A 57,671-nucleotide genomic window follows, 5' to 3' on the forward strand; every position below is an offset into this window, starting at 1 on the left:
TATTAATTTTAAAAAGAAATAATATGGAATTACTTTATGACAGACTAGATTACTGCTTTTTAGCAGACATTTTAAAGAGAAATAAACTAGCAAGAGAGGCTTTGGTTTATCTCGTTGATTTTAAGAGACACAAGAACTTAGAAATTAAATTTAAGAAACATTCCATTGAGATTTTTAATGATGATGTTTCAGTTTCTATATTTATGTTTCTTGGTTTTGAAAATTCTGAGTACTTAGAAATCAAGAAAAAACCTAATTTTTATATTGTTTGCTTTAATTTTTATTCTTTGAAAGTGAATAAAAATAAAAATTTTGTGCAAAATTTAAAATGGCTTGACAAAAATACCTGGTTTTACGCTCTCTTAGAATTTTCTGATGATAGAATTTGCCAAGATTTAAGAGGTATAAAAAACCTTAATTTAAACTAAAAAAAATGAAAGAAATAATTGAAAGAATTTTAGAGAAATTAAATACGCTAGAAAAAGAAGATTTTTATACAGAATATGAGTCTAATAATAAAAAATACAATTACATAACAGATTTTATAAAAACACTTTTTGGTCAAGAAGGAGAAAAGTTAGGTTATGAATCTGCAGCTCACGAGAATCGTTTTGCCTATAAAGATTTTGAATATAATGAAAGAGAATGGATGTTCGATTTTGTTTGGTATAAAATGAGTGATACGAATGATCAAGTTATGTTAAGTGTTCCTTTAGTTTTAGAAAGCGAATTAAGTAATAAAAGTTTTGGGGGATTAAAAGTTGATTTTGATAAGCTTTTAGTAGCTTCAGACTCTGATAAAGTTTTTGTTACCTCCTATGACTATCGAAATGAAGAGGAACTAAAAAAGAAAGAAGAATATATTCAAAAGGCAATTAATAACTATAATTCATTTAAAGCTGATGAAACTTTATATTTGATTATTTGGGATGAAAATGATACGGGTAAATTTTATTTCAAAGAATTTAAAAAACAATAATTATGTAAGTTTAAATCAAATAAAAACTTATAAATATCCTACAAGATTCAGAAAATCTTGTAGGATATTTTATTTCAAGCCGTTTTTGACGTCTCATACTCTCTACTAAAATTAATTAAAAAATAAATAATATGGAACTATTTTATGACAGATTACACTATAACAATTTACTAGATATTTTAAAAAGAAATAAACTAGCAAGAGAATCTTTAGTTTACATGGTCGATTTTAAAAGACATAAAGATTTAGAAATTAAACCAAAAAGATATTCAATTGAAATTTATAATAAAGATGTTTCTGTTGTAATCTATCTTTTTAATGGCTGTGTGTATGATGAATATATTGAAGTTAAGCAACAGTTAAATTGTTACATTATAGATTTTAGCCTTTACATATCAGGTCTTCATAATACAGAGTTTGGAGATTATAATAGAGTAAAATACATAAATATAAATGCATGGATAAATCTAATGATTGAATTTTCAGAAGATAGCTTTTGTCAAGATTTAAAAAAACTGAAAAAATTATTGTAAAAATGAGAGAAATAATTAGAGAAATTATAGAAGATTTAAATATCGAAGTTAATTACCAACAATATAATTTGAGAAACCAAAGTGATTTTTATATTAATGAAGTTATTAAAACTCTTTTTGCTACAAAAGGAACGAAACTAGGATATAAAAATGCATCTAAAAAAAATATTTTAGCAAATTTAGATTTTCTATTTGATGATGTAGTTGCTCAATTCGATTTGGAATGGTTTAAATTAGTTGAGGAAGATAATTTATCTATAAAAACTGTTTCTTTGGTTTTAGAATCAAAATTAGATAGCTATGATTTTGATGAATTTAAATTGGATTTCACCAAATTTATAGAAGAAAAAAATGCTACTAAAGTTTTTGTAACTTTAAATAAATCTATTAAAGAAAAAGTGAAATTTATCCAAAAATTAATAGATGATAATATCTTTTTTTCACTAAATGACAATTTATATTTAATAATTTATTGTCAGAGTGAAAATGGTGAATTTTTATTAAAAGAATTTTAAAAACAATAATTTAATTTTCCTACGAGGTTTTTTTTACTTTGTAGGAAAAAATTATTTCTCTTTTCTATTTCTAATGATATCCATTTTTTTGGCACGAGCTTTCCAAGATTTTCTTGCATGCGCTTGTAAATCTTCAACAGAGTCGCTTTCGTCCATAATTTCTAAACCAAGCAAAGTTTCTATAACGTCTTCTTGAGAAACGAGTCCGCTTACAGATCCATATTCATCTACAACCAAGGCAATATGTTCTTTTTCTTTAATTAATTGATCAAATAAATCAGGAATTGATGAATCTCTATCGGTAATGATGATATCTCTTTTAATAGAGGCTAAAGTATCCTCTCCTTTTCCGTTAATAATAGCTTCTAAGAGATTATTCTTTAAAAAATAACCCGTTACTTCGTCAGGGTTTTCATTAAAAACGGGAATTCTAGAAAAACGCAAGTTTTTATGTTCATTATAAAAAGAGGCTATGGTTTGGCTTTCATCAGCAATTTCTAAAATGATTCGTGGCGTCATGACATCATTTACTTTTATCTTCTTAAAACCTAAAAGATTTCTAATTACCTTACTTTCGTTTTCTTTAAAAACACCATCTTTCTCAGCCATTTCTGTCATCACCAAAAAGCCTTCTCTACTTAAAACACTTCCATGACCTTTGCCACCAATCAATTTTGTAGTTAATTGTAAAATCCATAAAATACCCGTGTATTTTAACGGAAAAATCATCAATTTTAAAGTTGTTGCTGTAAAATTAGCTAACTGTTTCCAATACGTTGCGCCAATTGTTTTAGGTATAATTTCTGATGCTACTAAAATTAAAATAGTCATCACAGTAGATACGATACCCACCATGACATCTTCTGTAATTTTAATTCCTAAAATACTTTTTTCAACGATTCCGTACATTTCTGCGTAGGCAATTTTTGCTTGAACACCCACTAAAATTGCACCCACGGTATGTGCAATTGTATTGATCGTTAAAATAGCAATTAAAGGTTTGTCTACATCTCTTTTTAAAATCTCTAATTCGGTTGCATACTCAAGTCCTTCATTTTTTTTAAGATTGATAAAAGTAGGTGTTATACTCAATAACACAGCTTCTAAAATAGAACACAAAAATGAAAAAAATATAGAAACGATTGCGTAAATTATTAATATTGTCATTAACAGAATTTTAGAATGTAAAAATACGGAAAATAAAAAACCTCAAAAGTTTCTTGAGGTTTATAAAATATTATTTTTTAAGTTTTTTTAGAGTGAGTAACTGACACCAAATAACCAATAAGATTGTATTTTGTTGTCTATAGAACCAAAATTAGCCGTTGTATCTGTAATTAAAGCATTGTTTAAAGCTTCTTGTTTGTTGTTACGTAAACCAAAATCGAAACCCAAACCTATTCCTTTCCATAGTTTGTAACCAAAAGAATTCGTCCAGTTCCAGTTGTTTAAGTTAGAGTCTTTATAACTTTGAAACATAGAAAAATTTGATTTTATACTTATTTTATGATGCGTTGCTGTATAATCAGCCACTAATTTAGCACCTGGAGAAGAAGTAAAAATACTTTTACCCCTACTAAAAATGGCATTGTAGTTACCAGGATGCATTACAACGACTAATCTACTGGTTGGTGTCCAGGTAAAACCAACACCAAAATCTAAAAAACCTGGGTTATTAAAGTTATCTATTAGCGTGGTTCGGTATTCGCCTAAAGCAGAAAGCTCCCATTTTTTATTCAATCTTCTACCATACAAAGAAGTTAGTGTAAATACATCTGTTGCTGTTTCAAAATCTTCATCACCAGTTTTAGATTCATCATCTAGTTTAACCCAGCCAAGATTGATAGCTCCTGAGTTTCTCCAAAAGAATTTTTCTTCAATTAAATTAGCAAAAGCATTTACAGAAACACCAATGTTTCCTGCAGATGCATTGGGGGCTGTTCTAGAGTACCAATTGTTAAAACCAGATAAACTTGCGCCTATAGTTCCAAAAGCACCTTTTTTCCAACCCGGAAGCGCATCTATTTTTTTCTGCAAAGCTTTTACTTCACCTTGTAATTTTGCAATTGCTTCTTTTTTAGGAGCTTGTTCTTTTTTTAATTCTTCTGCTGTTTGCGCTTTTGCAGAATAGCCAATACATATCAATACAATTAAAATTAATAGTTTTTTCATTTGATGTTGATGTTTTATTAAAGTATGTAAAAATACACTTTTGTAATTAAGACAACAATATTATTGATACGTCACTTTTTCATGGAAACTATAATTAAGTCCCATACCAAATAGTTGTCTAAATTGAAGGTGGCTAGAAGAGTCATCATCAAAAATTGCATGGAAAGTCATGTGCATTTTAATATGATCATTTACTTTAAAACGTATGTTTGTTTGGTAATCGGTATCTACATTCCCTACGTTTGCTAAATAATCGGTGTATAGGGTAAGGATATTTTCCATTTCTATATTCTCCATGAGGCTAAACTTGTAATAAGAAGATAAGTTAAAACCCAAACTAAAAGCAGTATTTTTGCCTTCTTCAACACCAAATTTACCAGAAAAAAAGTCGTTTACTAACGTATATCTTGCCGTTGCAGGAGCAATATTGACATTTAAATTATCAGATTTTTTCCACAACATACCTGGTCCAAATGTTAAATATGCAGGAGAAAAGAAATTTGAAACGGATACTTTTGGGTCTTTTCTATAATCAAAACCTTCCGTATATTGAGTTCTAAAATTAGCAATAAATGAAAAAAACCAATAGGTTGAAGTTTTGTAACCAAATAAAGAATTTAGTTCAAAACGATCATCTGTTTTTCTTAATCCATTTTCACTTAAATGACTTAAGCCATATCCAGAAATTAATCTAGTATCCCAGTTAACATTGTTTTTTTTATAATTAAAATCGTAGTTTATATTGATGTTTCCGGCAACAGTGTTCTCTCCCCCAGAAGCCCAATTAGAAAAAGAAGATTGGTTAAAGATAAAAGCGAATCTACCATGAATTTTCCATTTTGGTTTTGGTAATGTATCATTTTTCTTTTGTGAAGAAACGCTAAAAGAAAGTAAAATAAAAAAAAGGAGGACTGTTTTCTTCAAAAAGTTACAATTTTATGAAGTCAAAAATAAGATTATCTGCTTAAAATTAAAATTATTTTTTTGCTTTGTATAAAGGTACTGTAGAGCAAGCTTCACCAAACATAATAGATTTAGCAATAGGTTGCAGTTTTTCTATAAGAAAGGCATAGGCACTATTGGGTATTGGTTTTTCTGCACAACCTTTAATGATTACGGGTTTGTTTGTAAAATCTCTAAAGTCTATGAACCCCATTAATTCTTGATAAATAACAGTTTCTAATAATTCTAAATTACCAATAACAACTTTTTTGGCAAAAGGAATTAATTCTGCTGTAATTAACATAAATGCCCAAGAAGGTATAATGGCATCTACAGAGCAAGTAACGGCAACAAATGTATTTTTATATTGAGACCAATCATGATTTTTAACAGATAATCTAAAATCTTTTTCCTTCAGAATAATTTCATGAAACAGCCAATCTTTAATATCAAACAAAATTCTTGATCCTTCAGGATAAATTTCTTCTAAATCAAAAGTTTTAAGCGGACTTTTGTTTACTCTATTTACAATTTCTTCTTGCATTTTTTTGAGGTCTTAAAGTTTATAGCATTAAATTAAAAAAAATATTAAAATTAAAAAGTATCATTATAAATAATCTTATTAAATAAATAGACTTGTCGAAGTAGTATAGGTAAAAATCTTCGACAGGTTCTAACTGAAAAATATTCAGTAAATTATTGTTATCAAAACTTCAAAAAACAAGAATATATATTACTTAATTTTCTAGTTTTAATACTAAAGCATTCCCAATTCTAACTTCGCTTCCTCGCTCATCATTTCTGATGTCCAAGTGGGGTCGAAGGTAATTTCTACTTCACACTCTTTAATTTCTTTTAAAGACTTTACTTTGTCTTCTACATCTCTTGGCAAACTTTCTGCAACAGGGCAGTTAGGCGATGTTAATGTCATTAATATTTTTGCATTATTTTCTTCGGATACAAAAACATCGTAAATTAATCCTAATTCGTAAATATCTACAGGGATTTCAGGATCATAAATAGTTTTTAAAACACGTATAATTTTATCACCAATTTCATCTAATTCTTTATCTGTCATTTTAATTTGCTAATTTAGTTTGTTGTGCAATTGCATACATTTTTATTTGTTTTACCATAGAAACCAAACCATTTGCTCTGGTTGGAGATAAATGTTCTTTTAGACCTATTTCATCAATAAAAGTAGTTTCTGCGGTTAAAATATCATTAGGTTTCTGACCAGAATATACTCGCAATAATAATGCCGCAATTCCTTTTGTTAAAATAGCATCACTATCTGCTGTATATTTAATGACATCATTTTCTAATTCAGAGAATAGCCAAACCTTCGATTGGCAACCCTTAATTAAATTTTCATCTAATTTATACTGATCTTCTATAATAGGTAGAGATTTACCAAGTTCTATAATATATTCATAACGATCCATCCAATCATCAAACATAGAAAACTCATCAATAATTTCTTCTTGTATTTCTTTGATAGTCATTTTTAAAACTTATTTTTGCGGTATTGTAAACACCTTTTTTATAAAGGTGCAAAAATACGAAAAAAAGCATGAACGGTGCTTTTTTAATTAGAAAGTAAATAGTTATTAACATATTAAATTCCTTTCCGAACCTTTCTTAAAAAGGGTTAAAATGGGAAGTTTAAGAAGGGCTTATGAGTAAATTATTAGCAGTTGGTACTGTAGCATTTGACGCAATTGAAACTCCTTTTGGTAAAACAGATAAAATTCTTGGAGGTTCCGGAACTTTTGTAGGTTTGGCTTCAAGTCAGTTTGGTGTAAAAACTGGAGTTGTTTCTGTGGTTGGTGGAGATTTTCCACAATCGTATTTGGATATGATGAATACCAGAGGAATCAATACAGATGGTGTTGAAATTATTAAAGAAGGAAAAACATTTTTCTGGAGTGGTAAATATCATAATGATATGAATTCCCGAGATACTTTAATTACAGAGTTAAATGTACTAGAGAATTTTAAACCTTTAGTTCCCGAAGATTTTAAAGACGCTAGTATCGTAATGTTAGGTAATTTACATCCTTTAGTACAGGCATCTGTATTAGACCAAATGAAAGAAAGACCAAAGTTAGTTGTTTTAGATACGATGAACTTCTGGATGGATATTGCTTTGGCTGATTTGCACACCATTTTAAAAAGAGTGGATGTTATTACGATTAATGACGAAGAAGCTCGCCAATTATCAGGAGAATATTCTTTGGTAAACGCAGCAAAGAAAATTCATGAAATGGGTCCGAAATATGTGGTGATAAAAAAAGGGGAACACGGCGCTTTATTATTCAATGAGGGTAATATGTTTTTTGCACCGGCATTGCCTTTGGCAGAGGTTTTTGATCCAACGGGAGCAGGAGATACGTTTGCAGGTGGTTTTTGTGGTTATTTAGCCATGACTAACAATGTTTCTTTTGAAAACATGAAAAATGCCATTATTTACGGTTCTAATTTGGCTTCGTTTTGTGTAGAAAAATTTGGCACAGAACGCATGCAAGAATTAACGGCAGATGAAGTTAGAATACGCTTGCAGTCTTTTAAAGAACTAACACAATTTGATATAGAAATCTCATAAAAAAAAATCCGCGTTTAAACTCGCGGATTTTTTATTGCATATATAATGATACAAAATGGTAAACTTTACTTTCCTAATCTAAATGGTTTACGGTTTATTGCGGCATTTTTTGTTATTATCAATCATACAGAACAATTAAAGGTTTTCTTTAAAGTAGGTACTGGAGTTGTTAGCGATTTTGCAAAAAATATTGGAAAATTGGGTGTAATGCTATTTTTTGTTTTAAGCGGATTTTTAATTACGTATTTGTTATTATCAGAAGAACGATTAACCGGAGTTATAAATACCAAAAAATTCTATTTTAGAAGGTTTTTAAGAATATTACCGCTCTATTTTTTTGTGGTAGTTTTGGTTTTTTTTGTAATTCAGAATTTTTCTTTCTGGGATATTCCAGGTTTAAAAGACCCAATTGATACTAATTTTGTGCCCATAATTTTTTTACATATTTTTTTAGTTCCTAATATGGCAACTGCTATTTACGGATTTATACCTTATATAGCACAAGCTTGGTCTATAGGCACAGAAGAACAATCTTACTTAATTTGGCCACTTTTACTTAAAAAATTTAAAGCGAACAGAATGTTTTTAATGATTGGCATTATCATATTTCATTTTTTGGTAACAGTTTTGTTATCTAATAAGTTGAATTTGCCAATTCCCTATAAAGAAATAATTCATAAGTTTTGGTTTCATTTTAATATTGATGTTATTGCAATTGGTAGTATTTTTGCAATAGTATTACTAGCTAAAAATAAGATTTTGAAATTTATTTTAAATACAAAATTCTTTTATGCTACAGTACTTTTAACGGTTTTGCTTTTACTTTTGGCTATAAGAATACCCTATTTTCATTATCAATTCTACTCTGTGCTATTTGGTATTGTTATTCTCAATTTGGCTGCCAATAAAAAATTGAAAAACGTTTTGGAGTGTAAGGTATTTAATTATTTAGGAAAAATTTCTTACGGAATTTACATGTATCATTTTATTGTTTTAATTCCTGTTTTAGTGTTTGTTTCTTATCTAAATATAAACAACAATATTATAATCTATTTTTTAATACTATCAATTACAATAGCAATATCATCAATTTCATATCATTATTTTGAAAATTATTTCTTGAAAAAGAAATCTAAATTTTCAATCATAAAAAGTGGTGAGAAATAATTTTATGAAATTAAAAACAACTATCTAAAATGAGTGATTCAATAAAACACGAATGCGGAATTGCATTGGTTAGGTTAAAAAAACCATTACAGTTTTATAAAGAGAAATATGGTTCTGCTTTTTACGGAATTAATAAAATGTATCTATTAATGGAAAAGCAGCACAATCGTGGACAAGATGGCGCTGGTTTTGCAAGTATAAAATTTAATGTATCACCAGGTACAAGATACATTAGTAGAGTGCGTTCTAATCAATCCCAGCCTATACAAGATATTTTTGCACAAATTAATGGTCGCTTAAATGGTGTGCTTGAGCAAAATCCAGATAAAAAAGATGATGTGCAATGGCAAGAAGAAAATATGCCTTATGTAGGAAATCTGTTTTTAGGGCATGTGCGTTACGGAACTTTTGGTAAGAACTCCATAGAAAGTGTGCATCCATTTTTACGCCAAAGTAATTGGAAACATCAAAACCTAATTGTTGCGGGTAACTTTAATATGACGAATTCTAAACAAATGCTAGAAGAATTGGTTGAGTTAGGTCAGCACCCAAAAGAGTCTACCGATACGGTAACGGTTATGGAGAAAATTGGTCATTTTTTAGAAGATGAAGTATCTAAATTGTATCAACAAGCAAAGAAAAAAGGCTTTAATAAAAAAGATGCATCCCCATATATTGAAAAAAATTTAAGTCTTAAAAAAGTATTAAAAAGATCGTCTAAAAACTGGGATGGTGGCTATGCAATGGCGGGCTTAGTAGGCCATGGAGATGCTTTTGTGTTGAGAGATCCTAACGGAATTAGACCTACGTTTTTTTATGAAGATGAAGAAGTTGTTGTGGTAGCTTCCGAAAGACCCGTTATACAAACTGTTTTTAATGTAAAGATAGAAGATGTGCAGGAATTAGAAAGAGGCCATGCACTAATCATTAAAAGAAGTGGGAAAACCTCTATTAAAAAAGTGATAGAGCCAAGAGAAAATAAAGCCTGTTCTTTTGAACGAATTTATTTTTCTAGAGGAAGTGATGCAAGTATTTATGAAGAGCGAAAAAATTTAGGAAAATTTGTATTTCCAAAAATTTTAAAGTCCATTGATTCTGATATTTCAAATACGGTTTTTTCTTATATTCCGAATACAGCAGAAACTTCTTTTTATGGAATGACAGAGGCTGCGGAAGATTTGTTAAATCAACAAAAAACTAAAAAAATTCTTGAGGGAGGAAAAAAATTATCGTCAGAAAAAGTAACAGAAATTTTATCTGAAAGACCACGTTTTGAAAAAATAGCCATAAAAGATGCCAAATTAAGAACTTTTATTGCTGATGATAGTTCTAGAGATGATTTGGTAGAACATGTTTATGATATTACGTACGGCGTTGTAAAGCCCACTGATAATTTAGTAATTATTGACGATAGTATTGTACGCGGAACAACACTCAAAAAAAGTATTATAAGAATTTTAGACAGATTAAGTCCTAAAAAAATTGTAGTGGTTTCTTCTGCGCCACAAATTAGGTATCCGGATTGTTACGGAATTGATATGGCTAGAATTGATGCATTTATTGCATTTAAAGCAGCATTAGCGTTGCTAAAAGACCATAACAAATACCATATTGTAGAAGATGTTTACAAAAAGTGTATTGAGCAACAGACAAAACCCGATACAGAAATTATAAATCATGTAAAAGAAATTTATAGTTCGTTTACACCAGAAGAAATTTCTGCTAAAATTGCATCAATGTTAAAAACGGAAGATATAAAAGCGGAGGTAGAAGTTATTTATCAATCTATAGAAGGGTTGCACAAAGCGTGCCCAGATAATTTAGGAGATTGGTATTTTACAGGAAATTATCCAACTCCTGGAGGTCATAGAGTGGTAAATCAGGCTTTTATAAACTTCTTCGAAGGAAATATGAAAAGAGCATATTAATAAAAAACTAGAATTGGTATTAGATACATGGCATCCAAAATCTAAATGACTATCAAACGGTTTTTTAAAATTAGCAATAAAAAAAAGCATCCAAATTTTTGGATGCTTTTTTTTATCAACTCATGTTTTAAAGTATGAGTAAAATACTAAAAAAGGCTGCGCCTTTATTTTGCGTCTGCATATCTTCTTTCAACTTCATTCCAGTTAATTACTTTAAAGAAAGCATCAATATAATCGGGTCTTCTGTTTTGGTAGTTTAAGTAGTAAGCATGTTCCCAAACATCCAATCCTAAAATAGGAGTTCCTCCACAAGTTACACCTGGCATTAATGGATTGTCTTGATTTGGCGTAGAACAAACTTCAACTTTTCCTCCTGGAAGCACACATAACCAAGCCCAACCAGAACCAAATTGTGTTGCAGCAGCTTTAGAAAAAACTTCAATAAAAGCATCCTTAGAACCAAAAGCAGCTTCAATAGCATCTTTTAATTCACCAGATAAATATCCTCTATCTTCAGGGTTCATTACTGTCCAAAATAATGAGTGGTTGTAAAAGCCTCCTCCATTATTTCTAACAGCACCATTACTCATATCTAAATTAGCAAGGATATCTTCTATAGATTTTCCTTCTAATTCGGTACCTTCAATAGCAGCATTTAACTTTGTTGTATATCCGTTATGATGTTTTGTATGGTGTATTTCCATAGTTCTAGCATCTATATTTGGTTCTAATGCATCGTATGCATATCCTAATTCTGGTAATTCAAAAGCCATAATTGTATATTTTTTTTTGATTAAATTTAAACTTGTCTTACAAAATTAACAATTTAAAAATGTTTTAACAAGCAGATTACGTTTTGATAATTGATAGTGATATAAAGAGGCTTTATTCCCCGTATTTTTGCATAAATTCTTCTAATTCTTCAACCATGTTAATACTACCACAAATAAATGGCACTCTTTGGTGTAATTCGGTAGGCTCTACATCCATGGTTCTTGTATACCCATCAGAAGATTTACCATTAGCTTGTTCTGCTATAAAAGCCATTGGGTTGCACTCATACAACAAACGTAATTTTCCCTGTGGATTTCTAGAGCCTTTTGGATACATATAAATACCACCTTTAATCATATTTCTATGAAAATCTGAAACTAAAGAGCCAATATATCTGCTTGTATAAGGTCTGTCTCCTTCTTCTTCTTGACAGTATTTAATGTATTTTTTAACACCTAAAGGAAAATCCATATAATTTCCTTCATTTACAGAATACATCGTTCCGTCTTCTGGAAATTCCATATTAGGATGTGATAAATAAAAAGTACCAATTGCTGGGTTTAACGTAAACCCATTTACGCCATCCCCGGTCGTATATACAATCATTGTAGAGGTACCATAAACCACATAACCTGCTGCAACTTGTTCGCTTCCTTTTTGTAAAAAATCTTTTAATTGAACTGGGCTGCCAAGGGGAGTTACCCTTCTGTAAATAGAAAAAATAGTTCCTACCGAAACGTTTACATCAATATTAGAAGAGCCATCTAAAGGGTCAATTAAAACGATATATTTATTTTGATGATTTTCATCGTTACTATTAATGCTTATAAAACTATCTTCTTCTTCACTAGCAATACCGCATACAATATTTCTTCTGGTTAATGTTTGAATAAATTTGTCATTGGCATACACATCTAATTTTTGTTGATTTTCACCTTGTATATTCATGTCACCAGCAGCACCAATAATATCAACTAAACCTGCTTTATTTACTTCGTGATTTACCACTTTTGCTGCCAATCTTATCGAGTTTAATAAACTCGATAATTCTCCAGAACTGTATTTAAAAGAATGTTGATTTTCAATAATAAATTCACCTAAAGTTTGTTTTTGTCCAGTCATTTTTATTTTGATTAAGTTGATTTTACAAAGATGCTAAATTTTTTTTACTAAATCGTTTTCGTAAAGATGCTTTTTCTGTAAAAGAACCCCTGTGTTTTTAGGAAAATTATAAATTTTTAACAAATTACAATTAACTGTGTAAAATCTTTAAATATTTTTGGGCGATATCAAATAAACTATCTTTGCGCAAAATTTAAATACAATGGGTTTTATCATAAGAAAAGGAACAGCAAAAGACATGGAATCTGCACTTGATTTAATTACAGAATTAGCTGTTTTTGAAAAGGAACCAGATGCTGTAGAAATTACGGTAGATGACTTAATAAAAGATGGTTTTTCAGAGAACCCGAAGTTCAATATTTTTGTTGCTGAAGAAGAAAACTCAATTATTGGAATTGCGCTATTCTATGAGCGCTATTCTACTTGGAAAGGTAAAACGATTCATTTAGAAGATTTAATGGTTACAGAAAGCAAACGAAAACTAGGCGCAGGAAAAGCCTTGTATACCGCCGTTTTAAAATATGCTTTTGACAACAATTTTAACAGAGTTGCTTGGGAGGTAATCGATTGGAATACCAACGCAATAGATTTTTATAAAAGTACGGGAGCTACGTATTTAAATGATTGGTCTGTGGTGCAGATGAACAAAGAGAATTTAGCCAAATTCATTCAAAATAGTTAAGAAAAATGTCATTTTAACTAATTTCGAGTTTCTAAAAATTGTATCAATAACTTTTTGAAATAATTAGGGAAGCATCAATATTTAATTTAAAATAATAAAATTTAAAATGAAGATTTTTAAATTTGGTGGCGCCTCTGTACAAGATGCGGAAGGAGTAAAAAAGGTTGCTAGCATTATAAAAAATGAGGGAGCAAAAGACACTTTAGTGGTTGTTTCTGCTATGGGAAAAATGACCAATGCTTTTGAAGAAGTAGTAGATGCCTATTATAACAAAAAAGAAAATTTACCCAATAAATTAACCTTTATAGAAGCGTATCATAAAAAAATTATGAATGCACTTTTTGATAAAGAAGATTTTATATATAAAGAAGTAACGATTCTTTTCGGAGAGTTAGGCTGGTTTTTAGCAAGAAACACATCGCAACGATTTAATTATGTGTATGACCAAATTATTTGTTTTGGCGAGCTTTTATCCACTAGAATCGTAAGTGCGTATTTAGAAAAAATAGGACAAGAAAATGTTTGGTTCGATGTTCGAAATTTTATAAAAACGGATAGTAATTACAGAGATGCAAAAGTAGATTGGCAATTAACAGAAGAGATTATTACAGAAAAAGTAGATATTCATAAAATAAATATTACGCAAGGTTTTATTGCTGCCAATGATACTGAAAACACCACAACTTTAGGTAGAGAAGGTTCAGATTATACAGCCGGTATTTTTGCATATTGTTTAAATGCCGAGAGTGTTACGATTTGGAAAGATGTTCCGGGAGTTTTAAATGCAGATCCTAGAGTGTTTACCGCAACTACTTTGTTGGAGCAAATCTCATACGAAGAAGCCATAGAAATGGCTTTTTATGGCGCCTCTGTAATTCACCCAAAAACATTACAACCTTTAGAAAGAAAAGAAATTCCGTTGTTAGTGCGTTCGTTTATAAATCCAAAGGAAACGGGTACAAAAGTTACCAAAGGAACAAAATTAATGCCCTATATTCCTTGCTTTATTGTAAAGAAAGAGCAAATTTTGGTTTCTATTTCTGCATTAGATTTCTCTTTTATGGTAGAAAATAATATTAGTTTTATTTTTCAGAAACTGCATGATTATCAATTAAAAGTAAATTTAATTCAGAATTCTGCGTTGAGTTTTTCTGTTTGTATCGACGATAAATTTTATAAGTTTGATGCTTTTTACAACGAATTGAAAAAACAGTTTAAAATTGATGTTCAGAAAAAAGTAGATTTATATACAGTACGTCATTTTGATGAAGAGGCTATAAAAATTATTGAAGAGAAAGGAACTTCTTTATTAACCCAAATAAATAAAGAAACATCACAAATTGTTGTAAATCCGAATTAAAAAAACAACAATTTCTTTTTTTTCACTATGTTTGTACCCCGTTCTAATTAAGGTAAATGGCATTAGTAACATCAAAAGAAATTGCTCAAGTAGTTGGTTTACAGAAACTTGGGTTTTTGGGAACTTTTTTAGGTTGGGTTTTGTTACGACTACTTCGCATCTCGACCATCAATAAAATATACAACCACAATAAAAATAAATCTGATATACATTTTTTAAATGGTGTCTTAGCTGATTGTAAAATTAAATTTGAAATTCCTGAAGAAGACCTGAAAAGAATACCAAAAGACGGTGCTTTTATTACTATTTCTAACCATCCTTTAGGCGGAATTGATGGTGTTTTACTGCTTAAATTATTGATAGAAAAAAGAGCTGATTACAAAATAATTGCTAATTTTTTATTGCATAGAATCGAACCTTTAAAACCCTATGTAATGCCAGTAAATCCTTTTGAAAAAAGAAAGGATGCAAAATCTAGTGTAGCCGGAATTAAAAGTGCCTTATTGCATTTAAAAGAAGGAAAACCTTTGGGTGTTTTTCCTGCAGGAGAAGTTTCAACATACAAAGACGGGAAATTAAAAGTAGACAAACCTTGGGAAGATGGTGCTGTGCGTTTTATTAAAAAAGCAAATGTTCCGATAATTCCTATTTACTTTCATGCCAAAAATACACGTCTTTTTTACTTTTTATCAAAAATTTCAGACACTTTAAGAACCGCAAAATTACCTTCAGAAGTAATGTCTCAAAAAGGTCGGGTAATTAGAGTGAGAATAGGAAAACCGATTACCGTTAAAGATCAAAATGAGTTTCTAGAAATACCTGCTTTCGGCAATTTTATTCGAAAGAAAACATACATGCTAGCGAATTCTTTTGAGAAAAAATTAAAAATTTTATCTACTGAAAAAATAAAAATTAAAAGACCTGCTAAAAAAATTACTGCTCAAAGAAGCACCTATTTATTTAAGAATGAAGTAGATGCTTTAAGAAAAAATAATGGTCATTTATTAGAAAGTAAAAATTATGAAGTCTTTTTTGCGAGCGCAAAAGAGATTCCTAATGTATTGCACGAGATAGGCAGACTGCGCGAAATTACTTTTAGAGAAGTAGGCGAGGGCACTAACAAAGCGATTGATTTAGATAATTATGATAAATATTATCATCATTTATTTTTGTGGGATAATGTAGCAAATTGTTTAGTAGGATCTTATAGAATGGGCCTAGGCAAAGAAATTTATAAAAAATATGGTATTAACGGATTTTATGTGCAAACCTTATTTAGGATTGAGCCAGAATTGCATCAAATGATGGAAAATACTATAGAAATGGGGCGTGCTTTTATCATTAAAGAATATCAACAAAAACCAATGCCTTTATTTTTGCTTTGGAAAGGAATTGTGCATGTAACCTTGCGCTATCCGGAATATAGATATTTAATGGGTGGGGTTTCTATTAGCAATCAGTTTTCAGACTTTTCTAAATCATTGATGATTGAGTTTATGAAATCTCATTATTACGATCCGTATATTGCGCAATATATTAATGCAAAAAAGGAGTACAAAGTAAAATTAAAGGATGCCGACAAAGATTTTGTGTTTGATGCCACAAAAGCAGACATGCAAAAGTTTGATAAAATTATTGATGAGTTAGAACCAGGTCCTTTAAGAATTCCTGTATTATTAAAAAAATATGTGAAGCAAAATGCACGCTTGGTAGCGTTTAATGTAGATCCTAAATTTAATAATGCGGTAGATGGTTTGATGTATATTAAAGTAGCAGACATCCCTGAAAGTACTGTAAAACCTGTGATGGAGGAGTTTCAGGCAGAGCTGGAAAAGAAAGCTGCAGAACTACAGAATAAGTAGTTTTACAGCAGCCTATCTTACAAATGGAAATAGTAAAAACAAGACATTAAAAATTTGGATTCTTGTAAATTGTTCGCTGCTATTTTAGATAAACAACGAACAAAAAAGAAACGCTGTTTTGTTTTAGACAGCATTGTCAGGATGTTTTAAAAGACCAAAATGGTGGTTCTCATCAAAATATTTGTAATTTTATGGTTGCAGGTTTTCATAATACAACGCTAATAATCAAAGAATAATTCATGAAGTTCGCATCGGGTTTTTATAAATTTTCACTTCTTATAATTCTATTTTTTAATAACAGTTTTACGGCTCAAAATAAACCCATCAAAGTTTTATTTGTAGGAAATAGTTTTACCTATTATCATAATTTACCGCAGGTAGTTTCTGCCATGGCAAAATCGCAAGGATATACCATTAATACAAGACATTCAACTATTGGAGGCGCTACTTTAGAGGACCATTGGAAAAGCAAACGAGGCGTGCAAACTCGTAAAATGATTGAAAATGAACACTGGGATTATGTGGTTTTTAACAACCATAGTTTAAGTGCCATCAAAACACCGAAATATTTTATAAAATATAGCAAAAAATTTGCTGATTTGATCAAAAAAAAAGGAGCTGAACCTATTTTTATGATGACTTGGGCATATAAATCAAATCCTTTGATGTTGTTAGAAATTGAAAAAATGTATCAAAAATTAAGTGTACTTACAAAAACAGATTTTGTTCCATGCGGATCTCTTTTTGCGGCATCATTACACTATAGGCCAGATTTGGAATTGTTTCATGATGATAAACATCCATCGCAAAACGGAACTTATCTTTTAGGTTTGTCTTTTTATAAATATTTTATTGGCAAAAAAATCACTTATATTCCCGAAAACGTATCTACTTTAGATAAAAATGGACAAAGACTTTATTTACTTTTTACGAACCCAAAAGATGCCAATTTCATGAAAAAGTTAGTAGCTGAATTTCCTTATAAGCTTAGAGATTACAAAAAATAATGCGTTTATTGTTTGGTAAAATAAACACATATTCATTTTAAAGTCGATGGTTTAAATATGATTCCTTTGTAGATATCTGATTTCTGTAGGAACATCAAAAAAATAAAACGTTATAAATATTATTCAGATAAAAACTATCTTTATTCCTTAAAAAAAATATGATGCGCAAACATATCATTCCTTTTTTACTTTCAACATTACTCTTTATCAACTGTAAAAAAGAGCAACCAGAAATATTATATACAACCAATTATTCAGACATCATCAATCAAGAATTTACAGGTGATTTAGCTTTTCAAACGACTTCTTTTATTGAAAAATATTGGAGAGTGGTTGGGAATACAGGGTTTAATAAAAGTATTTATAAAATTGCGGAAGAACTTGAAAAAGCAGGATATATTTTAGAAGAAAATGCAACAGAATCTACTTTACTAACCTACCGAATAGAAAAGCGACCCCTTAAAAAACCCACATGGGAAGCCGTAGATGCTCTGGTTACTATCAACAATGAAAAGGAACCATTACTGCAACATGCAACCAATAGAAACATGATTGCTTTAAATGCTTATAGCACACCTAAAGAAGGTATTTCCGCAGAAGTTGTATATGTAAAAGATATTGAAAAACTATCAAATATTGATGTAAAAGGAAAAATAGTTTTTGCAGAAACGAGTCCGTATCAACTTTTTAAAGCCGCAATTGTTGCTGGAAAAGCAGCAGGAATTATGACCTATAATAATCCTGATTATTTACAACCCCAAAAAAATACAACTTCTATTCAGTTTCGTTCCATTCCGTTAGATACCATAAACAAACCTTGGGCAATTGCAATGTCTTTTGCTGCCAAAGAACGTTTAAAAAAATCTTTAGAAAAAGGTAAAACGATGTTACATGTAAATATTGAAACTCATATTTATCCCTCTGAAGAATTGACCATTGTTGCAGATATAAAAGGAAGTGAAAAACCTAAAGAACGTTTGGTTTTTAGTGCCCACGTGCAAGAACCTGGTGCGAATGATAATGCCACCGGAGTTGGTGTGTCACTTGAAATGGCTACATTAACAGCGAAATACGTCAAACAAAAACAATATCAACCAAAAAGAACATTAACCTTTTTATGGGGCGATGAAATTATATCGACCAGAAGATATGTACAAGAAGATACTATAAGAGCCAAAGATATTAAATGGGGAATTTCTTTGGATATGGTTGGTGAAGATACAGAGAAAACTGGTGGCACTTTTTTAATTGAAAAAATGCCAGATCCGAGTGCTATTTGGACGCGAGGAAATGACAAACATACAGAATGGGGTGGTTCTAAAATGAATTTAGACGAAATGAAACCTCATTATTTAAATGATTTTTTAATTGATATATTTAAAGCTCAAGGCAAAAGAGCCAATTGGGTTGTGAACACAAATCCGTTTGAAGGAGGAAGTGATCACGTTCCGTTTTTAAGAGAAAATATACCGAGTGTTTTATTTTGGCATTTTACAGATCAGTTTTATCATACAGATAATGACAGAATCGACAAGGTTTCTAAAACAACGTTAAAAAATGTTGGAACAGCGTCCTTAATTGCCGCCTACACCTTGCTAAATAGTGATGAAAAAACTGCAAAAACAATACAGCTCAACCTACAAAAAGCAGCTTTAAATCGTTTTCATGAGGAACTAAAACAAAGTAAAATTGCCATCCATAAAGGAGATTCTTTATCCATACAAATAGCCATCTTAAATGCTTGGAAAGATTGGTACAAAAAATCATTAACAACTACTTTAGACCTTGTTTCTGATGAAACACTCATCAACAAAGAAATAAAAGCAAGACAAAGATTGATAGATTCTATTGTTGCAAATAAGATAGAAGAACTAAAAAAAATCTAGTAATTTATAAAAATAACGAAAACCTGTAACATAAAAGCGTAGTTCTAATATTTAGAACCATCATGCTTGCCAACTTCAAAACCATGTTTTCCTAAAAATTGGTTTCCGCTGTTTATAGCATCTTCTTCTAAAGTTGTCCCCATAGAATCATTCCATCTATTTAAATAGCCGAAAAGAGAAATTACACCTAACATTTCTACAATTTCACCTTCATCCCAATAAGTATATAATTCTTTTTTAATAGTTGCATCTACTGCATTTGGAACCATAGAAGCAGCTAAAGAAAAATCTAAAGCAGCTCTTTCTGCATTAGAAAAAGCGCTGTGTGTTTTATACTCCCAAATATTGTCTAATTGCTGTTGTTCTGCGCCATAACGCTCTGCGGCTCTAATGGCATGTGCTTGGCAGTATCTACAACCGGTTGCATTGCTAGAAACCCAAGCAATCATTCTTTTTAAAGCAGAGGTTACACGACCTTCATTTGCCATTACGGCTTTATTTAAATTGATAAAAGCTTTAGAAATTGCAGGTCTTCTTTGCATGGTTAAAACCGAATTAGGACAAAAACCTAACGTTTCATTAAAGAATTCAGCCAATTCTTTGGTTTCTAAATCGTGTTCTGCTGAAAGTGGAGTTACTAATGCCATAATTTTATTTTCTTATTAAACTAAAATATCCTGTTTTTTCTATTAAAAAACCATCAATGTCGGTTAAAGTTGCTTTAAACCAATAACTATTAGAAGGTGCTGTTTTCCCTTGATAAGTGCCGTCCCATCCTTCACTATTGCCATCAAATTTAAAAAGTAAAATGCCAAATCTATTATAAATCTGAATTTCTGAAGTGGGGTAGAAGGTAGTATCAAATCCTGATATGTTCCAAAAATCATTCTTGCCATCTTCGTTGGGTGTAAAGAATTTTGGGTATCCTAAAATTGAGAAAACATATTTTTCTATTCCACATCCGCCTTTATCTCTTATCAATAATGTATGCAATCCTACAGATAAATTTTCAAAAATACCATCATTTTTATAGGTTCCGAATTCATCGTCTAATGCAAATTCATAATCGCCATTGCCTAAATTAGGATTTACAACTTGAATCAAATTATTTTTAGAATCATCTACAATAATAACATCGTCTTTAGTAACGGTAGCTTTTTCAGAGTCTGTAACTAAAATAGGTGTTTCACCGGATAAACAACCCGCCTCAGAAATCGCGCTGACTGAATAATTTCCGGATGAAGTTATATTAATTGTAGGCAAACTTCCAGTAATAACACTACCCTCTTTTTTCCAGATATAGGTATAATTTCCTTGTGGGCCTATGGTTTCTAAGTTTACAGAACCAATATCTTCACACAAAATAAAAATTTCTTGTAATAAATCAAATTGAGGAACTGTAGCATCTACTTCTGCTATTATTGCTGTTCTTGTAGAAGACGAACAATCAGAAATCATAGCTTCCACAAAGTAACTAGTAGTCTCATTTAATGGTGGAGTTTCAAAAGTTGAACCTTCAAAAATAGGAGTTGTACTTGTTTCCGAATCGTACCAGAAAATGTTTCCAGCAGAAGCGGTGGCACTTAAAGTTGCGCTGCCAGAACAAATTAAGTCGTCTGTTGTAGTTGTAATTGTTGGTCTTGGAATAACTGTTGCCCTTACAGGAGTTCTTTGTGAGCTAACACAACCATTTAGTGAAATTGCGGCATAAAAGGTTGTGTTGGCGTCTAAAATTGGTGTTGTATAAGAAGTTCCAGAACTTATTTCTATACCACCCGTTGCAACATCAAACCATACAATTTCTCCTTCACTGGGTATTGCTGAGATTGTTACGGAACCAGATTCACAAACAATTGCATCAGTTGTCTCTGTAATTTGAGGAATATAAATGCTGGTCGTTGCTACGATACTTAATAAAGGGTCTGTTGGTACACCATATTCTACAATGTATCCTTTTGCTGCATATAAGCCTGTTCCTCCTGTATTTGGTAAATCATTCCATGCGCCTTGAATTCCAATGGAAGGATCTGTAATATGAGCATAATCTTCTCCAGACCCAAAATCATTAGGCTCGTTATTATTCCAAAAAGCAAAGTTTGGGGTGGTGCCATTTACTTGCCCGTTCCAAAATACTTCCATAGCAGTTCCGGCTTCTGGTCCTGTTACCCATTTCCAAACCCCTTCTGTTTCTTCATCCGTGCCGCCAATCCAACCAGTACCCGGTGCTTGTTTCCCAGCAAAATCCGCCTCTTCTTTGCTTGTTAAGGTCGCTAAATATCCAGGCCTACCGTATAACGTTAATTGTTCTGCCGCTATTTTTGCGTTTGACCAACTAATATTAGGAGCAGAAATAAATTGATAAAAATTATTTGTGGAGGGTAAATAGTTAGACTCATCAATTGACAATGAAAAGGCTTTTTCTTCAATAACGTCTGATACCGTGGTTATAAACGTTACATCTCTTACCGCATTTTCGAGATCTGTAAGCAACATTTCGGTGCCACTGCCTATTGAAATTAAAGTTAACTTCCCTTCGTTATCATCCCAAAGTGCTGAAATATTAGGATGTAATGCTTCATCTAACTCTAATGTATCAAAACCAGATTGATATCCCTCGGATATTTGAATAAAAAATGCCGGGATACTTGAATCATTGGAGTCCGTAATTGAAAAACTAGGAGCGATTTTTATAGCACTTCCTTGACAATATGGCTGTCTAATGGTAGCTCCTGCATCCAAAACAGCTTGTGCATGCATATGAATACCCATCAGCAAAAAGAAAAGTATCGAACATTTTATTTTAATTTTCAGAGATTTATCTGTTTTATTCATGAACCTATACCTGTTTTCTTATTTTTGTAAGAATGCACAATTTAATACTTCAAATTTTAAATATATATAAATTATGGATAAAAATATGGTTACGACCAAATGGTCTCAAAAATCTCAATTTGAAACGGATAATCCAAGCGGACATACTTTAACAATGTTCGATAAGTCTCAAGATAATGGTGATGTGGTTGGTTTTGCTCCAAAAGCATTAATGTTATCTTCTTTAGCAGGTTGTTCTGGTTTAGATGTTGTTTCTTTATTAGAAAAAATGCGGGCTGAAGTTGCTGATTTTAAGATTGAAGTTACCGCCGAATTAACAGACGAACACCCCAAGTTTTATAACAAGGTAAAAGTAGATTATCATTTTACAGACAGTGAGTTACAACCAGAAAAAATTCAAAAAGCTGTAAATTTATCAGTGACCAAATACTGTGGAGTCATGGAAATGTTTCGACAATTTGCTACTGTAGAAGTAGAGATTCATTTGCATAATTTATAAGAATAGCAAAATAAATGGTATAAATTAATGAATAGAGTCATTAAAAAAAATTCAGTACAAAGCTATGAGATGGACCATAAAACCACAACCAGACAAGGAAACAATCCTTAAATTAGCAAAAGATCTTAAAGTTGATACCACAATAGCAACCATTCTTTGTCAAAGAAATATTGAAACCTTTGAGGATGCTAAAAATTACTTTCGTCCCAATCTAAAAAATATTCATGATCCTTTTTTAATGAAAGATATGGATGTTGCCGTTGCCAGAATTGAAACTGCCATTGCTAACAATGAAAATATTTTAATTTATGGTGATTATGATGTAGATGGTACAACTGCCGTTTCTTTAGTTTCTTCTTATTTAAAGACACTGACCCCAAACATTGCTACCTATATTCCTGATAGATATGCAGAAGGGTATGGTATTTCTTATCTAGGAATTGATTTTGCCGAAGACAATGATTTTTCTTTAATTATTGCGTTAGACTGTGGTATAAAAGCCATTGAAAAAGTGGAGTACGCCAAAGAGAAAAATATCGACTTTATAATTTGTGATCATCATAAACCTGGCAAAAAAATTCCGAGCGCTGTTGCTGTTTTAAATGCAAAACGAGAAGATTGTAACTATCCTTTTGATGAATTGTGCGGCTGTGGTGTTGGGTTTAAGCTCATACAAGCCTTAGGAGTTTCAAGAAATCAAACCATAGAATACTTTATGCCTTATTTAGATTTGGTAGCTACTGCAATTGCGGCAGATATTGTACCGATGAACGGCGAAAACAGAACCTTAGCATATTTTGGTTTGCAAGTCATCAATCAAAACCCAAGAAACGGCATTAAAGCCATTATTCATCATATTAAAAAAACAATACTTACCATTACGGATGTTGTTTTTATCATTGCGCCCAGAATTAATGCCGCCGGAAGAATAAAACATGGTAATTACGCAGTTCAACTTTTAACGGAAATGGATTTTGAATCTGCTGTTGAATTTGCTGCCGCCATTGAAATTTTTAATGCGGATAGAAAAGATTTAGATAAAAGAATTACAGAGGAAGCTTTAATTCAGATTATTGATAATGAAGAAGAACAGCGTTTTTCATCCGTAGTTTTTCAAGAAGATTGGCACAAAGGTGTCATCGGAATTGTGGCTTCTCGTTTGATAGAAAAATACTACAGACCTACTTTGGTCTTTACCAAAAGTGGCGATAAATTAGCCGCTTCTGCCCGCTCGGTCAAAGATTTTGATGTTTATAATGCATTAGAAGCATGTTCCGAATTTATAGAACAATTTGGCGGTCATAAATATGCAGCGGGTTTAACTTTATTGCCTGAAAACTACGAAAAATTTAAAAACAAGTTTGAAGAAGTTGTAGCGAAAACCATCGATAAAAAATTATTGACACCAGAAATTGCGATTGATGCAGAAATTGAACTCTCAGAAATTACACCGAAATTTTTTAGAATACTTCAGCAAATGGCGCCCTTTGGACCTATGAATATGAAACCTACTTTTACCTCTATTTGTGTTAGAGACAATGGTTATGGCAAACAAGTAGGAGCGGATAAAACACATTTAAAATTGAATGTTTTTCAAGGTGATAATAAACAGAATTACAATGCTATTGGTTTTAATTTGGGGGATAAAATGGCTTTTGTACAAAATGATTTTGATATCGTGTACGCTTTAGATGAAAACGAATGGAATGGACATAAATCTGTACAATTGGTTTTAAAGGATTTGAAATAAATCCTTATTTGATTCTATTTTTCAACAAATTTACTAGAGGTCATCACACGCATTATAACTCCATAGACATTAAAACCATTTTTAACTCCATATACGAAAAACTAGCATTTACTTTTTCTTTTAAGGCTGTTAAACCTTTTACTTCTCCTGCTTCTTCTATCTCATTACGGATTTTTTTATAGCGTTTTAACTCCATTAATTCTAAAACATCTATTTCTCCTAGCGGGATAAAACTGGCCAAATGATTTTCTATAGTTCCGGCTGTTAGGCTTCTTTCTTTGGCAATTTCTTTAATGGACAAACCCGATTTAAACAACTCAAAACTAATTTGTTTTGTCGATTTTTTATCTTCTTTCTGCTGCTCATTCAACTTGTTAATGCCGTTTTCTTTGCAGTAACTTTCAATAGCTTCTAAGATTTCTTCTCCGTATTTTTGTACACGAATTTTTCCCATTCCAGAAATTTTCAACAAAGCAGCTTCAGATCTTGGCAAGTCATCACAGATTGCATACAACGTTTCTTGTGTAAAAATTTGAAAATGAGCAATTCCTAAAGATTTTGAAATATCGTCTCTTAATTCCCTTAGTCTTAATGCTAAAATAGGATCTCTTTTAGAGGCAACTTGTTTCTTTTTGGTCGGTTCCATTTTTTGTAAAACCGCTTGGGCCCTTACATGTAAATAATCTTGTACTTTAAAACCACTTGACATTTTTTGAAGCGCAAATAATTTTTCTTCTAGCTTTTCTTGAAGTGTATCAAATTGTTTTGAAAAGTCTTTTTTTACGGCTTTATTATCTGTTGAAAATGAAATAGCATTCAAAGGTTTTTCAATGTTATTTTTAGTCTGATTTAGAAAATAAGCAATCGCTTTTGTAAATCGTTCTTGAATTTGAGAACTTTTTTCTGGCAACACATTCTCCGCTGCGAGTGCATTCAATTGATTTTTAAATCCGTTAGAGACTTTCATCAAAGCAACAACACCATCATCTTTTAAGGTTTGCAAATGATCAATAACATCACCTTTTATACTGGTTCTATTTTTATAAAAAATATCAATTAAACGGGTTGTTGGATATAAGAAAGGTTGATAATCTAACAATTCTGAAATTAAATTTAGTTGAAATTGCTGTTCAGATTGGTTTAAAATTGTTTCATCAGGATGATTCTCTTCAACACTTTCATTAAAAATACTCACCGTTTTATCATTGATAATGGCATTGCTAGAAATGGGTGTTTTCAAAACCAAACCCTCTAAAGAAGTACATCTGCTCAGCGCTACATACGTTTGCCCATGCGCAAAAGATGCTTCTGCATCAATTACGGCTCGCTCAAAAGTTAATCCCTGACTTTTATGAATGGTAATTGCCCAAGCTAATCGTAACGGTATTTGCTTAAAAGAGCCAATAATTTCTTCTTTTAACTCTTTGGTTTCATCATTAATAGAGTAATTAATATTATCCCACATTTCTTTTTCTGTAACAATTTCATCAACTTCTTCGCCACATTGCACATGCACAGTTTCTTTAGTAATCTTGGTTACAATTCCTATTTTTCCATTAAAATATCTTTTCTCTTGTGATGAATCATTTTTGATAAACATTACCTGAGCGCCTACTTTAAGTCCTAAGGTTTCATCATTCGGAAAAGCATTTTCGCTGAACTTCCCAGAAACCTCTGCCTTAAAAAAATAGCTTTTATTTTTGAGTTTATTAAGTTCAGAATTGTTGATTAAATTAGCTCTGTTATTATGCGTTGTTAAGGTAATATACCCCTCTTCTTCGGTTGGCGAAAATGTTGGATTGTAGTTTTTATTTAAAATTTTAGCCGATTCATTAGACAAGGTATTTGTTCTAATTTCATTTAGAATTTTAATAAAATCTTCATTTTTCTGACGATAAATATGTTTTAACTCAATAGAAACCACATTTGCTTCTAGATACGCTTTAGAACTAAAAAAGTAAACGGTATCATAATGTTGTTGTAGTAAACTCCATTCATTTGGTTTTACAACAGGTGCTAATTGTTGTAAATCGCCAATCATTAAAACTTGTGCGCCACCAAACACTTTATTTCGGTTTTTATACCGTCTCATTACTTGGTCTATACCATCTAATAAATCAGCACGCACCATAGAAATTTCATCAATAATGACTAAATCTAATGATTTTATAATATCAATTTTTGTTTTTGAAAAACGACGTTGTGGTTGGTTATTCTGAATCTGATTTGGTAAAATAGGACCAAAAGGCATTTGAAAAAACGAATGAATCGTAACTCCTTTTGCATTAATTGCGGCGACACCCGTTGGCGCAACAATAATCATTCTTTTTAAAGATTCTTTTTTAATTTGATGTAAAAAAGTAGTTTTTCCGGTACCTGCTTTTCCGGTGATAAAAAGATTTCTATCTGTTTTTTCGATAAAGTTTAAGGCGAGTTCTAATTCAGGATTTTTTGACATTCTAGCTTTTTTAGGCAAGATAAATAATTAAAGAATTTCAAAAAGAAAAAACGTGCTATATTTCTGAAATTTCGTGTTTTTATTTGTGTTTTCTTATGGTATCAAATTATAATATACTCCAAAAATAGTGTGTCAAAATAAAATGGATTAATTTCGTTAAGCTTATTTAAAAGTTCTTTTTTCACTACTGTTTCAATTTGCAGAAAATCCTCATCAATTAAATCTTTAGGTGATGTGTTTTTCTAGGAAACATTATGTATAAAAATGAATATAAAAGTTTTATAAATTTAGGAATTTCCATTGGATAGCATTTTTTTATTTTTTTAAAGGTAATTATTCAAAAGCAATCCTACAAAAAAATCCCAAGCAAAAGCTCAGGATTTTATAACATAGTAAAACAAATCTTATTTCTTATAATATGTTACAATCGTAGATTTTGCTAAGGTATTGTTCCATAAATAATAACCTACAATGGCAGGGTTTGTATTTTCATCTAAACCAAGCTTTTCAGTTTTTAAGGCATACACTGTAATTTCATATTTATGAAAACCGTGCCCTTTTGGCGGACAAGGACCTCCAAAGCCTTTTGCGCCATAATTAGTAAGACTTTGTATGGCGTCTTTTGGTGCTAAATTTAAAGTGATATTTCCAGCATTTGTAACCAATTCGTTGATGTTTTTTGGAATATCAAAAACTACCCAATGCCACCAACCACTTCCTGTGGGCGCATCAGGATCGTACATGGTTACTGCAAAACTTTTAGTTCCTGCTGGTGCATTTGCCCAAGAAAGTTGTGGCGATGTATTATCGCCTTCACAGCCAAAACCATTAAATTCTTGTATTTTTGTTGCTTGGCCACCTAAATCATTACTTGATAATGTAAATGTTTTTTGACCCCATAAAGTATTTGAAAATGCTATTAAAAGAATGAATAGTATACTTAATTTTTTCATGATATATTGATTTAAAATCTATCACAAAATTAAGGATAAAGCTTGTTATATTCAACTTTATAAAGTTTTAAAAGCAGTTCTTTTACCAATTTAATTTATGAAGTTGTGTATTATAATCAAATTATTTTTTTGATTCTTTACAATAAAAAGAAATAGCATAGCCTTCCTTTCTATTTCAATTTAAAAAGAAACCATAAACGAATGCTATGCTTTATTTTTCTATGTTCTACAAAGAAAAAAATCATCATTTTATATTACAGTAATTTCAAACCAGGATTGGTATAAAATACTTTTTTATAAAAAAAATAGTCCAACTGACCTAAGTCACTTCCCAGGCTATAAAGCCCATGTATATTTGTAGTGTAATTAAGAAAACAAGTTCTTTGAAATTATTAAAATATAAATTTTTGGACAGCAATGTTCATTGAATTTTGAAGGGATAAAACTTATTTTAAGCGGTGCGATATATGTTTCTTTCAATAGAAATATAGAAAGAGCAAGTACTCTTAAACTACATTTTATTTCTTTAAAGCAATCGAAACATTTCGGTGTTTTGATTGCTTTTAAAATGATTTTTGTTTGCAGTAATGTAGCAGAAATCTTATGAAGTAATTAGCATTTTTATTTTAAAAGTCCGTTTGTAAAACTCTCTAGATATAGATTTTTTAACTAATTGGTATTGCTAGATAAAATATTATGAACTTCATAGAAAACGGAAAGTTAAGGCTTTCCGTTTTTACTTTTTATGAGAACATATAGAATTTAAAAAAATATATTACCAGTTATTGTTTCAAATTATTAGAAAATAAAATGATAGATGGTACAAGAGTCAATTGGGGGATTGGATCGGTATGAAAGGTAACTTTCATATCATTAATAGGCTGGAGGTTTTTTATAACCTCCAGTTTTTTAATACATAGGCAATATGTCAAGTTTATATTTTTACTTTATAGAATCTTCTTTTTTTGTGTCACAAAATGGAAATTAAATAGGGTATTATTTAAAAAAAAACACCCTAACTGACCCAGATCAGTGTCTATGCTTTAAAGCCCATGTATATTTGTAGTGTAATTAAGAAAGTAAGTTCTTTAAAATTATTAAAATATAGATTTTTGGATAGCGATGTTCAATGAATTTTGGAGTTATAAAACGCATTTTAAGTGTTGTGATATATATTTTTAGCAATAGGAATATAGAAAGGGCAAGTATTCTTAAACTACATTTTATATCTTCGAAGAAATCGAAACATTTTTGTGTTTCGATTTCTTTAAAAAAATGATTTCTGTATACAGCAAAGTAGCAGAGGTTTTATGAAGTGATTGGCATATATCTTTTAAAAATCCTTTTGTAAAAAGGCTCTAGAGATAGAATTTTTTAAATGATTGGTGTTGCTAGATAAAATAATAAGAACTTCATAGAAAACGGAAAGTTTAGGCTTTCCGTTTTTACTTTTAAAAATTTAAAAAATATAATACCAGTAATTTTAAATAATAAATGGTAGAAAAGGCAATAAGAGTCAATTGGGGAATTGAATCTGCATAATTTTTTTTATGCCACCAAAAAGCTGGAGGTTTTTTATAATCTCCAGCTTTTGTATGTATAAAAGTTACGTTTTTCCAATCATTAAAAATGAACTTCAAGAGTAATACCAATTTATCGGTATAATTCCGTGTACATAAATTGAATTATTTTTTGATTCATTGAAATGAAAAAAGAATGAGCACTGCCTTCGCTACGGTCATTTTTTTAATAAAAAGTAAGCGAAAAAGAAACGATTTATTACGGCATTATATATCTAAAATGTTATGAGTTTATATCTGGTAATGATGCTAAATTGATCATGCTATGAAAGCCATACCATTTAAGTTAATAACGCTTCTATTGCAGCCAATTCACTACTTCTTCCTCGAATAATTAAACAATAATTATCATTTTTTAATGCAGAGAAATAGCTTTTAAATTCCTTTGCATCAATACCTAATCCTCTAAAAATACCAGCAAGACCTGCTGGTAAAGAAGCGAGTTCTTTTTTATTAACTTTATTAAGAAATACAGGGGTTAGATGCCCCGCAATAAACAAGGAACCAAGCTCTGGGTTATAAAAGTAGCCAAACTCAAATTCCTTACCTAAAATGTCTCTTAATTGCTTTTTTATATCGGCAATGATTTTTTCAACTTCCTTTTTAGTAAGTGTTTTACGGGTCGTTATTTTTCCTAAAATGGATATTTGAAGCGGTACCTCCATTTTTTGAGCAATATTTTTTATAACCTTCCTTATTTCTGATAAATTTGGATATGTTTTAATAATAAATATTTTTTTTGTTTTTTTATTTTCTCCAGAAGACATAGTATAAATATTTATATAGATTTATAGCATTGAGAAATGAATCTTAACATTCCCTTTTTTCAATAAAAATAGAACATCAATATTTTATCCAAACATCGCAATGTTGTTCAAATATTTAGGATTTTCTATATAGATTTCTCTGTGCACACCAAGAGTTACTAAGTTTTCGTCTTTAAAATCGGTTAGCATTCTAATGGCAGTTTCAGTAGCCGTACCTATAAGACTCGCTAAATCTTCTCTAGAAATTGAAATTCCTTTATTATCAGAATGATAAAGTATTTCTTTTTTAGATAAATCTACAAGCACTTTTGCCAAGCGCTGTCTAACGGTTGCAAAAGCCATGCTAATTAGTTGTTCCTGAAGTTCTACAATATCATTAGAAATCATAGAAATAAATTTATTCGAGATCAATTTATCCCCAAATAATAAGGATTTAAAATCTGTTTTAGGTATTTCAAACAAACTTGTGTCTTCTAAAGCAATGGCAGTATCTCTATAAGATCCTGCATCAGAAAGCACAGAAAGTTGTCCAAAAAATTGTCCGGGTCCAAATAAGCCAGTTACCAAACATTTACCAGATTCTGTAGTTTTATAAGTTTTTATGACTCCTTTTTGAATAAAATAGAGTGCATGTGCCGTATCACCTTCCATAAAAATAGTGTCTTTTTTCTGAAAGTTTATAACATCTCTATTTTCATAAAGGCTTTCGATTCCTTCATGCATAGATACTTCATTAAAGAACTGTTTAACTCCTGCTAAATCTTTAGAAAATTCTTTTTTAAGAAAGCTATGTTTTTTGAGTCTAGAAGCCACTGCTTCTAATAATTCGTTTTCTTGAAAAGGCTTTTTAAGATAATCATCAGCGCCTAGGTTCATTCCTTTTCTAACATCTGTTCTTTCTGTTTTAGCGGTTAAAAAAATAAAAGGAGTCCTAGCTGTTTTTTTGTCTTTATTTAAATTTAGCAATACGTCATAACCATTCATTTTTGGCATCATAATATCACAAATAATAATATCAGGTTGAAATGATTTTGCACTTGCTATACCATTATCTCCATCTGAAGCGGTGCTAACTTGATAGTTGGCTAGTTCTAATATTTCTGCTGTATTTTCTCGGACATCTTGGTTATCTTCAATGATTAAAATTTTTTTCATAATTAATTTATTTAGTTGTTTGGTTAATTAATTTAGTGGGTCGTTTAGTTAGTTTTGGCCACTTTATTAAAAAAGTAGTGCCTTTATTAATAGCGCTTTTAAAGCTAATAGTGCCCCCCATAAGGTCTACGTATTGTTTTACAATATTAAGACCTAGTCCTGTTCCTTCAATATTTTGTACATTTTTTGCTCTAAAAAAACGTTCAAATAATTTGTCTTGTTCTTCTTCAGGAATACCAATACCTAAGTCTTTAACTTCTAGAGATACAAAAAAGTCATTTTCTTTAATTTTAATAATGATATCTGTATTTTCTGGAGAATATTTTATGGCATTCGATAGCAAATTCATTAAAATATGACTCACTAGTTTTGGGTCTAGGTTGATGAAAACAGGTTTTATGGGTGTTGAAAAAATGATGTTTTTACCTCTATTTTTTGTGATAGATACTTCTTCTAAAATTGTTTTAGAAAGCGCAACAAAATCAAAGAGTTTATTATTTGTCATTAATTTTCCTTCCTCTAATTTGCTTAAAGACAAGAAATCATTTAAAATAATAACCAATTGTTTTACATTTTTCTGTATTTGATTTACATATTTTTCACGCTTTAATTCATATCCAACTTCGTTTTGTTTAGCAATAAGAATTGCTGATGTTTGAATTGCACTTAAAGGTGTTCTAAATTCGTGAGAAGCCATAGAAACAAAACGAGATTTTAATTCATTAAGTTCCCGCTCTTTTTCTAATGCTTGTTTGGTGTCTTTTTCTATTTTTTTTTGAGCAGTGATATCGTTATAAACAAATAATGCACTAGAAATTATACCTTCTTTATCAATTAACGGCGAGGTGTTTGCTGCAAAATATTGATTTTTATACCTTATTTCGAAACTAAGATGTTCTCCGCCTATGGTCTTAGAAATATCTTGTTTTAGTTTGGTTTTTTGTTCTGTAGAAAAGATAGGAAAATCATCTATAGTTGTGTCATGAAAAATGATAGTATCTAATTTTAAGGGTTTAACAGATGCGCCTTCGATAAGAATTATTTGAAAATTTCGGTTAAAAACAATGATAAATCCATTAGGAAAATTTTTAGCAATTGCTGAGGATAAATATTTACTAGCAGCAGCAATTTTCTCCGCTGCTAGCGTTTCTTCTATTTGGTCTTCTAAACTTAAATTAGAGGTTACAAGCTGTTTTGCGGTAATTGTTAATTCTTCGGTTCTATTTTCTACTTTTTTCTCTAATTCTTTAGCATATTTGGCAAGTTGATTTCTACTGACTTCCAGTTCTTTTTCTAGTCTTTTTTCTTCTGTAATATCGATTCCAGAACTAATAACACTAATCGGATAATTGTTATGATCTCTTATAATTCCGTAGCGCCATTGAATAATTCGTTCTCTATTTCCTGCCAAAACTTTGTTTTCGTAGGCATCAATTGGTGCAATCTCACTTTTTATTACTTGGTCAAAAATTGCTGATAATTTTTTTCTATTGCGTTCTGGTATAAAATTATTGAACCAGTTTTTACCAATAATTTCATGATGTAAAACTTGTAGAACCTCGCATGCCTTTCGGTTGGCAAATTCTATTTTATGATTGGCATTTATAACCAAAAAAATTGAGGAAGCGGTGTTCATATAGCGATATAATAGCTCCTTCTCTTTTTTGAGTTCTAATACTTTTTCTTCTAATTCTAGAGCCTGCTGTTCTAAAGCTCTTTTATTCTCTTGTAATTCAATGCCCTTGTTATGTGCTTCAATAGCGATACTAGCTAAATGACTCAAGTCTAAAAGAATTTTTTTTTCTTCTTTTGAAGCTTTTCTTCCATCCTTACTGTATATCGTAAATCTGCCTAAAATATTTTTGGTAGAAGAAAGAATGGGAGACGAACAGCATACTTTTAGATCATTTTTTAGAGCAATTTCTTTATGACCCTCCCAAAGGATCTTTTCCTCTGTTTTGGAAACAAAAATCTCCTTTTTTAAAAATTCAATAGTACCAAAAAAATCTTCTTTTAACTCAGTAGTACTATCTTCAGTATTACCCGGAATGTTTTTTGTTAAATGTGCAGATGTATAATTGTGTAGCACTTTATTTTCTTTATCTAATACTAAAATAGACGCTAAACAATTTTTAAAATGATCTTCAATAATTTTTGTGATTTTGGTAGAAATTGTTTTTAATGATTGATTTTCAGCAATTAGCTCAAGTATTTTTTGGGTATGATTTTTAAGATTTTCTTGTTTTACTTTATTCGTAACATCATTTTGTACTCCAATATAATTAGTTAAAATATTGTCTTCATTAAAGACTGGGGTAATACTAACGTTATTCCAAAATAGTGTCCCATCTTTTTTATAATTACGGACAATAACATTGCATAATTGTTCATTCTGAATCGCATTTTTTATAACGCTAATAGCCTTTTGATTAACATCATCTCGTTGTAAAAAAGAGCAATTTTTATCAAGTACTTCTTCTTCTTTATATCCTGTTATTTTTGTAAAAGCAGCATTGCAATAAATAATAGGGTTGCCCTTTTTTTGAGCATCAGTAATCAAGATACCATTACTAGTAGAGGCCAATGCGTTATTTCTAATACTAAATAAAGTATCTTGTTTTTTTTGTGCAGTAATATCAACTACAAACGCAATAACAGCTTTTTTCCCTGCAATTGTTGTTGGGCTTAAACTAATATTTACAGGAAATTGAGAGCCATCTTTCTTTTGTCCCCACAACTCTAAATGTTGTGTCCTTGTTCTTGGGTTGGGCTTCGTAATATAGCCTTCTCTATGATTTTGATGTATTTTTTTAAATTTATTCGGAATAAGAATTTCTATTTCTTGGTTTTCAAGTTCGTCTAGATCATAGCCAAAGAGTTTTGCACTAGCCAAATTGGCTTTTATAATACAACCATTAGCATCTACTACCAAAATACCTTCCACTGATGACTGAAATATATTTTTAAATAATTCTATTTCTATATCTTGAAGTTCTTTATTCATTTTCTTTTTTAGTTATTAAAAAGACCAAATGTATACACAAGATACATAATTTAAAATGATCTAGGTCATGTTACAGATTTCATTTTTAAATGTTTACATCTACTGATCTAGATCATTTTAAAAAATTACCAATAGCGGTAGTTTTGATTTCAGTAATAATTTTAGTTAAAACTAATAGTAGAACAATGGAAACGATTCAAGAAAAAGAGCAAATTTCGGCAATGCCAAGAATAGGAGATAAGGCTCCTAATTTTAAAGCAACAACAACCCAAGGAGATATTAATTTCCCTGAAGATTATGCAGGTAAATGGGTAATTCTGTTTAGTCATCCGGCAGATTTTACACCTGTTTGTACTTCAGAATTTATAACGTTTGCAAATCTTGAAAGTAAATTTAACGAGGCTAATTGTTTATTACTTGGTTTGTCTATTGATGGTTTATATAGCCATATTGCTTGGTTGCGCACCATTAAAGACAAAATAGAATTTAATGGAATAAAAAACATGGAAGTCAAGTTTCCTTTAATAGAAGATATTTCGATGACAATAGCTAAAAAATATGGAATGGTACAGCCTAACGAAAGTAAAACTCAGGCGGTCCGAGCTGTATTTTTTATAGATCCAAATGGTATAGTTAGAGCGCTAATTTATTATCCTATAAGTCTCGGAAGAAATTTTGATGAAATTTATAGAGCATTAATCGCCATGCAAACAGCAGACGCATTTAACATAGCTACTCCAGCAGATTGGCAACCAGGAGATGATGTCATTATTTCGCCTGCAGGATCTTGTGGTGTTGCAGAACAAAGGATGACTTCTAGTGATGAGCTAGATTGTAAAGACTGGTTTTTTTGTACTAAAAAATTAGACAAACAAGAAGTGTTAAGCACTATTTTAAAAAAGTAAAATAAACCAAAGAATAGCTAAAAAATTGATTATCAAAAGCTAAAATAATGTTTTAAATGATGAAAATTTTAAACTGATTGGAGTGGATTTAAAATGAAAAGGAAAGTGGAGAGATTAAAAATGAATGTAAAAATCCTAAGTTATGACAAAAAATATGGGGATACCAGATCGAATTACCAGAGTAATACTCGCTACTATTCCGCCAGTATTAATCTATAATGATATAATATCGGGTGTTTTTGCTATGGTATTATTAGGAATCACAGGTTTTTTTTTGATAACAAGCCTATTTGGTTTCTGTCCGTTTTATACTTTTTTTGGAATAAGAACAAAGAAAAAAATAGAAGATTAAAAATAAAGATATGATGAATAATGAATATTACAATTTTTGGGGAATGCATTTAATATGGTGGTTTCTTTGGATCATTGTTTTGTTTTGGATTTTTGCAACACCTTATGACATTCCGGGGCAAAGAACAAAAAAAGGGACACCATTAGATATTTTAAAGAAGCGATTTGCTTCAGGAGAAATCAATAAGGAAGAGTTTTTAGAAAAGAAAGAATTGATTGAAAATAACTAGATCAACGATTAAATTGAAAACTTATTTATGAAGAAGAGAGGCTTCAAAGCAGGTATCTTTATTTTAAAATTTCTTGCTATTTAGTTTTTTATAGAAGCAATTACTTTCTAATTTCTTGCGGTTTGGTGCACTATTTTTTTATTAAGAATAACACAATTAAATATAGATTAAAATGGAAATAAAAACAATAGAAACACTCATTCTGGCAATCAATACATGTACTAAAAAACATGCGGCAAGCTGTTATTTAAATATCATGAAAAACATAGAAATTCCGTTGAATAGATGGGAGCGCCATTTTAAGTTTAGAGAAGATCGGCCAGCAAGAGTTCTTCTTTTTGAAACCAATGAGTATCAGTTAATTTTATCTTGCTGGGAAAAAGGTCAGGAAGGTTCCATACACGATATTGATTCTGAAGAAGTATGGATACACCCAATAACTGGGCAGTTTATAGAAGAGCGGTATCGGGTATCAAAAGGAAATAATAAAATTGAAAAAGTAAGTTCAATTGTACTAAATTCTCAGAGTTATTCGTACATGCAAAAATCAAAAACTATTTACAGATATATTAATGCTTATGAATATCGTTCCGTTTGTTTGCATCTATATTCTAAACCCGTTGTGGAAAGGAGAGAATATGATGAAAAAACCGGACGAGTGCACCTCGTAGAACAAGTATTTGACAAAAAAGTAACAGAATACGAGAACTTAAGAGATTCTATACTTCAGAAAGTTGATTATACAACAAGTGCGTTAAAGTATATTCAAAAGTTACATCCATCACGAAAAGAAGTATCGGCAGAGATTTTATTTAAAGGTGATGAAGGCATCAACCAAAGTATACATTTAGCAAAAGATGCAGAACTATCAAAACATCAAAGTAAAACACCTGCTTTATTAATGTGTGTCATTGGAGAAGTTCTATTTCAAAACGAAAACGCAGTTCAAGAAACCTTAAAACCGGGTCAGTATGTGCATATAGCACCAAATGTTCAACATTGGATTTATAGTGTTCAGGACAGTTATTTAATTTTAATGAAATAGAAAACGTAACATCTAATAAAAATAATATTCATCAGTCAATTACTATAACCTTGAAAAACAATCTAAATATTGGTAAAGTAGCCAGCGTTCGTGGTAGCGTTGTAGATATTTGGTTTCAGGAAAATTTACCTGAAATAGATACACTTTTGCTAGCAGGTAAAGAAAACCAAATAAAAATAGAAGTATTTAATCAGCTTAATACTACTCATGTGCGCGGCATTGCGTTAACGCCTACCCAAGGTCTTGCTCGCGGCATGGCGGTTACATCAACGGGTAAAGAACTTTTGGTGCCTGTTGGTAAAACAATATTAGGTCGCATGTTTGATGTATTCGGAAATCCGATTGATCAGAAAGAAGCACCAAAAGAGGTAACTCTAAAATCCATACATCAATCACCGCCACCATTATCAAAACGAGCAACCAAATCCGAAATTTTTCTTACTGGTATTAAAGCAATCGATGTTTTAATTCCTTTAGAACGTGGTGGTAAAGCCGGGTTGTTTGGGGGTGCAGGAGTTGGTAAAACAGTATTACTTACCGAAATTATTCACAATATGGTTGGGCATGACGATGGTATAAGTATGTTTTGCGGAATTGGAGAGCGTTGCCGAGAAGGAAACGAATTGTATAATACCATGAAAAATGAAGACCTTTTAAAAGATATGGTGCTTTTGTTTGGGCAAATGAATGAACCTCCTGGAGCACGTTTTAGAGTTGGGCATGCAGCGCTTACAATGGCAGAGTATTTTAGAGATGAAGAACATCGAGATGTGTTGTTATTAATAGACAATATCTTTCGGTTTATACAAGCAGGCATGGAAGTTTCTGGCTTAATGGGGCAAATGCCCTCTCGACTCGGTTACCAACCAACCATGGCAACAGAGTTGGCAGAATTACAAGAACGCATTGCGTATACAGATACAAGAGCAATTACCTCTATACAAGCAGTTTATGTTCCTGCGGATGATTTAACAGATCCTGCTGCCGTACACACATTTTCGCACCTTTCTGCTTCAATTGCGCTATCAAGAAAAAAAGCGAGCGAAGGTTTATATCCGTCGATAGATTTATTACAGTCTAATTCAAAAATGACCTCTCCAGAAATTATCGGCAAAAAGCATTACAAATTGTCGCAAAAGATTCGAGAAACTCTTGCCCAATACGAAGAATTAAAAGATATCATTGCTATGCTTGGTATGGAACAGCTATCTGTAAAAGACCGCAACGTGGTAAATCGTGCAAGAAAACTAGAACGCTTTCTTACACAACCTTTTTTTGCAACAGAACAATTTAGCGGAATTAAAGGCAAGCAAGTAAGTTTAGAGGATGCTTTAGATGGATGTGAGCGAATTTTAGCAGATGAATTTAAGGACTATCCCGAAAGTGCTTTTTATATGATCGGTTCTATTGATGAGGCCAAAAAACCTGAAAATAAAAACCTAAAAAGCGAAGAAAAAATGCATAAAATAGATACAAATAAAGAGGAGGCAACTACCCAAGAGCCCGCCGTAAATCCATAGAAATTTAAAGAAAATGAACCTAAAAATATTGTTGCCATATAAAGTATTTGCAAATCTTGAAGATGTGAGTAGCATTGTGTTTGAAACCAGTGCAGGTTCTTATGGTCTTTTACCACAGCGGCTAGATTGCGTTGCAGCATTAGTTCCGGGTATTTTAACCTATAAAATTAAAAATGAAAAAGCAAATTATGTAGCGGTAGATGAAGGCGTGATGCTGAAAGCAGGTGCACAAGTTTTAGTATCAGTTCAGAATGCTTTTGGTGGCGAAGATTTAGGAAAACTAAATGAACTTATAAAAACTGATTTTAGTAATCGAGATGAAATAGAGCGAGAGGCCAAAACCGTTATCGCTAAATTAGAAAGAGGGTTTGTGTACAGCTTTGATAAGTTTCGAAATCATTAAGAAATGAAATCGAATCAATCAGATAAAAAAGAAGATTTTTTTAGTAGTGAGGTCTCTAAAAAAGAACAGCGTAAGTTAAAAGCTTTGCGCAATAAAAATTCGGTCTGGTTTGGCTTAGGATTAATGGGAATGGTAGGTTGGTCTGTGGCAGTGCCATCATTGGCAGGTGCGTCTTTAGGTCTTTGGTTAGATAAATTGTATCCGCAGTCTTTTTCATGGGCATTGACCTTGTTATTGGTGGGTATTATTATAGGAGGTGTAATTGCTTGGTATTGGGTACTTAAAGAGAATAAAGAAATACATAAAAATAAAGATGATAGTGATGAATAATGCAGTAATAATGATTTTAATTTTTTTAGCAGGAGTAATATTGGGAATAACATTCTATGGCGGACTTTGGTTTACGGTAAAAAAATCTATCACAGCAAAAAGACCCACAATGTTGTTTTTAAGTAGTTTTTTTATACGAATTGGCATTACCGTAATTGGATTTTATTTGATAGGTGGTCATAATTGGCAGTATTTTTTAGGATGTCTTCTAGGCTTTATTGTAGCAAGATTTGTTGTGTTTTACATCACTAAAACAATAAATATAAAACAGTTTAATTTAACGAGAGAAAAAATTCATGGAACTCAGCCCTGATCAAACTATTTTTTGGCAATATGGCTTTATCACCATAAACCTAACCCTTGTAACTACGTGGGGTATTATGCTATTGTTAATTGTTTCTGCTAAATTGATTACCCGAAAACTAAAACCAGATATTCAAATTTCTCTTTGGCAATGTTTTTTAGAAATGATTGTAACAGGGATTAATAAGCAAATAAAAGAAGTAGGTTTAGAAAAACCCGAAGAATACATAGGCTTTATCGGTTCTTTATTTCTGTTTATTGGAGTTGCTAATATTTGTATCATTTTTCCGGGCTATATACCACCAACCTCGTCACTTTCTACAACGACAGCATTAGCATTATGTGTTTTTTTAGCGGTTCCGTTTTACGGCATTAGTAAACGTGGGTTTTTAGGCTATCTCAAATCTTTTTTACAACCCACATGGATGATGCTTCCGTTTAATATAATAAGCGAAATCTCAAGAACCTTGGCATTAGCAGTGCGTTTGTTTGGTAATGTGATGAGTGGTGGTATGATTGTCGCAATTTTGTTGAGCATCTCTCCATTTATTTTCCCTGTCATTATGAATTTATTGGGTTTACTGACGGGTACCGTACAGGCTTACATTTTTGCAATTCTTGCTACGGTTTATATTGCTGCTGCAGTTAGAGTCGGGAAAGAAAAAAATAAAACTAAAGAAATAATAACATCATAAATTATAAGAAAATGGATAGTACAACTATAATTGCAATGGCATCCATCATCACCGCAGGTTTTACAACGGCCATTGGATGCATGATGCCGGCCATCGGAGAGGGTAAGGCAGTATCGTCAGCTTTAAATTCAATAGCGCAACAGCCCGATGCCGCGCCCACTATTACGAGAACACTTTTTGTTGGACTTGCTATGATAGAGTCTACGGCGATATACTGTTTTGTATTATCAATGATATTAATTTTTGGGAATCCGTTTTGGAATCACATTCTAGCTCAATAATAACATGGACATCAACTGGTTTACGGTCATAGCACAGGTGTTTAATTTTCTTATCTTGGTTTGGTTGCTTAAAAAATTTTTGTACAAGCCCGTACTTAATGCGGTGAATGAACGAGAGAAAAAAATTACCGATCAATTAAAGGACGCCGATGCCCAAAGAAAGCTTGCCCAAGAAAAACAGGTTGATTTTCAACAGAAAAACGAAGATTTTGACAGTAAGAAAGCAGCCTTACTTGACAAAGCAATCGCCGAAGCGAATGCAGAGAAACAGCAATTGGTGGCACTTGCAAAAAAAGATGCCAAAGCAGCTGGTATTGCTATGAAAAAAGCTTTTGAAGAGCAACAAGAGCAAGAAAAAAAAGAACGTGCTCAAAATACGCAAGAGCAGCTCTTTGCAATTGCCAGAAGAGCGCTAAAAGAGATCGCTTCAGTAAGTTTAGAAAATCAAGCAATAGCTCAATTTATCAAACATTTAAAAGCTTTAAAAGACCAAGAAAGACAACAATTTATAGCTGCTTTTAAATCGAATTCAAAGACCATTTTTGTAAAAAGTGCCTTTACCCTTACTGCAGCACAAAAACAAGAGATTACAGAGGCTGTCAATAAATTATTAAGTGCAGAAACGGTATTCGAATTTAAAACGACTCCTGAGGTGATAAGCGGCATAGAACTATCAACCAACGGTTATAAAATGGGGTGGAGTTTGTCAGAATATCTTAACACATTACAGAAAAGTATTTCTGCAGAAATAAAAGAACAGGGAATAATAAATTCAGAAAAACGAGCGCATGTCAGTACATGAAAATCAAATCGGAGCTGATTCTTTTAGTCAAATAGCGAATGCAATAAAGAACTTTAACTTTTTGATGCAGCCTCGTGAAATTGGTCTTGTCATAAGCGTTTCAACAGGTATTGCCACAGTTTCGGGGCTACCTAATGTGGGTTTTGAAGAATTGTTGCAATTTCAGAACGGACTTTTTGGAATTGCTTATAACTTAGATGAAGAAGAAGTGGGCGTTATTCTTTTAGGTGATAATTCTTTGCTAAAAGCAGGAGATGAAGTGGAACGCACCGGCAGAGTCATGGATATCCTTGTTGGAAATGGATTGATAGGGCGCGTGATGGATCCGTTAGGACAGCCTCTAGATAATAAAGGTAGTATTCAATTTGAAAAACGGCTACCTATTGAGCGACCAGCACACGCTATTATGGAGCGAAGCGCTGTAGCTGTTCCGTTATTAACAGGTATTAAAGTAATTGATGCATTGATTCCCGTTGGTAGAGGTCAGCGCGAATTGATTCTTGGAGATCGACAAACAGGTAAAACTGCGATTGCGATTGATGCAATTTTAAATCAACATGATAAAAATGTAATTTGTATTTATTGTGCCATAGGACAGCGAGCATCAGCAGTAGCAAAAGTAATTGCCAACCTAAAAGAAAAAGGAGCTATGGAGTATACAATTGTCATGGTAGCGAAAGGTAATGATTCTCCAGGAATCGCTTATTGTGCGCCCTATGCGGCAACCAGTATTGCAGAGTATTTTATGGAACAAGGTAGAGATGTGTTAATTGTTTATGATGATCTTACCCACCATGCGCGTGCGTATCGAGAGCTTTCATTATTATTGAGAAGACCGCCAGCTCGTGAGGCATTTCCAGGGGATATTTTCTATATTCATTCTAGATTATTAGAAAGAGCAACACATTTAAATGACGAATTAAAAGGAGGTTCTATTACTGCTTTGCCCATTATTGAAACCGAAGCGCAAAATATTTCGGCCTACATTCCTACAAATCTAATTTCTATTACCGACGGGCAAATTTATCTGTCTCCAAAATTGTTTAAGTTGGGGGTTTTACCTGCAGTAGATGTGGGTAAATCAGTTTCTCGTGTGGGTGGTAAAGCGCAGTTAGCTGCCTATCGGTCTATTGCTAAATTAAAGTTAGAGTATGCTCAGTTTGAAGAATTAGAAAATTTTGCTCGTTTTGGAACAAGACTTGACGAAAATACAGCAAAAAGTATTGAGCATGGTATACGTATTCGCGAATGTTTAAAACAAGAGGAATTACAACAATTAAATTCTTTAGAACAAATTTTGGTATTGCTTTCTTTAAAAAACGGACTTTTAGATACAATTCCGTTAGAAAAGATTAAGGAATGTGAAAATAACTTGCTTAAAAATAGTAATCAGATTCCCAATGAAATTCAACAGCGGATAACTTCAGACGAAAAGTTGCAGGATAAAGACATTAACATCATTTTAAATATAGCAAAAGAGATACTTGCCCCGTTTCAAGACAACTCAAAGCTTAATCACCATCATATTGAAAAGTAATGGATACGTTAGAAAAATTACGAAATAAAAAAGAAGGGGCAAAAGATTTAAAATCTGTTGTAAGCGCTATGAAAGCCATGGCAGGATCTAATATTAGGCAGTTTGAAACCGCTGTAAGTTCGCTTGAAGACTATTATCACACCATTGCCTTGGGAATTATCGGATATTTTAAAGCAGAAAAAATAGAAGAAATTAAAGATTTTAAAAAATCGAAAATAGAATCAGAAGAAAATATTTGTGCTATTGTTTTTGGTTCAGACCAAGGACTTGTAGCGCAGTTTAATGATAAAATGGCAAATTTTGTGATTGCTTCACTGCAAGAAATCTCTGGTAAAAAAGAGTTTTGGGTAATCGGCGAGCGTGTTCAATTACTGTTATCAGATGTAGGATTTACAACTTCAAAATTATATGCAGTACCTAGTGATCTTAAATCTGTAACTCCATTCGTTTCTCAAATTTTAAACGAAAGCAGAGAAAGTCAGGAGCAGAAAAATATTTCTACTTTTTATATTTTTCACAATCGCCCAAAAGCCATATCAGGATTTACACCGGTTATGCAACGATTTTTACCTTTAGATGAAACCTGGAAAAACACCTTAGAAGAACTTCATTGGCCTACAAAATTAGTTCCTCAAATAGCAGGAGATACAAAACATACATTACATGCTTTAATTAATGGCTATCTTTTTACATCGCTCTTTAAAGCTTGTGTTGAGTCTTTGGCTAGTGAAAATGCCAGCCGATTAGACGCCATGCAAAGAGCTGAAAAAAATATAGCTAATTTACTTGACGAATTTGATAAAAAGTACCACCGCTTGCGACAGAGTTCTATTGATGAAGAATTGTTTGATGTGATTTCTGGTTTTAAAGCGTTAAAGAAAGAAAAATAAAGTTTCATTGATTTGGTATCAAATTTTAACTGTTACATATAAGATTCAAAAAACTGTATTTCAATTTGTATAGCGTTAAAATCATTATTGTATTAGTGAAACATAAGATAAATAACTTCATAAAAAAATCTAAATAAAAATGAAAAATACATCCTATTTAAGCAAACTAGTTTTATTACGTCACGGGGAAAGTGAATGGAATAAACAACATATTTTTACGGGTTGGACAGATATAGATTTATCTGATCGAGGCAAGCAAGAAGCGCTATATGCTGCAAGAATTTTAGAAGACCATGATTTGGTTTTTGATGTTGCGTTTACATCTTTATTAAAAAGAGCCATTCGTTCTCTATGGATTGTGTTAGATGAAATGCAACTTATGTGGATTCGGGTTCATAAAGATTGGCGTTTAAATGAAAGAAATTATGGCGAATTACAAGGGTTGAATAAAGGAAAAATAACAATGCAGTATGGAGAACAACAAGTGTTTAATTGGCGGCGTAGTTACGATATTAGGCCACCTGCTTTGGCAATAAACGATGCGCGGCATCCATGCCACGATTTCCGGTATAAAAATTTGCTTTCTAAACAACTCCCGTCTTCTGAAAGCTTGAAGGATACCATGGAAAGATTGCTTCCTTATTGGCATTTATATATTGCACCCGAGCTAAAAATGGGAAAAACTGTTCTCATTGTAGGGCACGGAAACAATCTTCGTGCTCTGATAAAATACCTTGACAGTATTTCTGAAAGTGAAATTATAAAAACCAATATTCCGAGAGGAATACCTCTTATTTATGAATTGGATCATAAACTTAAGCCTATTACTCATTATTATTTAAGTAAAAAAAAGTCTTTAAAAAACCTATCGCAGCAAATTAATGAGCTTTAGGACTCTTTGTTATTTTTAGCATCAACCGAATACCGTTTTAGAGCTATAATGCCTTAATAAATTGCTTCTTTTTCGCTTCTTTTTTATGTTAAAAAAATGACCATAAAGAGGGCTATATGTATTCGTTTTTAATTTTAAGAAATCAAAAAATAATTCAATTGAGTTACACGGCATTATAAATATAAAATGGTATTAAAGACCAAAGCGAAATAAAAAAATATCGGAATTATATAAAAACTAATAGTGTTGTCCGATTAAAATTAGCTAAAGTGTTTTAAAGTATTGATAGTCTTGATTTTCAAGAGTTTTTAAAGTAATACACCTTGCTATTAAAACCGCTTTAGAATTTATGATGTATGGAAAAATTTAAAATCGTAATAATTTTGTTTTTCAGTTAGTTACATTCAAGTCTTTGTTCTTGATTCTAACAGCGAGAGCGGTCTTTTTATCTTTTATCGGACAACAATGAAAAACTAACAAAAAAACGAATGAAATACTTTGTTTCAGAAAATTATTACCGTTTTCTAGAAAGAAAAAAAATCAATTTCAGATCTAAACTGTATTTTTGATTTAAAATTTACTAGATCTTGTTCGCCAAAATTTCTTTGTTGTGTTTTCTTTTTTGCTCGTTTGTTATAAAAGCACAACAACCTGCTACAATTCATTTAACCGAAAAAGGAGGTCTGCCAGATATAGAATTTTATAACATTATTGAAGATTCAGAAAAGTTTATTTGGCTAGCAGCAGATAAAGGTTTGTATCGTTATAATGGCAGAGAGTATACCTATTTTTCTCATTCTGAACAAAGAGGAAATGCTGTTTTTGGAACATTAGAAGATCACCAAGGTCGTGTTTGGTGTAATAATATTTACGGACAATTTTTTTATGTTGAAGAAAATAAATTACAATTATTTATAGATTTAAGCAAAATTCTAAATGGCGAGTTATCTCAATTTAAGGTAACAGCTAAAGAATTACTGGTGTTTACAGGAAAAAAAATAGTTGCCGTAAACTTAAAGGATAAGAAAATTACACTACCTTTTAATAAAAACAATTCGCGTTTAGGTTTGGCTTTAAAATTAGATCAAAACTATCTCTACACGGAAGAAAATAAAATTATACAAACAGATCATGAATTTACAAAAACAGACAGTCTCTACATCGATATTTATGATACGCATAAAATAGAGAGCATTGCTAGATTTCCAAATATTGTTTCCAACGGTAAAGTATCATTTTGTCATTTTATTAGATACTTCGAAAATGTATTTTATCAGTTTGATCTAAAAAATAAGGAATTAAAAAAAATAACCGTTCCTGATGAGCTTAAAAAACGAAGTATAAATCAGGTTATTTTTAAAGATGATGATATCTGGATAGCGACAGACCTAGGCATACAGATCTTTAGTTTACAAGACAATACATTAGTAGGTAAGCAACATTTTTTACAGGACTATTTTATTACAAAAATCATCATTGATAGTTATAAAAATTACTGGATTACAACCAAAGGCGATGGCATTTTTGTAATGCCAAGCATCCATGTTTTTAAATACGACTTACCAGAAAACATTTTAAACATTAACAAGCTTAAAAATTTAGGAAACTCAACTATTTTATTGGGAACGAATAAAGGGAATATTGCCACCTTACATTTAAATACGGGTACTTCTAAAATTTTAGATGCAAGGTCTGCTTTTAGAGTTTCAGAAATCATAGAAAGTCAAAATAACAATGAATTTATAATCGTTAAAGAAGATGCTGCTTTTAGCTACCATAAAAATAGAAAGAAATTAAAGAAAATAGATCAACTGATTGTTCGTGGCGCCAAAAGTTTATCTAAAGTACATGGTTTGGGTTATGTTTTATCGTCTTATAAAAATGCTGTTTTATTAGATGATGATTTCAAGATTATGACAACACTTGTCAATAAACGCTCGTATACAAACTATTTTTCTGAAAAGACAAATCATATCTATATAGGTACAGTAGAAGGTTTCTTTGTGTTTGATGAACAGCTCCAAAAATCTGAAATAAAGTACCATGGTAACCCTATTGCTGCAACTTCTATAACTGAATCTGCAGGAAACACACTTTGGGTATCTACTTTTAAAAATGGGATTTATGAAATTCATAATAATGCAGTGGTCGCTAACTATAATGAAACAAATGGCCTATTGTCTAACAAAACTGGTGTCTTGCAAGCCGATGAAAAAGGATTATGGATTACTACTGAAAAAGGAATTCAATTTTTAGACTTTAACACTAGAGTTTTTCAGAACTTAACGCGTCAAAATGGTATCCCATCTTACCGAATTACAGCTATTGAAATTCTAGAAAACAAAGTACTTTTTAGCTCGAATTCTGGTTTATTTGGTCTCAATAAAAACAAAGTGTTTAGTGCGTCAAAAAGAAAAGATATCTATTTTGAAGATGTTACCGTTAATGACATAAAACAACCAATACAGCCGTCTTACAACCTAGATTATAATAAAAATAAAATTCGTTTCACTTTTAATGTTAATGGTTTTCAAAGTGCTATCAATACACGGTACGAATACAGGCTCTTGGGTTTAGAGCCAAGCTGGCATCTTGCCAAAGAGCAAATTAACAATGTTAATTATAACAGTTTGCCAAGTGGTAATTACACATTTCAGGTTAAAATTATTGATGAAGCGGATACTTTAAAATCCATAGAATTTTCAATTTCAAGTCCCATTTGGAAACGCTGGTGGTTTTACCTATTGCTTGTTTGTCTGTTAGGCGTTGTGATCTATGCAATTTTTACATCAAAAATTAGAACACTAAAAATAAAACAGAACGAGATTTTACAAAAAGAAATTGTGAATAAGCAACTAGTGCTCTCTCAATTAGAAAATTTACGTTCTCAAATGAATCCTCATTTTATTTTTAATGCTTTAAATTCTATACAAGAATATATTGTTTTAAATGAAAAAGAATTAGCGAGTTCGTTTCTGATAAAATTCTCTCGTTTAATTCGCATATATTTAGAACAAAGTAGAGAAAATGAAGTTACCTTAAAACAAGAACTAAATGCACTTCATATTTATTTGGAATTAGAGAAAAACAGGTTTGAAGATATTTTAGATTATACAATTACAGTATCTAAAAACATTGACGAAAACAAGATTAAAGTCCCCTCTTTATTTATACAGCCTTATGTAGAAAATGCTTTAAAACACGGACTTTTACATAAAAAAGACAATCGGAAACTCAATCTGATTTTTAATTTAAATGAGAGGCAAGACATTTTATTTTGCGAGATTGCAGATAATGGTATTGGTGTATCGGCATCAAAACAACTCAATAAACATAGACAACCTATACATAGATCTTTTGCCACAAGTGCTAACGAAAAACGAGTAAAGCTTTTAAATACCAATAGAAAACATAAAATAAGGGTACATATTGAGCCTTTAAATCCTGAAACTAAAACCGGTACAAAAGTTTTAATAATCATACCTATTTAAGATAAAATGAAATGAAAGCACTAATTATTGATGACGAAAATAAAGCAAGACGTTTACTAGAACAATTACTAATTGAGCAGTGTACAGAGATTGAGACAATATTGCAAGCAACAGATTTAGAATCAGGTATAAAAATTATTAAATCTGATAAGCCTGATATTGTATATTTAGATATTGAAATGCCTAAATACTCTGGACTTCAGATTTTAGAATTATTAGAGGGTTATGTGGTTGATTTTCAGATCATTTTTACAACCGCTTACAATCAATATGCGGTAGATGCTTTTAAACTATCTGCCATCGATTATTTACTAAAGCCTATTGATAGAAAAGAACTTCAAATAGCGACCAACAAAGCTATGATGGTACTTAATGAGCAAAATATTAATACGCAATTACAAGATCTAAAAAAAGCATTTAATCAATTAGCTTTAAATAAAATTGCCTTAGAAATTCCGAAAGGTGTTATTTTTATTTCTCATGATGATATTGTGTTATTTGAAGCAGACGGTATGTATACGAAAACGTATTTAGCTAATGGTGATACGCAACTCATTTGCAAACCCTTAAAACACTTTGTAGCACAATTGCAAAGCCTACCAATTTTCTATAAGCCACATCGTTCTTACTTAATTAATTTAAAACATATACGAGAATTATCTAAAAAAGATGGTCATCATTTGGTCATGACTAACAATAAAACGATTCCTATTTCTAAGGATAAAAGAGACGAATTTATGTTAGTTTTAAGAGAGGTTTTTAATACGTAGAAGTTTTAGAAAAAATAAATGTGTTTTCAGAAATAATTTAAAAAAGATGCCTCTTCATTGAGGCATTTTTGTTTCCTAAAACATATAAGAATGAAAAAATTAAAACCAATTACAATTGTACTTTTTTTACTATCAATCTGCCTTCAGGCACAGGATGTAAAAAATCAAAGTGAAATTATTAGAAGTAAAGTTTCAAAAGGGGATTATAGAATCGTTGCAGATTTATACAACAGTCATAGTGGTGTTGTAAATATTTCAGAGATAAATTGCAGTAAAAATCAGCCCAATGAACATTTTGAGATACTATTAAAAAAATATCCAAATCACGCAAGAGAATCTGATCGTAACGCAACACAGCAATACTTTCCTGATAATATTGCCTTTCCTATTACTTATTACGCAAGTACTTATGAAGGAAACAAAAAATTGCAAAAGGCAGTAGGATATGTAGTTAGAGAGGGGAGAAATGTGGGTGATGATAGAATTGCATTTGTTGGTGATTACTTGTTTATGCTTCAAAATTGGAAGAATAAAGACAGTTATGAGGTAAGATGGGTTCTTAAAATACCAAAAGTAGAAGAAGAAAAACCTGAAGATAAAACGAGAACCAAGAAAAAGAAAAAAGGTTTTTTTAAATCACTGAAAAATAATATTAAAAACGCGAAATCCATTGGTGGAGGTGTTTCAATTGAAAAAGTAAAGGCAGAAGTTTTACAACCATATTTAGACGAAGCTACTAAAAAACAGCAGACTTATTATGTAAGTTGGATAAAGAAATCTGAAAATACCAAAACCAAAAAATATATTGATGATAAGCGAGCAATGATGAAAAAGGCAATGAAGCAATATAACGATGACATCTTCAATAGCCCAGAATATCAACGTATGTTGGCCTATCATAAATGGTTAGATGGTAATGTTAATTTTACAGTCTATAATAAATCTGGCAGAACGGTATGGGTAGGGTCTACAGCAACTGCATTTATTACTAGCGAAGTACCATCAGGTGGTGAATCTACGCAAACTTGTACTTCAGATATGTATTATTATCTGAGTGATAGTAAGGGCGCAAAAGGCTACAAATTTTATACAGCTAATAGTGCGTGTGGCTCATCCGCCACCATAAATTAGGTTAGTTTTAGTTAAGTACTTGAGAGCTCATCATATATTTCATGGGCTTTTTGCATTTTTAAAGAGGGTGTTTTTTTCAAAAAATTAAAAAGCAAGTAACAATATCCAGTTTCAGAAAAAAACACCATAGTTTCAGAAAAAAACAAATTAAGATGCCTCACTATTGAGGCATTTTTGTACAACAAAGATGAAACTAAATTAAAAAAATGAAAAAGGAATTAAAATATATCATATTTATTTTTATTGGATTCATAGCCCTATTGTGGTTAGCTATACCATTAAGAGAGTTTTTTGGGAATTATAATATAACCGAACTAAATGCAAAACTAATAGCTGGAATTATTACACGACTATTTATTATAACAATAGGCTTTTGGATAATATGGAAATTAAAATTTAAAAAATATAATGGCATTGAAAAAGGTGAAAAGATTCAAAACTTACACTCATGGATAATTCCTTCTTTATTTATTTTAATGGGGTTAATGAGTAGCTGGAATACTTATTTAAATGCAGATAAAACTGCTCTTCTTTTATTTTCTGCTTCTGTTTTTATTGTTGGACTTACAGAAGAACTATTGTTTAGAGGAACAATCCTACCTCTTTTTATAAGCTATTTTAAAAATCAAAAGGCAGTCTTATATTTTAGTGTCATAGCTTCATCGTTAATTTTTGGTATTACTCACTATATAAATATTTTCAAGCAACCAGATAATTTTTGGGGAATTACGCATCAAGTATTTTTTGCAGTATCAATTGGTGTGTTTTTTGGAGGATTAATGTTAAGAACCAAAAACATAACAATTCCTTCTCTATTTCACGGGTTTGTAAATTTTTCTTTTGGAGCCGGAGATTTGAAACAAGAAGATATGCACATTATAAAGGAAAAAATTTCAAACGGAATCAATTGGAGTTCACTTATTCTAACTACGCTGTTTTTTGTGTTTATATTTATAAGTGGAATCTATATGATTAAAAAGACTAATAAGGAGTTAGTTTTAAATAAATTAAATTAAAAAAAGTGCTACCAATAACAAATCAACTACCATTTAGATTAGTTCTTCTGCCGATAATTTTAGTAATACTAAAATAGGTTCTAGAATCGAAGGCGCAGCAGATTGTAGAAGTGATTTGTATTATTTTTTAGCGATAAAAAGGGAGCTAAAGTAATCAAGTTTAATGCAACAAATAGTGCTTTCGGATCTTCTACAACAGTAAATTAAGTTAGTTTTTAGTTAAGTATTTGAGAGCTCATGATATATTTCATGAGCTTTTGACATTTTTAAAGAGGTTGTTTTTTCAAAAATTAAAAATCAAATAACAATATCCTATTTCAGAAAAAAAGACCCTAGTTTCAGAAAAAATACAAATAAAATGCCTCCATGTTGAGGCATTTTTGTTGAGGTAACTTGAAAACCGTCTATATTATGAAATTAAAATTACACTTTTTATGCATCTTTTTATTTACTTCAGTAACTATTTTTGCTCACTTTACAAGCACAAACGAACTTATAGCAAATGATGAGCTGCACAATAACTTAAATAATGGAATTGGAACTAGCAAAATGATTGTCAGTTCTGGGGCATCTTCTTTTGTTGCAGATTTAGAAGCTAATCACAGTATAAAAAACAACACAGGAGTTATTGGTGCGTATGAATATTCTACAGCAACCTCTTGCGTTGTTACTATTCCTGATGCTGCATTAAAGGCTGATATTATATCTAATGGCAGTTCTGGTGGTATTGATACCAACAACGATGGTGAAATACAATGTAGCGAGGCCACTGCATATACAGGTAGGTTAACACTAACTGGTTTAATTGCTGGTAATTGGTCTGATCCTACAGGTTTAGAAGCTTTTACAGAAATTACAGGTTTAGTGTTTAGTAGTGCAACAACGAATTTAAACAATATTGATTTAACAGCTCATACCAAAATCGAGTCACTTAATATAAATGGTGAGGGGTTTACTTCAATAGAGATATCAACACTTACTTCTTTAGCAGATTTAAGAGTAGTATCGCTTCAGCAATTGACTGCAATAAATATATCAAATTTAGTAGCCTTGAGAGAATTTAATCTAAGTTTTACGAAGGTATCTTCTTTAGATTTTTCTGGATTAACCAATTTAGAAAAAATTACCTTAAGAAATAATAATAGTTTACCTGCCTTTACTTTGTTAAATAACAACTCTTTAGTAGCTATAGATGCGTCCAATTCTTCTTTAAATAATATGCATCTTACGAATGCTCCTAATCTTGAGGTTTTATCATTAGGTGGAAATAGTGGACTTCCTAGTAATACTATAGCTACGCTTGATCTAACGCAAAATACAGCATTAACAACTTTAATTTTAGGTCAAAATAACCTAACTACTTTAGATTTAACTAAGAATGTATCTTTAGAGGATTTATATATCAGTCAAAATAACTTGACAACATTAGATTTAAGTAAAAATTCTAATTTGGAATATATTACTATTGAAGATACTAATAGCATTACTGATCTAGATTTGAGCGAGAATGGATTTTTATTAGAGGTAGTATTGAATAGAAACTCAGGGCTTACTAGTTTAAACATAGCGAATGCAAATAATGGAAATTCATTTACAAGTAGTTTATATTTTGTGGATGTAACGAACAATGCTAATTTGTCATGCATTCAACATGATTTAGGTTTCGATCCAACAACGACCAATGGAAATTGGACAAAAGACGCTGCTGCAAATTGGAGTACAAATTGTGATGCTTTGTCTTTTGACACCGTGCATATTGATGATTTAAAAATCTATCCAAATCCAACATCCTCTGTACTACATATTCGTTCTAATGAAGCTATTGAAACCATAGAAGTGTATTCTGTTTTAGGTAAAAAAGTCATGTCTAAAAAAGAGACAAAGACTATTGATATCCGTCAATTAAAAAGAGGTGTTTATTTCATTCAAATAATAACAAAAAATTCTAAAAAAATGAATTATAGCTTCCTTAAAAATTAAAGATAAATTCTTTAAATATTTCTGTTTTCATCAAGATGCTTTATACTACTCAGTCAAAAGTTTATCTGATTAAATAAACTATCCAACAATGTTGGCAAACAGCAATCTTACAAAATCTTATAGGTTAAATAAGTTATCATGAATAAATACATCATTGAAGCACAAAAATTAGACTTTTCTTATTCAAAATCGAGTAAGGATATAAAGAAATTAAATCTACAAGTTCCTAAAGGAAGTATTTATGGTTTTTTAGGGTCAAATGGTTCAGGTAAATCAACTACGATTAGACTTCTGCTAGGATTGCTAAAAAAAGACTCCGGAACAATCTCATTGTTTGGGAACTCTTTTAAAGAAAATAGAATAGAGAATCTCTCTAAAATTGGCGCGCTCATAGAAAATCCTTCATTATATGAGCATTTAAATGCCCTAGATAATCTAAAAATTGCAGCTAATTACAAATCCATCCACAAAAGTAGGATAGATGAAGTCTTGGAGATTGTAAAACTTACGCATGCAAAGCATAAAAAAGTAAAAAAATATTCACTTGGGATGAAACAACGTCTGGGTATTGCCATTGCATTGTTAAGCGAACCAGAAATTTTAATTCTAGATGAACCTACCAATGGCTTAGATCCAAAAGGGATTATAGAAATGAGATCACTAATCAAATCCTTAAATAAAGACTATGGAACAACTATATTTATTTCAAGCCATTTACTAAGTGAAATTGAGAAAACATGTAGTCATGTAGGTATTATAAATGACGGGAAAATGTTGTTCCAAAATACAGTGAAAGCACTAAAAGAATCACAAAGTGATGATATCGTGATAAATATTGAATCGAATGATTCTGAACATTTAAAACACGTAATAAGTCCATTAAGCATTCATTCTGAAATATTAAACATGTCTTTTATCAATATTACCATTAAGAACAAAAAAGACATTCCTTTTTTAATTGATAAAATTAGAAAAGCCGGTATAGAGATTTATCAAATTAATATTAAAAATAACCTAGAAGACTTATTCCTAACATTAACCGAAAAATAAAACAATGAATACGATAAACTATTTTACCAAAAGCATTCAAAACGAAATCATCAAGTTAAAAAGCACATTTACACTTTGGTTAGTTTTTATTAGTGCAGTATTCATACCTGTAATTTACTTTTTTTATTATTTACTAAAGAGTGAAACATTAATTCCTGCTGAAGGTGTGAATCCTTGGGGAAAATTTATGACACAACAGATTAGTGTATCTGCTTCATTACTTATACCGATGTTTATTATATTAATAACAAGCTTAATCATACAAATAGAACACAAATCTTCTTCTCTTAAATATTTGTTTTCGCTACCAGTACCTAAATGGAGTATTTATTTCGGAAAACTTACTGTTTCAGTTGGCCTTATTTTATTTATTTATATTCTATTCTTTTTTGCCATGTTAGCAGTAGGTTCTATAGTTGGATTAATACATAATGAATTAAATTTTTTAGATTACTTTCCAAATTACCAAAAACCATTAAAGTTACTTTTTAGATCGTTTATTGCAATTTTGGGAATCGTTGGCATTCAGTTTTGGATCAGTTTTATATTTAAAAACTTTATAACGCCTTTAGGCATAGGAATCGTTTTAGTAATCACTGGGTTAATTGTTTATAAAACCGGTGAATCACTGTATTTCCCGTATTCCTATAGTTCTTTAAGTTTAGTTCCTTTAAGTACAGAAGAATCAAATATATCTTTATGGTTTCCCAAAGTTGCCTTCTTAAGTTTATGCTATTTTATAACCTTTTCAATACTTGGTTTTTTAAGTATAAGTAAAATGAATGTTAAATAACATTTTATTAATCTTTATAATGAAAAAAAACATCTCTCTCTTTTTCCTCTATACAATGTGTTTAATAGTAGTTAGCATATTAGTATTAATAATGGTACTATTTTTAATAGTGTACTATTTTATATTTAATCCCAGCTTTAGAGAATTCGTTAAATCTTATTATTAAAAAATAACATCATACTAATTTTAATTTAAAATCAACATACTCATATAAATTGAGTTAAAACTTAATAATAAAATTAGAAACAAATTTTAACATAAAAAAAATACTAAAATGAATTTAACTAAAAAAGATAAATTAGAAATATTTGAAAATGCAATAAGTTGGATTGTAGTACTAGCAATGCTCATTTATGGTTTGGGAAAAGTAGCTCAATTTGAGGATGCAGTTGATGTTAACAAAACCGTAGCTGAAATGACTGGAATGGAGTTAATGTGGGCTTTTTATAGTTATTCAAAGTCATTTGTAATTACCTTAGGAATAATGGAAGTAACTGGTGGAATATTAATTCTGATTAAAAAAACACGATTAATAGGATGCTTACTTACAACAGCTATTCTTGTAAATGTCATTCTTCAGGATATTTTCTACGGTGTTCATTTAGGCGCTTTAAAAGCCGCAATACTATATCAATTTTTAATATTGGTTATTCTTTGGATACATAAAGACAAAATGATTGCGAGTATAAAAGCCCTAGTGAATTTTGAAAAAGTACAACAAACTAAAGCTAAATATTTTGTAAAACTTTTAATTGCTTTCGGTGTATTTGTTGTATTGAGAATTTTGGAATATTATTTTACTATAAAATTTTAAAATCCACTTGCGAACTAAGTGAAACTATCCTTGAAAACAAAATTTATAGTTAAATGATTGATTTACCTAAAAATAAAAAAATTATTCTTTTCGATGGTGTTTGCAATTTGTGCAATAATTCAGTGATAAAAGTAATTAAAAACGATAAAAAGAACACATTTCTATTTGCAGCTTTACAATCTAAAAGTGGCAATAAAATCATCTCCAAATTGGGCATCGATATTGCTAAAACGGATTCAATAATCTTATGGGAAAAAGAGAATTCTTATGATGTAAAATCTACTGCTGTCCTTAAAATTATGAACAATTTTGGTGGATTTTGGAGTTTTACAAAACTTTTTTTGATTTTACCAGAAAGCTTTAGAAATTTGATTTATGATTTTATTGCTAAAAATCGTTACCAATGGTTTGGTAAAAAAGAAAGTTGTATGATGCCAACTGCAGAGTTAAAAACTAAATTTTTAGATTAAATTATTTCAAGACCGTTGCAAGGTAAAATCCATTAAAAAAGTTGTTTTTTTTGACAATTAAATTTTTAATTATTAGATATTTAAGTCTTTTTTTTAAGTTATGAAAGCGCATAAAAACCCTACCTTAGTAGATAGTATTTGAGATGTACGCACAAGAAAAATTAAGCAAATATTTTTCTCCCAAATAAACACACTTTTAGATCGGAACCCTGTATGCGAAGTCATAGACACGCATTATAAAAAGGGCGAAAGCGCCATCGGCTGTCCAAGCTATGGGTGGTTTATTATTGTTTAAAATGTACTTACTGCAAACATAAATCTGTCCTAATAAAACGAGACATTTCACATTCTAAATTAATCGCCAATTTATACTAAAGAAGTATCATTAGAGATTAATAATCATAACCTAGTTCCTATTGTAAGTTTTTTATTTCCATGACCTAGATCATTACTATTTGTCATCAATTTGCTGAAATTCGTGGTCATAAATTTTGATTGAGAATAAATTTTAAAAATAGAGGGAAATGAAAAATTACATAAAACATTTTAATGAAGTAGACATCAATGATGTACCTATAGTAGGAGGCAAAAATGCTTCTATAGGAGAAATGTTTCAAAAATTGACATCAAAAGGGGTAAACGTTCCCGACGGTTTTGCGACGACTGCCGATGCCTATTGGTATTTTTTAGAAGAAGTAGGTATAAAGGAAGATATTTTTGGTCAGTTAGCAAAATTGGATGTTCAGGAATTCTCTAATTTAAAGACAATCGGTGCAGCTGTAAGAAAAATTATTCTCGATACAGAACTTCCTGATGATATCAAAGAAGCCATTAAAGAAGGATATGATATTTTATCAAAAAAATACAAAGGTGATATTTCTTTAGCTGTGAGAAGTAGCGCCACAGCAGAAGATTTGCCCAACGCAAGTTTTGCTGGCCAACAAGAAAGTTATTTAAATATAAAAGGAAAAGAAGAACTTATACATGCCTGCAAAAAGTGTTATGCATCCTTGTTTACCGACCGAGCTATAAAATATAGGCAAGACAATGGTTTTGACCATACAAAAGTGGCGCTTTCTATTGGCATACAAATGATGGTGCGCTCAGATTTAGCAGCCTCTGGAGTAAACTTTACGATCGATCCTGATACAGGATTTGACCAGGTTATAATGATTTCGAGTATCTATGGACTTGGCGAAAATATTGTTCAGGGTAGCATCAATCCTGATGATTATTTTATTTTTAAACCTAGTTTAAAAAATGGAGTTTCTCAACCCATCATTTCTAGAAAATTAGGCAGCAAAGAAAAAACGATGGTTTATGATGCTTCGGGCAATAGTAATATCAATCTAGACACACCGATAGAAAAACAAGAGCAATTTGTATTAACGGATGCAGAGGTTGTAAAACTTGCTCAATGGGCTGTTATTATTGAAGATC

Annotated in this window: 53 protein-coding genes and 1 pseudogene (1 of these 54 cut by a window edge); 39 read left to right on the top strand and 15 right to left on the bottom strand. The window is 31.0% G+C overall.

Features of this window, described 5'->3' with window-relative positions; genetic code table 11:
* The first annotated feature begins 23 nt into the window (after positions 1-23).
* The 4 genes from K8354_RS17965 (at position 24) to K8354_RS17980 (ending at position 2,027) form a co-directional block, all read left to right on the top strand.
* On the top strand, positions 24-428 hold the full coding sequence (locus K8354_RS17965) for a hypothetical protein (protein WP_223444082.1): 405 nt from the start codon (positions 24-26) through the stop codon (positions 426-428).
* 5 nt (positions 429-433) lie between these two features.
* Positions 434-979 (top strand): hypothetical protein, encoded by a 546-nt coding sequence (locus K8354_RS17970; RefSeq protein ID WP_223444083.1) that lies wholly within the window; start codon positions 434-436, stop codon positions 977-979.
* Positions 980-1,110: 131 nt separating this feature from the next.
* A complete protein-coding gene (locus K8354_RS17975; RefSeq protein WP_223444084.1) occupies positions 1,111-1,512 on the top strand; it encodes a hypothetical protein in 402 nt (133 codons plus the stop codon).
* Positions 1,513-1,514: 2 nt separating this feature from the next.
* The gene (locus tag K8354_RS17980; RefSeq protein ID WP_223444085.1) at positions 1,515-2,027 is read left to right on the top strand and encodes a hypothetical protein; all 513 of its coding nucleotides are present in this window, start codon (positions 1,515-1,517) and stop codon (positions 2,025-2,027) included.
* 51 nt (positions 2,028-2,078) lie between these two features.
* Here the strand turns inward: K8354_RS17980 and K8354_RS17985 are convergent, their stop codons facing one another.
* The 6 genes from K8354_RS17985 to K8354_RS18010 all read right to left on the bottom strand — a co-directional run bounded on the left by K8354_RS17985 (position 2,079) and on the right by K8354_RS18010 (position 6,646).
* Complete coding sequence (locus K8354_RS17985) at positions 2,079-3,194, bottom strand: CNNM domain-containing protein (protein ID WP_223444091.1); 1,116 nt, start codon at positions 3,192-3,194, stop codon at positions 2,079-2,081.
* Positions 3,195-3,281: 87 nt separating this feature from the next.
* Positions 3,282-4,199: a DUF3078 domain-containing protein gene (locus K8354_RS17990; protein ID WP_223444093.1), complete on the bottom strand. Its 918-nt coding sequence runs from the start codon at positions 4,197-4,199 to the stop codon at positions 3,282-3,284.
* Positions 4,200-4,259: 60 nt separating this feature from the next.
* Positions 4,260-5,123: a DUF3078 domain-containing protein gene (locus tag K8354_RS17995; protein WP_223444095.1), complete on the bottom strand. Its 864-nt coding sequence runs from the start codon at positions 5,121-5,123 to the stop codon at positions 4,260-4,262.
* A gap of 52 nt (positions 5,124-5,175) precedes the next feature.
* Complete coding sequence (locus K8354_RS18000; RefSeq protein ID WP_223444097.1) at positions 5,176-5,685, bottom strand: DUF2480 family protein; 510 nt, start codon at positions 5,683-5,685, stop codon at positions 5,176-5,178.
* Positions 5,686-5,898: 213 nt separating this feature from the next.
* On the bottom strand, positions 5,899-6,219 hold the full coding sequence (locus tag K8354_RS18005) for a DUF59 domain-containing protein (RefSeq protein ID WP_223444099.1): 321 nt from the start codon (positions 6,217-6,219) through the stop codon (positions 5,899-5,901).
* Position 6,220: 1 nt separating this feature from the next.
* A complete protein-coding gene (locus K8354_RS18010; RefSeq protein WP_223444101.1) occupies positions 6,221-6,646 on the bottom strand; it encodes a SufE family protein in 426 nt (141 codons plus the stop codon).
* Positions 6,647-6,819: 173 nt separating this feature from the next.
* Between K8354_RS18010 and K8354_RS18015 the strand changes: the two genes are divergently transcribed.
* Genes K8354_RS18015 through K8354_RS18025 form a run of 3 tightly spaced genes read left to right on the top strand, consistent with a single transcriptional unit; the run spans position 6,820 to position 10,841 of the window.
* Positions 6,820-7,746 (top strand): PfkB family carbohydrate kinase, encoded by a 927-nt coding sequence (locus K8354_RS18015; RefSeq protein WP_223444103.1) that lies wholly within the window; start codon positions 6,820-6,822, stop codon positions 7,744-7,746.
* A 45-nt stretch (positions 7,747-7,791) separates the two neighbouring features.
* On the top strand, positions 7,792-8,913 hold the full coding sequence (locus tag K8354_RS18020) for an acyltransferase family protein (RefSeq protein WP_223444105.1): 1,122 nt from the start codon (positions 7,792-7,794) through the stop codon (positions 8,911-8,913).
* Positions 8,914-8,942: 29 nt separating this feature from the next.
* Positions 8,943-10,841 carry an amidophosphoribosyltransferase gene (locus K8354_RS18025; RefSeq protein ID WP_223444107.1) on the top strand — a complete coding sequence of 633 codons (1,899 nt, stop codon included), beginning with the start codon at positions 8,943-8,945 and terminating at the stop codon, positions 10,839-10,841.
* A gap of 164 nt (positions 10,842-11,005) precedes the next feature.
* Here K8354_RS18025 and K8354_RS18030 read toward each other — a convergent pair whose 3' ends face one another.
* Positions 11,006-11,614, bottom strand: a complete 609-nt coding sequence (locus K8354_RS18030; RefSeq protein ID WP_223444109.1) for a superoxide dismutase — start codon at positions 11,612-11,614, stop codon at positions 11,006-11,008.
* Between the two features lie 112 nt (positions 11,615-11,726).
* A complete protein-coding gene (gene fbp / locus K8354_RS18035; RefSeq protein ID WP_223444111.1) occupies positions 11,727-12,737 on the bottom strand; it encodes a class 1 fructose-bisphosphatase in 1,011 nt (336 codons plus the stop codon).
* Between the two features lie 202 nt (positions 12,738-12,939).
* Between fbp and K8354_RS18040 the strand changes: the two genes are divergently transcribed.
* From K8354_RS18040 to K8354_RS18065, 6 genes and pseudogenes are all read left to right on the top strand, one after another.
* Positions 12,940-13,419 carry a GNAT family N-acetyltransferase gene (locus K8354_RS18040; protein ID WP_223444113.1) on the top strand — a complete coding sequence of 160 codons (480 nt, stop codon included), beginning with the start codon at positions 12,940-12,942 and terminating at the stop codon, positions 13,417-13,419.
* A gap of 106 nt (positions 13,420-13,525) precedes the next feature.
* On the top strand, positions 13,526-14,779 hold the full coding sequence (locus K8354_RS18045; protein ID WP_223444115.1) for an aspartate kinase: 1,254 nt from the start codon (positions 13,526-13,528) through the stop codon (positions 14,777-14,779).
* A gap of 56 nt (positions 14,780-14,835) precedes the next feature.
* On the top strand, positions 14,836-16,641 hold the full coding sequence (locus tag K8354_RS18050) for a GNAT family N-acyltransferase (protein WP_223444117.1): 1,806 nt from the start codon (positions 14,836-14,838) through the stop codon (positions 16,639-16,641).
* A gap of 110 nt (positions 16,642-16,751) precedes the next feature.
* A pseudogene (locus K8354_RS18880) lies at positions 16,752-16,877 on the top strand (HopJ type III effector protein); the annotation flags it as partial.
* 3 nt (positions 16,878-16,880) lie between these two features.
* Positions 16,881-17,648: an SGNH/GDSL hydrolase family protein gene (locus tag K8354_RS18060; RefSeq protein ID WP_223444119.1), complete on the top strand. Its 768-nt coding sequence runs from the start codon at positions 16,881-16,883 to the stop codon at positions 17,646-17,648.
* 161 nt (positions 17,649-17,809) lie between these two features.
* Positions 17,810-19,534 carry a M28 family peptidase gene (locus K8354_RS18065; protein ID WP_223444121.1) on the top strand — a complete coding sequence of 575 codons (1,725 nt, stop codon included), beginning with the start codon at positions 17,810-17,812 and terminating at the stop codon, positions 19,532-19,534.
* A gap of 44 nt (positions 19,535-19,578) precedes the next feature.
* Here K8354_RS18065 and K8354_RS18070 read toward each other — a convergent pair whose 3' ends face one another.
* Together K8354_RS18070 and K8354_RS18075 are read right to left on the bottom strand one after the other, a co-directional pair.
* The gene (locus K8354_RS18070; protein ID WP_223444123.1) at positions 19,579-20,181 is read right to left on the bottom strand and encodes a carboxymuconolactone decarboxylase family protein; all 603 of its coding nucleotides are present in this window, start codon (positions 20,179-20,181) and stop codon (positions 19,579-19,581) included.
* Between the two features lie 4 nt (positions 20,182-20,185).
* Complete coding sequence (locus K8354_RS18075; RefSeq protein WP_223444127.1) at positions 20,186-22,366, bottom strand: Ig-like domain-containing protein; 2,181 nt, start codon at positions 22,364-22,366, stop codon at positions 20,186-20,188.
* Between the two features lie 73 nt (positions 22,367-22,439).
* On the opposite strand from K8354_RS18075, the gene K8354_RS18080 reads away from it, so the two are divergent.
* Together K8354_RS18080 and recJ are read left to right on the top strand one after the other, a co-directional pair.
* Positions 22,440-22,865 (top strand): OsmC family protein, encoded by a 426-nt coding sequence (locus K8354_RS18080; protein ID WP_223444129.1) that lies wholly within the window; start codon positions 22,440-22,442, stop codon positions 22,863-22,865.
* A 64-nt stretch (positions 22,866-22,929) separates the two neighbouring features.
* Positions 22,930-24,615, top strand: a complete 1,686-nt coding sequence (gene recJ, locus K8354_RS18085; RefSeq protein ID WP_223444131.1) for a single-stranded-DNA-specific exonuclease RecJ — start codon at positions 22,930-22,932, stop codon at positions 24,613-24,615.
* Between the two features lie 52 nt (positions 24,616-24,667).
* Here the strand turns inward: recJ and K8354_RS18090 are convergent, their stop codons facing one another.
* The 5 genes from K8354_RS18090 to K8354_RS18110 form a co-directional block, all read right to left on the bottom strand.
* On the bottom strand, positions 24,668-27,073 hold the full coding sequence (locus K8354_RS18090) for a helix-turn-helix domain-containing protein (protein ID WP_223444133.1): 2,406 nt from the start codon (positions 27,071-27,073) through the stop codon (positions 24,668-24,670).
* A 404-nt stretch (positions 27,074-27,477) separates the two neighbouring features.
* Positions 27,478-28,026: a YbhB/YbcL family Raf kinase inhibitor-like protein gene (locus tag K8354_RS18095; RefSeq protein ID WP_223444135.1), complete on the bottom strand. Its 549-nt coding sequence runs from the start codon at positions 28,024-28,026 to the stop codon at positions 27,478-27,480.
* Between the two features lie 1,861 nt (positions 28,027-29,887).
* Positions 29,888-30,373: a hypothetical protein gene (locus tag K8354_RS18100; protein ID WP_223444137.1), complete on the bottom strand. Its 486-nt coding sequence runs from the start codon at positions 30,371-30,373 to the stop codon at positions 29,888-29,890.
* Between the two features lie 84 nt (positions 30,374-30,457).
* Positions 30,458-31,528, bottom strand: a complete 1,071-nt coding sequence (locus K8354_RS18105; RefSeq protein WP_223444139.1) for a response regulator — start codon at positions 31,526-31,528, stop codon at positions 30,458-30,460.
* A 7-nt stretch (positions 31,529-31,535) separates the two neighbouring features.
* A complete protein-coding gene (locus K8354_RS18110) occupies positions 31,536-34,532 on the bottom strand; it encodes a PAS domain-containing sensor histidine kinase (RefSeq protein ID WP_223444141.1) in 2,997 nt (998 codons plus the stop codon).
* 185 nt (positions 34,533-34,717) lie between these two features.
* On the opposite strand from K8354_RS18110, the gene K8354_RS18115 reads away from it, so the two are divergent.
* The 24 genes from K8354_RS18115 to ppsA all read left to right on the top strand — a co-directional run.
* Positions 34,718-35,437, top strand: coding sequence for a peroxiredoxin (locus K8354_RS18115; RefSeq protein WP_223444143.1), 720 nt, complete (start codon positions 34,718-34,720; stop codon positions 35,435-35,437).
* A 142-nt stretch (positions 35,438-35,579) separates the two neighbouring features.
* Positions 35,580-35,789, top strand: a complete 210-nt coding sequence (locus K8354_RS18120; protein WP_223444145.1) for a YgaP family membrane protein — start codon at positions 35,580-35,582, stop codon at positions 35,787-35,789.
* Between the two features lie 10 nt (positions 35,790-35,799).
* Positions 35,800-36,018 carry an SHOCT domain-containing protein gene (locus K8354_RS18125; RefSeq protein ID WP_367890409.1) on the top strand — a complete coding sequence of 73 codons (219 nt, stop codon included), beginning with the start codon at positions 35,800-35,802 and terminating at the stop codon, positions 36,016-36,018.
* 172 nt (positions 36,019-36,190) lie between these two features.
* Positions 36,191-37,063, top strand: coding sequence for a cupin domain-containing protein (locus tag K8354_RS18130; RefSeq protein ID WP_223444147.1), 873 nt, complete (start codon positions 36,191-36,193; stop codon positions 37,061-37,063).
* A 50-nt stretch (positions 37,064-37,113) separates the two neighbouring features.
* Positions 37,114-38,583 (top strand): F0F1 ATP synthase subunit beta, encoded by a 1,470-nt coding sequence (gene atpD, locus K8354_RS18135; RefSeq protein ID WP_302850519.1) that lies wholly within the window; start codon positions 37,114-37,116, stop codon positions 38,581-38,583.
* Between the two features lie 13 nt (positions 38,584-38,596).
* The gene (locus K8354_RS18140) at positions 38,597-38,986 is read left to right on the top strand and encodes a F0F1 ATP synthase subunit epsilon (protein ID WP_223444149.1); all 390 of its coding nucleotides are present in this window, start codon (positions 38,597-38,599) and stop codon (positions 38,984-38,986) included.
* A gap of 3 nt (positions 38,987-38,989) precedes the next feature.
* Positions 38,990-39,316 carry an AtpZ/AtpI family protein gene (locus K8354_RS18145; protein ID WP_223444151.1) on the top strand — a complete coding sequence of 109 codons (327 nt, stop codon included), beginning with the start codon at positions 38,990-38,992 and terminating at the stop codon, positions 39,314-39,316.
* Positions 39,317-39,326: 10 nt separating this feature from the next.
* On the top strand, positions 39,327-39,629 hold the full coding sequence (locus K8354_RS18150) for an ATP synthase subunit I (protein ID WP_223444153.1): 303 nt from the start codon (positions 39,327-39,329) through the stop codon (positions 39,627-39,629).
* Positions 39,613-40,314 carry a F0F1 ATP synthase subunit A gene (locus K8354_RS18155; RefSeq protein WP_223444155.1) on the top strand — a complete coding sequence of 234 codons (702 nt, stop codon included), beginning with the start codon at positions 39,613-39,615 and terminating at the stop codon, positions 40,312-40,314. The genes K8354_RS18150 and K8354_RS18155 overlap by 17 nt, the downstream gene beginning before the upstream one ends.
* A 71-nt stretch (positions 40,315-40,385) precedes the next feature.
* Positions 40,386-40,595 (top strand): F0F1 ATP synthase subunit C, encoded by a 210-nt coding sequence (locus K8354_RS18160; RefSeq protein ID WP_254713061.1) that lies wholly within the window; start codon positions 40,386-40,388, stop codon positions 40,593-40,595.
* 4 nt (positions 40,596-40,599) lie between these two features.
* Entirely contained in the window at positions 40,600-41,397 is a 798-nt protein-coding gene (locus K8354_RS18165; protein ID WP_223444157.1) for a F0F1 ATP synthase subunit delta, read from the top strand.
* Positions 41,384-42,934: an alternate F1F0 ATPase, F1 subunit alpha gene (locus K8354_RS18170; RefSeq protein WP_223444159.1), complete on the top strand. Its 1,551-nt coding sequence runs from the start codon at positions 41,384-41,386 to the stop codon at positions 42,932-42,934. Before K8354_RS18165 ends, K8354_RS18170 begins: the two co-directional genes overlap by 14 nt.
* Entirely contained in the window at positions 42,934-43,824 is an 891-nt protein-coding gene (locus K8354_RS18175) for a F0F1 ATP synthase subunit gamma (protein ID WP_223444161.1), read from the top strand. The genes K8354_RS18170 and K8354_RS18175 overlap by 1 nt, the downstream gene beginning before the upstream one ends.
* Before the next feature lie 139 nt (positions 43,825-43,963).
* A complete protein-coding gene (gpmA, locus tag K8354_RS18180; protein WP_223444163.1) occupies positions 43,964-44,716 on the top strand; it encodes a 2,3-diphosphoglycerate-dependent phosphoglycerate mutase in 753 nt (250 codons plus the stop codon).
* 608 nt (positions 44,717-45,324) lie between these two features.
* Positions 45,325-48,207: a sensor histidine kinase gene (locus K8354_RS18185; protein WP_223444165.1), complete on the top strand. Its 2,883-nt coding sequence runs from the start codon at positions 45,325-45,327 to the stop codon at positions 48,205-48,207.
* 11 nt (positions 48,208-48,218) lie between these two features.
* Positions 48,219-48,977, top strand: a complete 759-nt coding sequence (locus tag K8354_RS18190; RefSeq protein WP_223444167.1) for a LytR/AlgR family response regulator transcription factor — start codon at positions 48,219-48,221, stop codon at positions 48,975-48,977.
* Between the two features lie 90 nt (positions 48,978-49,067).
* Positions 49,068-50,108 carry a hypothetical protein gene (locus tag K8354_RS18195; protein WP_223444169.1) on the top strand — a complete coding sequence of 347 codons (1,041 nt, stop codon included), beginning with the start codon at positions 49,068-49,070 and terminating at the stop codon, positions 50,106-50,108.
* A gap of 206 nt (positions 50,109-50,314) precedes the next feature.
* On the top strand, positions 50,315-51,124 hold the full coding sequence (locus K8354_RS18200) for a CPBP family intramembrane glutamic endopeptidase (RefSeq protein WP_223444171.1): 810 nt from the start codon (positions 50,315-50,317) through the stop codon (positions 51,122-51,124).
* A 411-nt stretch (positions 51,125-51,535) separates the two neighbouring features.
* On the top strand, positions 51,536-53,104 hold the full coding sequence (locus tag K8354_RS18205; RefSeq protein ID WP_223444174.1) for a T9SS type A sorting domain-containing protein: 1,569 nt from the start codon (positions 51,536-51,538) through the stop codon (positions 53,102-53,104).
* A 138-nt stretch (positions 53,105-53,242) separates the two neighbouring features.
* Positions 53,243-54,154, top strand: coding sequence for an ABC transporter ATP-binding protein (locus K8354_RS18210; RefSeq protein ID WP_223444180.1), 912 nt, complete (start codon positions 53,243-53,245; stop codon positions 54,152-54,154).
* A 4-nt stretch (positions 54,155-54,158) separates the two neighbouring features.
* The gene (locus K8354_RS18215) at positions 54,159-54,947 is read left to right on the top strand and encodes an ABC transporter permease (protein WP_223444183.1); all 789 of its coding nucleotides are present in this window, start codon (positions 54,159-54,161) and stop codon (positions 54,945-54,947) included.
* Positions 54,948-55,221: 274 nt separating this feature from the next.
* The gene (locus K8354_RS18220) at positions 55,222-55,761 is read left to right on the top strand and encodes a MauE/DoxX family redox-associated membrane protein (protein ID WP_223444185.1); all 540 of its coding nucleotides are present in this window, start codon (positions 55,222-55,224) and stop codon (positions 55,759-55,761) included.
* 53 nt (positions 55,762-55,814) lie between these two features.
* Positions 55,815-56,231, top strand: a complete 417-nt coding sequence (locus K8354_RS18225) for a thiol-disulfide oxidoreductase DCC family protein (RefSeq protein WP_223444187.1) — start codon at positions 55,815-55,817, stop codon at positions 56,229-56,231.
* A gap of 524 nt (positions 56,232-56,755) precedes the next feature.
* A protein-coding gene (gene ppsA / locus K8354_RS18230) for a phosphoenolpyruvate synthase (RefSeq protein ID WP_223444189.1) crosses the window boundary here: on the top strand, positions 56,756-57,671 show its start. It continues 1,472 nt past the right edge of the window; the window shows 916 of its 2,388 coding nt (coding positions 1-916); the start codon lies at positions 56,756-56,758; its stop codon lies beyond the right edge, outside the window.

It is taken from the genome of Polaribacter litorisediminis, from assembly GCF_019968605.1.
Classification (GTDB): Bacteria; Bacteroidota; Bacteroidia; order Flavobacteriales; family Flavobacteriaceae; genus Polaribacter; species Polaribacter litorisediminis.

Bases quoted from the DNA above. Each gene is read 5' to 3' on its own strand.
- K8354_RS17965 (WP_223444082.1), top strand. From the start codon at position 24: ATGGAATTACTTTATGACAGACTAGATTACTGCTTTTTAGCAGACATT.
- K8354_RS17970 (WP_223444083.1), top strand. From the start codon at position 434: ATGAAAGAAATAATTGAAAGAATTTTAGAGAAATTAAATACGCTAGAA.
- K8354_RS17975 (WP_223444084.1), top strand. From the start codon at position 1,111: ATGGAACTATTTTATGACAGATTACACTATAACAATTTACTAGATATT.
- K8354_RS17980 (WP_223444085.1), top strand. From the start codon at position 1,515: ATGAGAGAAATAATTAGAGAAATTATAGAAGATTTAAATATCGAAGTT.
- K8354_RS17985 (WP_223444091.1), bottom strand. From the start codon at position 3,194: ATGACAATATTAATAATTTACGCAATCGTTTCTATATTTTTTTCATTT.
- K8354_RS17990 (WP_223444093.1), bottom strand. From the start codon at position 4,199: ATGAAAAAACTATTAATTTTAATTGTATTGATATGTATTGGCTATTCT.
- K8354_RS18000 (WP_223444097.1), bottom strand. From the start codon at position 5,685: ATGCAAGAAGAAATTGTAAATAGAGTAAACAAAAGTCCGCTTAAAACT.
- K8354_RS18005 (WP_223444099.1), bottom strand. From the start codon at position 6,219: ATGACAGATAAAGAATTAGATGAAATTGGTGATAAAATTATACGTGTT.
- K8354_RS18010 (WP_223444101.1), bottom strand. From the start codon at position 6,646: ATGACTATCAAAGAAATACAAGAAGAAATTATTGATGAGTTTTCTATG.
- K8354_RS18015 (WP_223444103.1), top strand. From the start codon at position 6,820: ATGAGTAAATTATTAGCAGTTGGTACTGTAGCATTTGACGCAATTGAA.
- K8354_RS18020 (WP_223444105.1), top strand. From the start codon at position 7,792: ATGATACAAAATGGTAAACTTTACTTTCCTAATCTAAATGGTTTACGG.
- K8354_RS18025 (WP_223444107.1), top strand. From the start codon at position 8,943: ATGAGTGATTCAATAAAACACGAATGCGGAATTGCATTGGTTAGGTTA.
- K8354_RS18030 (WP_223444109.1), bottom strand. From the start codon at position 11,614: ATGGCTTTTGAATTACCAGAATTAGGATATGCATACGATGCATTAGAA.
- fbp (WP_223444111.1), bottom strand. From the start codon at position 12,737: ATGACTGGACAAAAACAAACTTTAGGTGAATTTATTATTGAAAATCAA.
- K8354_RS18040 (WP_223444113.1), top strand. From the start codon at position 12,940: ATGGGTTTTATCATAAGAAAAGGAACAGCAAAAGACATGGAATCTGCA.
- K8354_RS18045 (WP_223444115.1), top strand. From the start codon at position 13,526: ATGAAGATTTTTAAATTTGGTGGCGCCTCTGTACAAGATGCGGAAGGA.
- K8354_RS18050 (WP_223444117.1), top strand. From the start codon at position 14,836: ATGGCATTAGTAACATCAAAAGAAATTGCTCAAGTAGTTGGTTTACAG.
- K8354_RS18060 (WP_223444119.1), top strand. From the start codon at position 16,881: ATGAAGTTCGCATCGGGTTTTTATAAATTTTCACTTCTTATAATTCTA.
- K8354_RS18065 (WP_223444121.1), top strand. From the start codon at position 17,810: ATGCGCAAACATATCATTCCTTTTTTACTTTCAACATTACTCTTTATC.
- K8354_RS18070 (WP_223444123.1), bottom strand. From the start codon at position 20,181: ATGGCATTAGTAACTCCACTTTCAGCAGAACACGATTTAGAAACCAAA.
- K8354_RS18075 (WP_223444127.1), bottom strand. From the start codon at position 22,366: ATGAATAAAACAGATAAATCTCTGAAAATTAAAATAAAATGTTCGATA.
- K8354_RS18080 (WP_223444129.1), top strand. From the start codon at position 22,440: ATGGATAAAAATATGGTTACGACCAAATGGTCTCAAAAATCTCAATTT.
- recJ (WP_223444131.1), top strand. From the start codon at position 22,930: ATGAGATGGACCATAAAACCACAACCAGACAAGGAAACAATCCTTAAA.
- K8354_RS18090 (WP_223444133.1), bottom strand. From the start codon at position 27,073: ATGTCAAAAAATCCTGAATTAGAACTCGCCTTAAACTTTATCGAAAAA.
- K8354_RS18095 (WP_223444135.1), bottom strand. From the start codon at position 28,026: ATGAAAAAATTAAGTATACTATTCATTCTTTTAATAGCATTTTCAAAT.
- K8354_RS18100 (WP_223444137.1), bottom strand. From the start codon at position 30,373: ATGTCTTCTGGAGAAAATAAAAAAACAAAAAAAATATTTATTATTAAA.
- K8354_RS18105 (WP_223444139.1), bottom strand. From the start codon at position 31,528: ATGAAAAAAATTTTAATCATTGAAGATAACCAAGATGTCCGAGAAAAT.
- K8354_RS18110 (WP_223444141.1), bottom strand. From the start codon at position 34,532: ATGAATAAAGAACTTCAAGATATAGAAATAGAATTATTTAAAAATATA.
- K8354_RS18115 (WP_223444143.1), top strand. From the start codon at position 34,718: ATGGAAACGATTCAAGAAAAAGAGCAAATTTCGGCAATGCCAAGAATA.
- K8354_RS18120 (WP_223444145.1), top strand. From the start codon at position 35,580: ATGACAAAAAATATGGGGATACCAGATCGAATTACCAGAGTAATACTC.
- K8354_RS18125 (WP_367890409.1), top strand. From the start codon at position 35,800: ATGATGAATAATGAATATTACAATTTTTGGGGAATGCATTTAATATGG.
- K8354_RS18130 (WP_223444147.1), top strand. From the start codon at position 36,191: ATGGAAATAAAAACAATAGAAACACTCATTCTGGCAATCAATACATGT.
- K8354_RS18140 (WP_223444149.1), top strand. From the start codon at position 38,597: ATGAACCTAAAAATATTGTTGCCATATAAAGTATTTGCAAATCTTGAA.
- K8354_RS18145 (WP_223444151.1), top strand. From the start codon at position 38,990: ATGAAATCGAATCAATCAGATAAAAAAGAAGATTTTTTTAGTAGTGAG.
- K8354_RS18150 (WP_223444153.1), top strand. From the start codon at position 39,327: ATGATTTTAATTTTTTTAGCAGGAGTAATATTGGGAATAACATTCTAT.
- K8354_RS18155 (WP_223444155.1), top strand. From the start codon at position 39,613: ATGGAACTCAGCCCTGATCAAACTATTTTTTGGCAATATGGCTTTATC.
- K8354_RS18165 (WP_223444157.1), top strand. From the start codon at position 40,600: ATGGACATCAACTGGTTTACGGTCATAGCACAGGTGTTTAATTTTCTT.
- K8354_RS18170 (WP_223444159.1), top strand. From the start codon at position 41,384: ATGTCAGTACATGAAAATCAAATCGGAGCTGATTCTTTTAGTCAAATA.
- K8354_RS18175 (WP_223444161.1), top strand. From the start codon at position 42,934: ATGGATACGTTAGAAAAATTACGAAATAAAAAAGAAGGGGCAAAAGAT.
- gpmA (WP_223444163.1), top strand. From the start codon at position 43,964: ATGAAAAATACATCCTATTTAAGCAAACTAGTTTTATTACGTCACGGG.
- K8354_RS18190 (WP_223444167.1), top strand. From the start codon at position 48,219: ATGAAAGCACTAATTATTGATGACGAAAATAAAGCAAGACGTTTACTA.
- K8354_RS18195 (WP_223444169.1), top strand. From the start codon at position 49,068: ATGAAAAAATTAAAACCAATTACAATTGTACTTTTTTTACTATCAATC.
- K8354_RS18200 (WP_223444171.1), top strand. From the start codon at position 50,315: ATGAAAAAGGAATTAAAATATATCATATTTATTTTTATTGGATTCATA.
- K8354_RS18205 (WP_223444174.1), top strand. From the start codon at position 51,536: ATGAAATTAAAATTACACTTTTTATGCATCTTTTTATTTACTTCAGTA.
- K8354_RS18210 (WP_223444180.1), top strand. From the start codon at position 53,243: ATGAATAAATACATCATTGAAGCACAAAAATTAGACTTTTCTTATTCA.
- K8354_RS18215 (WP_223444183.1), top strand. From the start codon at position 54,159: ATGAATACGATAAACTATTTTACCAAAAGCATTCAAAACGAAATCATC.
- K8354_RS18220 (WP_223444185.1), top strand. From the start codon at position 55,222: ATGAATTTAACTAAAAAAGATAAATTAGAAATATTTGAAAATGCAATA.
- K8354_RS18225 (WP_223444187.1), top strand. From the start codon at position 55,815: ATGATTGATTTACCTAAAAATAAAAAAATTATTCTTTTCGATGGTGTT.